50 protein-coding genes, 2 tRNA genes and 4 pseudogenes (1 of these 56 only partly in view) are annotated in these 55461 nt (G+C 70.9%); 31 read left to right on the top strand and 25 right to left on the bottom strand.

Annotation, left to right across the window (positions count from 1 at the left end):
- Positions 1 to 528 carry the 3' portion of a cobalt-precorrin-6A reductase gene (locus tag QQM39_RS04095; protein ID WP_301995243.1) on the top strand. The gene continues 219 nt to the left of window position 1, outside the view, so only the last 528 of its 747 coding nucleotides appear in the window; the start codon falls outside the window, past its left edge; it ends in the stop codon at positions 526 to 528.
- Here QQM39_RS04095 and QQM39_RS04090 read toward each other — a convergent pair.
- From QQM39_RS04090 to QQM39_RS04080, 3 genes are all read right to left on the bottom strand, one after another.
- Positions 518 to 982 carry a hypothetical protein gene (locus tag QQM39_RS04090; protein WP_301995242.1) on the bottom strand — a complete coding sequence of 155 codons (465 nt, stop codon included), beginning with the start codon at positions 980 to 982 and terminating at the stop codon, positions 518 to 520. The two genes, QQM39_RS04095 and QQM39_RS04090, sit on opposite strands and share 11 nt — an antisense overlap.
- Before the next feature lie 209 nt (positions 983 to 1191).
- Positions 1192 to 1971, bottom strand: coding sequence for a precorrin-6A synthase (deacetylating) (gene cobF, locus QQM39_RS04085; RefSeq protein WP_301995241.1), 780 nt, complete (start codon positions 1969 to 1971; stop codon positions 1192 to 1194).
- 190 nt (positions 1972 to 2161) lie between these two features.
- Positions 2162 to 2683, bottom strand: a complete 522-nt coding sequence (locus tag QQM39_RS04080) for a DUF309 domain-containing protein (RefSeq protein ID WP_301995240.1) — start codon at positions 2681 to 2683, stop codon at positions 2162 to 2164.
- Positions 2684 to 2798: 115 nt separating this feature from the next.
- Between QQM39_RS04080 and QQM39_RS04075 the strand changes: the two genes are divergently transcribed.
- From QQM39_RS04075 to QQM39_RS04065, 3 genes are all read left to right on the top strand, one after another.
- Positions 2799 to 2872: transfer RNA gene (locus tag QQM39_RS04075), tRNA-Pro, on the top strand.
- 307 nt (positions 2873 to 3179) lie between these two features.
- Positions 3180 to 4904, top strand: coding sequence for a hydrogenase maturation protein (locus QQM39_RS04070; RefSeq protein ID WP_301995238.1), 1725 nt, complete (start codon positions 3180 to 3182; stop codon positions 4902 to 4904).
- A gap of 296 nt (positions 4905 to 5200) precedes the next feature.
- Positions 5201 to 5632: an HIT family protein gene (locus QQM39_RS04065; protein WP_301995236.1), complete on the top strand. Its 432-nt coding sequence runs from the start codon at positions 5201 to 5203 to the stop codon at positions 5630 to 5632.
- Between the two features lie 39 nt (positions 5633 to 5671).
- On the opposite strand, the gene QQM39_RS04060 is transcribed toward QQM39_RS04065, so the two are convergent.
- Positions 5672 to 5869, bottom strand: a complete 198-nt coding sequence (locus tag QQM39_RS04060; RefSeq protein ID WP_301995235.1) for a hypothetical protein — start codon at positions 5867 to 5869, stop codon at positions 5672 to 5674.
- A gap of 200 nt (positions 5870 to 6069) precedes the next feature.
- On the opposite strand from QQM39_RS04060, the gene QQM39_RS04055 reads away from it, so the two are divergent.
- The 4 genes from QQM39_RS04055 (at position 6070) to QQM39_RS04040 (ending at position 9412) form a co-directional block, all read left to right on the top strand.
- Positions 6070 to 6684: a hypothetical protein gene (locus QQM39_RS04055; RefSeq protein WP_301995234.1), complete on the top strand. Its 615-nt coding sequence runs from the start codon at positions 6070 to 6072 to the stop codon at positions 6682 to 6684.
- Between the two features lie 55 nt (positions 6685 to 6739).
- Positions 6740 to 7402: an NUDIX domain-containing protein gene (locus tag QQM39_RS04050; RefSeq protein ID WP_301995232.1), complete on the top strand. Its 663-nt coding sequence runs from the start codon at positions 6740 to 6742 to the stop codon at positions 7400 to 7402.
- A 113-nt stretch (positions 7403 to 7515) separates the two neighbouring features.
- On the top strand, positions 7516 to 8499 hold the full coding sequence (locus QQM39_RS04045) for an aldo/keto reductase (protein WP_301995230.1): 984 nt from the start codon (positions 7516 to 7518) through the stop codon (positions 8497 to 8499).
- A gap of 109 nt (positions 8500 to 8608) precedes the next feature.
- Entirely contained in the window at positions 8609 to 9412 is an 804-nt protein-coding gene (locus QQM39_RS04040) for a DUF427 domain-containing protein (protein ID WP_301995229.1), read from the top strand.
- On the opposite strand, the gene QQM39_RS04035 is transcribed toward QQM39_RS04040, so the two are convergent.
- Genes QQM39_RS04035 through iolC form a run of 6 tightly spaced genes read right to left on the bottom strand, consistent with a single transcriptional unit; the run spans position 9402 to position 16420 of the window.
- Positions 9402 to 10187, bottom strand: coding sequence for a GntR family transcriptional regulator (locus QQM39_RS04035; protein ID WP_301995228.1), 786 nt, complete (start codon positions 10185 to 10187; stop codon positions 9402 to 9404). The two genes, QQM39_RS04040 and QQM39_RS04035, sit on opposite strands and share 11 nt — an antisense overlap.
- Positions 10188 to 10211: 24 nt before the next feature.
- Positions 10212 to 11705 carry a CoA-acylating methylmalonate-semialdehyde dehydrogenase gene (locus tag QQM39_RS04030; protein WP_301995227.1) on the bottom strand — a complete coding sequence of 498 codons (1494 nt, stop codon included), beginning with the start codon at positions 11703 to 11705 and terminating at the stop codon, positions 10212 to 10214.
- 42 nt (positions 11706 to 11747) lie between these two features.
- Positions 11748 to 13625: a 3D-(3,5/4)-trihydroxycyclohexane-1,2-dione acylhydrolase (decyclizing) gene (gene iolD / locus QQM39_RS04025; protein WP_301995226.1), complete on the bottom strand. Its 1878-nt coding sequence runs from the start codon at positions 13623 to 13625 to the stop codon at positions 11748 to 11750.
- A gap of 8 nt (positions 13626 to 13633) precedes the next feature.
- Positions 13634 to 14521 (bottom strand): 5-deoxy-glucuronate isomerase, encoded by an 888-nt coding sequence (gene iolB / locus QQM39_RS04020; protein ID WP_301995225.1) that lies wholly within the window; start codon positions 14519 to 14521, stop codon positions 13634 to 13636.
- 25 nt (positions 14522 to 14546) lie between these two features.
- Positions 14547 to 15425 (bottom strand): deoxyribose-phosphate aldolase, encoded by an 879-nt coding sequence (locus QQM39_RS04015; RefSeq protein ID WP_301995223.1) that lies wholly within the window; start codon positions 15423 to 15425, stop codon positions 14547 to 14549.
- Positions 15426 to 15460: 35 nt separating this feature from the next.
- Entirely contained in the window at positions 15461 to 16420 is a 960-nt protein-coding gene (iolC, locus tag QQM39_RS04010; protein ID WP_301995221.1) for a 5-dehydro-2-deoxygluconokinase, read from the bottom strand.
- A 298-nt stretch (positions 16421 to 16718) separates the two neighbouring features.
- On the opposite strand from iolC, the gene QQM39_RS04005 reads away from it, so the two are divergent.
- Genes QQM39_RS04005 through QQM39_RS03985 form a run of 5 tightly spaced genes read left to right on the top strand, consistent with a single transcriptional unit; the run spans position 16719 to position 21683 of the window.
- Positions 16719 to 17735 (top strand): sugar ABC transporter substrate-binding protein, encoded by a 1017-nt coding sequence (locus QQM39_RS04005; RefSeq protein ID WP_301995220.1) that lies wholly within the window; start codon positions 16719 to 16721, stop codon positions 17733 to 17735.
- Between the two features lie 5 nt (positions 17736 to 17740).
- Complete coding sequence (locus QQM39_RS04000; RefSeq protein ID WP_301995219.1) at positions 17741 to 18814, top strand: ABC transporter permease; 1074 nt, start codon at positions 17741 to 17743, stop codon at positions 18812 to 18814.
- A 5-nt stretch (positions 18815 to 18819) separates the two neighbouring features.
- Positions 18820 to 19728, top strand: a complete 909-nt coding sequence (locus tag QQM39_RS03995) for an ATP-binding cassette domain-containing protein (protein ID WP_301995218.1) — start codon at positions 18820 to 18822, stop codon at positions 19726 to 19728.
- Between the two features lies 1 nt (position 19729).
- Positions 19730 to 20632, top strand: coding sequence for a sugar phosphate isomerase/epimerase (locus QQM39_RS03990; RefSeq protein WP_301995217.1), 903 nt, complete (start codon positions 19730 to 19732; stop codon positions 20630 to 20632).
- A gap of 25 nt (positions 20633 to 20657) precedes the next feature.
- Positions 20658 to 21683: a Gfo/Idh/MocA family protein gene (locus tag QQM39_RS03985; protein WP_301995216.1), complete on the top strand. Its 1026-nt coding sequence runs from the start codon at positions 20658 to 20660 to the stop codon at positions 21681 to 21683.
- A 49-nt stretch (positions 21684 to 21732) separates the two neighbouring features.
- On the opposite strand, the gene QQM39_RS03980 is transcribed toward QQM39_RS03985, so the two are convergent.
- The 4 genes from QQM39_RS03980 to QQM39_RS03965 form a co-directional block, all read right to left on the bottom strand.
- Positions 21733 to 22749: a Gfo/Idh/MocA family protein gene (locus QQM39_RS03980; protein WP_301995215.1), complete on the bottom strand. Its 1017-nt coding sequence runs from the start codon at positions 22747 to 22749 to the stop codon at positions 21733 to 21735.
- Positions 22746 to 23750, bottom strand: coding sequence for a Gfo/Idh/MocA family oxidoreductase (locus tag QQM39_RS03975; RefSeq protein ID WP_301995214.1), 1005 nt, complete (start codon positions 23748 to 23750; stop codon positions 22746 to 22748). The genes QQM39_RS03980 and QQM39_RS03975 overlap by 4 nt, the downstream gene beginning before the upstream one ends.
- Before the next feature lie 134 nt (positions 23751 to 23884).
- A complete protein-coding gene (locus QQM39_RS03970; RefSeq protein WP_301995213.1) occupies positions 23885 to 24661 on the bottom strand; it encodes an SDR family oxidoreductase in 777 nt (258 codons plus the stop codon).
- Positions 24662 to 24697: 36 nt separating this feature from the next.
- A complete protein-coding gene (locus QQM39_RS03965) occupies positions 24698 to 25864 on the bottom strand; it encodes a phytanoyl-CoA dioxygenase family protein (protein WP_301995212.1) in 1167 nt (388 codons plus the stop codon).
- A gap of 107 nt (positions 25865 to 25971) precedes the next feature.
- Between QQM39_RS03965 and QQM39_RS03960 the strand changes: the two genes are divergently transcribed.
- Entirely contained in the window at positions 25972 to 27000 is a 1029-nt protein-coding gene (locus QQM39_RS03960; protein WP_301995211.1) for a LacI family DNA-binding transcriptional regulator, read from the top strand.
- 66 nt (positions 27001 to 27066) lie between these two features.
- Positions 27067 to 27684, top strand: coding sequence for a TMEM175 family protein (locus tag QQM39_RS03955; RefSeq protein WP_301995210.1), 618 nt, complete (start codon positions 27067 to 27069; stop codon positions 27682 to 27684).
- Positions 27685 to 27693: 9 nt separating this feature from the next.
- Here the strand turns inward: QQM39_RS03955 and QQM39_RS03950 are convergent, their stop codons facing one another.
- A complete protein-coding gene (locus QQM39_RS03950) occupies positions 27694 to 28851 on the bottom strand; it encodes a Gfo/Idh/MocA family protein (protein WP_301995209.1) in 1158 nt (385 codons plus the stop codon).
- 109 nt (positions 28852 to 28960) lie between these two features.
- On the opposite strand from QQM39_RS03950, the gene QQM39_RS03945 reads away from it, so the two are divergent.
- The 7 genes from QQM39_RS03945 (at position 28961) to QQM39_RS03915 (ending at position 35799) form a co-directional block, all read left to right on the top strand.
- Complete coding sequence (locus QQM39_RS03945) at positions 28961 to 29965, top strand: LacI family DNA-binding transcriptional regulator (RefSeq protein ID WP_301995208.1); 1005 nt, start codon at positions 28961 to 28963, stop codon at positions 29963 to 29965.
- Positions 29966 to 30069: 104 nt separating this feature from the next.
- Positions 30070 to 30720: a GntR family transcriptional regulator gene (locus QQM39_RS03940; RefSeq protein ID WP_301995207.1), complete on the top strand. Its 651-nt coding sequence runs from the start codon at positions 30070 to 30072 to the stop codon at positions 30718 to 30720.
- Positions 30721 to 30789: 69 nt separating this feature from the next.
- Positions 30790 to 31581 carry a PIG-L deacetylase family protein gene (locus tag QQM39_RS03935; RefSeq protein ID WP_301995206.1) on the top strand — a complete coding sequence of 264 codons (792 nt, stop codon included), beginning with the start codon at positions 30790 to 30792 and terminating at the stop codon, positions 31579 to 31581.
- Positions 31578 to 32288 carry a 4-carboxy-4-hydroxy-2-oxoadipate aldolase/oxaloacetate decarboxylase gene (locus QQM39_RS03930; protein WP_301995205.1) on the top strand — a complete coding sequence of 237 codons (711 nt, stop codon included), beginning with the start codon at positions 31578 to 31580 and terminating at the stop codon, positions 32286 to 32288. Before QQM39_RS03935 ends, QQM39_RS03930 begins: the two co-directional genes overlap by 4 nt.
- Complete coding sequence (locus QQM39_RS03925; RefSeq protein ID WP_301995203.1) at positions 32285 to 33394, top strand: 4-oxalomesaconate tautomerase; 1110 nt, start codon at positions 32285 to 32287, stop codon at positions 33392 to 33394. The genes QQM39_RS03930 and QQM39_RS03925 overlap by 4 nt, the downstream gene beginning before the upstream one ends.
- Positions 33391 to 34341: a VOC family protein gene (locus QQM39_RS03920; protein WP_301995202.1), complete on the top strand. Its 951-nt coding sequence runs from the start codon at positions 33391 to 33393 to the stop codon at positions 34339 to 34341. Before QQM39_RS03925 ends, QQM39_RS03920 begins: the two co-directional genes overlap by 4 nt.
- A gap of 171 nt (positions 34342 to 34512) precedes the next feature.
- Positions 34513 to 35799 (top strand): aromatic acid/H+ symport family MFS transporter, encoded by a 1287-nt coding sequence (locus QQM39_RS03915; RefSeq protein ID WP_302003468.1) that lies wholly within the window; start codon positions 34513 to 34515, stop codon positions 35797 to 35799.
- Between the two features lie 670 nt (positions 35800 to 36469).
- Here QQM39_RS03915 and QQM39_RS03910 read toward each other — a convergent pair.
- Complete coding sequence (locus QQM39_RS03910) at positions 36470 to 37411, bottom strand: alpha/beta hydrolase (RefSeq protein WP_301995201.1); 942 nt, start codon at positions 37409 to 37411, stop codon at positions 36470 to 36472.
- 202 nt (positions 37412 to 37613) lie between these two features.
- On the opposite strand from QQM39_RS03910, the gene QQM39_RS03905 reads away from it, so the two are divergent.
- Positions 37614 to 37687: transfer RNA gene (locus tag QQM39_RS03905), tRNA-Pro, on the top strand.
- Between the two features lie 99 nt (positions 37688 to 37786).
- On the opposite strand, the pseudogene QQM39_RS03900 reads toward QQM39_RS03905, so the two are convergent.
- From QQM39_RS03900 to QQM39_RS03870, 7 genes and pseudogenes are all read right to left on the bottom strand, one after another.
- Positions 37787 to 38299, bottom strand: a pseudogene (locus QQM39_RS03900) (site-specific integrase); the annotation flags it as partial.
- A 10-nt stretch (positions 38300 to 38309) separates the two neighbouring features.
- Complete coding sequence (locus tag QQM39_RS03895; protein WP_301995199.1) at positions 38310 to 39209, bottom strand: aminoglycoside phosphotransferase family protein; 900 nt, start codon at positions 39207 to 39209, stop codon at positions 38310 to 38312.
- Positions 39210 to 39537: 328 nt separating this feature from the next.
- Positions 39538 to 39666, bottom strand: a pseudogene (locus tag QQM39_RS03890) (NUDIX hydrolase); the annotation flags it as partial.
- Positions 39651 to 40291: pseudogene (locus QQM39_RS03885) on the bottom strand (transposase); the annotation flags it as partial. The pseudogenes QQM39_RS03890 and QQM39_RS03885, both read right to left, overlap by 16 nt.
- Positions 40292 to 40477: 186 nt before the next feature.
- Positions 40478 to 42112: a cation acetate symporter gene (locus QQM39_RS03880; protein ID WP_301995198.1), complete on the bottom strand. Its 1635-nt coding sequence runs from the start codon at positions 42110 to 42112 to the stop codon at positions 40478 to 40480.
- The gene (locus tag QQM39_RS03875) at positions 42112 to 42423 is read right to left on the bottom strand and encodes a hypothetical protein (RefSeq protein WP_301995197.1); all 312 of its coding nucleotides are present in this window, start codon (positions 42421 to 42423) and stop codon (positions 42112 to 42114) included. Before QQM39_RS03875 ends, QQM39_RS03880 begins: the two co-directional genes overlap by 1 nt.
- Positions 42424 to 42743: 320 nt before the next feature.
- Positions 42744 to 44117 carry a CdaR family transcriptional regulator gene (locus QQM39_RS03870; RefSeq protein WP_301995196.1) on the bottom strand — a complete coding sequence of 458 codons (1374 nt, stop codon included), beginning with the start codon at positions 44115 to 44117 and terminating at the stop codon, positions 42744 to 42746.
- Between the two features lie 365 nt (positions 44118 to 44482).
- On the opposite strand from QQM39_RS03870, the gene QQM39_RS03865 reads away from it, so the two are divergent.
- The 8 genes and pseudogenes from QQM39_RS03865 to QQM39_RS03835 all read left to right on the top strand — a co-directional run bounded on the left by QQM39_RS03865 (position 44483) and on the right by QQM39_RS03835 (position 52108).
- Entirely contained in the window at positions 44483 to 45388 is a 906-nt protein-coding gene (locus QQM39_RS03865) for an ABC transporter ATP-binding protein (protein ID WP_301995195.1), read from the top strand.
- A gap of 92 nt (positions 45389 to 45480) precedes the next feature.
- Complete coding sequence (locus QQM39_RS03860; RefSeq protein WP_302003467.1) at positions 45481 to 46383, top strand: ABC transporter ATP-binding protein; 903 nt, start codon at positions 45481 to 45483, stop codon at positions 46381 to 46383.
- The gene (locus QQM39_RS03855) at positions 46380 to 47270 is read left to right on the top strand and encodes a branched-chain amino acid ABC transporter permease (protein ID WP_301995194.1); all 891 of its coding nucleotides are present in this window, start codon (positions 46380 to 46382) and stop codon (positions 47268 to 47270) included. Before QQM39_RS03860 ends, QQM39_RS03855 begins: the two co-directional genes overlap by 4 nt.
- On the top strand, positions 47263 to 48555 hold the full coding sequence (locus QQM39_RS03850; protein ID WP_301995193.1) for a branched-chain amino acid ABC transporter permease: 1293 nt from the start codon (positions 47263 to 47265) through the stop codon (positions 48553 to 48555). Before QQM39_RS03855 ends, QQM39_RS03850 begins: the two co-directional genes overlap by 8 nt.
- On the top strand, positions 48552 to 49805 hold the full coding sequence (locus QQM39_RS03845; RefSeq protein WP_301995192.1) for an ABC transporter substrate-binding protein: 1254 nt from the start codon (positions 48552 to 48554) through the stop codon (positions 49803 to 49805). Before QQM39_RS03850 ends, QQM39_RS03845 begins: the two co-directional genes overlap by 4 nt.
- Before the next feature lie 382 nt (positions 49806 to 50187).
- On the top strand, positions 50188 to 50583 hold the full coding sequence (locus tag QQM39_RS03840) for a hypothetical protein (RefSeq protein WP_301995191.1): 396 nt from the start codon (positions 50188 to 50190) through the stop codon (positions 50581 to 50583).
- Between the two features lies 1 nt (position 50584).
- Positions 50585 to 50680 (top strand): annotated as a pseudogene (locus QQM39_RS46050) (enoyl-CoA hydratase/isomerase family protein); the annotation flags it as partial.
- Between the two features lie 561 nt (positions 50681 to 51241).
- Complete coding sequence (locus QQM39_RS03835) at positions 51242 to 52108, top strand: GNAT family N-acetyltransferase (protein ID WP_301995190.1); 867 nt, start codon at positions 51242 to 51244, stop codon at positions 52106 to 52108.
- A 408-nt stretch (positions 52109 to 52516) separates the two neighbouring features.
- Here QQM39_RS03835 and QQM39_RS03830 read toward each other — a convergent pair whose 3' ends face one another.
- Positions 52517 to 54181, bottom strand: coding sequence for an ABC transporter ATP-binding protein (locus QQM39_RS03830; protein ID WP_301995189.1), 1665 nt, complete (start codon positions 54179 to 54181; stop codon positions 52517 to 52519).
- A gap of 26 nt (positions 54182 to 54207) precedes the next feature.
- Positions 54208 to 55398, bottom strand: coding sequence for a DUF1611 domain-containing protein (locus QQM39_RS03825; RefSeq protein WP_301995188.1), 1191 nt, complete (start codon positions 55396 to 55398; stop codon positions 54208 to 54210).
- Positions 55399 to 55461 lie beyond the last annotated feature (63 nt).

The raw sequence follows: 55461 nt of genomic DNA, 5'->3' as shown, positions 1-55461 counted from the left end.
GCCACCCACCCCTTCGCCGAGTCGATCACGGCGAACGCGGTCCGAGCCGCGACGGCGACCGGCGTGCCGGCGGTGATCCTGCGCCGCCCCGGCTGGCGTCCCGGCCCCGAGGACCGTTGGCACGAGGTCGCCTCCCTCGACGAGGCCGCCGGTCTGCTGCCGAGCCTCGCCCGCCGCGTGTTCCTGACCACCGGCCGCCTGGGCCTGGCGGCCTTTGCCCACCTCACGGACCTGCACTTCGTCGTACGCTCCGTCGAACCGCCCGAGCCGCCGATGCCCCCGCACACCGAAGTCCTGCTGGCCCGCGGACCGTTCACGGCGGACGACGAGGCGGCACTGTTGCGGGAGCACCGCATCGACGTCCTGGTGACGAAGGACAGCGGCGGAGAGGCGACTTCGGCCAAACTCACGGCCGCCCGCCGGCTCGCTCTCCCGGTCGTGGTCGTACGACGCCCCCCGCTACCGGAGGGCGTGGCCGCGGTGCCTGATGTGTCGCGGGTGCTGGAGCGGCTCGGTCTCACCCTGTGACGACGGAGGCGCGGATGCGGTCGATGGCGCGCAGCACCTCGTCGCGGTTCTTGGCGCGCTTGATCCAGGCGGGCAGACGTGCGACGTAGGTCATCTTCCGGCCGTGCTCGTACCAGGGCGGCCGTTCCCGCAGCGAGGCGGCCACGAAACGGCTGAGCAGGTCCAGGTGCGCGAGGTTGTAGGCCCACACCACTCCGTGCCGGGTCTCGGTCTGCAGCCACAGAACCGGGTTCGCGCACCGGCCCCCCGCCCCCCATGAGGTGCGCGCCAGCCCGCAGGACCGGCACACCAGACGCCGCTGCGGGGACGACGTGCCGTGTGCGTCCGGGGCGATGGCGGGGCGCCACTCGTAGTGCGCGATCTCCTCGCAGCGCGGGCAGCGCACCAGGACCGAGTCGGTGAACTCGTAGACCTTGCTGAGGGGATCGTGGAAACGGACCGGCGCGGCAGACATGCGGCGAGTATCACGGCGGACCGCCGTACGCCGCACCGGGTTTTCAGCCCGGCCCGCTCAGGGGCGAGCGTCACGGGGCCACGATCACAGCGGTGGGCCGAGGGCGCATGCGGGGGCGGTCCGCTCGGGTGCGGTGCGGATGCCGACCGAGGCGCGCGCCTGCTGAGCCTCGTGCCCCGCCTCCTGCCCTTCTGCGCTTCCTGCGCCTGCTACTCCTTCTGCTCCGTCGGATTCCGGCGCAGCAGATACGTGTCCATGATCCAGCCCTTGCGCTCCCGGGCCTCGGCACGCAGCCGCTCGATGCGGGGGGCGGCCTCGGCGATCGGGCCCGAGGCGAGGATCTCGTCCGGGGTGCCTATGTACGCGCCCCAGTAGATGTCGATGTCCTGGTCCGCGTACTGCCGGAAGACCTGGTGGGCGTCGAGCATCACGACCACGTCGTCCACGCCGTCCGGGAAGCCCTCGGCCAGCCGTCGGCCGGTGGTGATCTGCACGGGCCGGGCGACCCGGTTGAGCCCTGTCCGATGCCGGGCGACGAGAGCCGAGACACTGCTGATGCCGGGCACGACGTCGTACTCGAACTCCACCCCGCCCTTGTCCAGCACCTCCTCCAGGATGCCGAGCGTGCTGTCGTACAGCGCGGGATCACCCCACACCAGGAACGCGCCGGTCTCGTCCTCGCCCAGCTCCTCGGCGATCAGCCGCTCGTAGATCCCGGCGCGGGCACTGCGCCAGTCCCCGACGGCCGGGGAGTACGCGGCGCCCCCTGCCGACCGGTCCCGATCCGGATCCCGTGCCTCGACGACCCGATACGTCCCCTCCGGTATGTGCGCGTCCAGCATGTCCCGGCGCAGCTGCGTGAGGTCGGACTTCACCTCGCCCTTGTCGAGGATGAAGAACACGTCCGTACTCCGCAGCGCCCTGACCGCCTGCAGCGTCAGCTGCTCGGGGTCGCCCGCACCGATACCGATGACATGAATCTTTCGCACGCCCCGAGTCTGCCGCACGCCACTGACAACGCGGACACCGCGTCCATGTCTTCGGTGGTGGACGCCCGAGAGCGTGGGGGCGTGGGGGCGCGGGGCTTGCGGCGGCGGTGCGCTGGGCGTCGCCGGCCTGCGCGGTCGACGCATCCCGGTGAGCCGCCCGATTCATGGGGCCGGAGGTCTGCCGCCCCCTCTACGACCGCCCGCGCAGCCTCGGCGCCCACCGCCGCGCATCCACGGTCTCCTCGCCCTCCTCCACGACCCCCGCCAGCTCCCGCGCCCACGCGACCAGCCCGGCCGTATCCATCCCGTACGGCCGCTGCCGCCCGTCAGCCGACGCCCACTCCTCCACAGCCCTGGCCCCGCGCCGCAGCAACCTCGCCCCGCCCGTCACGTTCCCGCGAGCCGAGTGGGTGAGGCCCACCGCGAGCTGGGCCAGCCCCCGCCACAGGGCCCGCTCCTCCTGCGGGCCCGTCTTCCACGCGTCCTCGAAGACCTCGTGCGCATGGAACGGTTTCCCCGCGTCCAGCAGCAGCTGTGCCTCGGCGACGCTCTGCTCCGGAGTGCGTACGACGCCCTCGGGCTGGCGGGCGACGCCGTCCGCGCCGTAGGGGAGGGGGCGCCCGAGACCGTCCCGGGGGCGCGCGTTGCGTGCCCGGCCCTCGCTGTCCCGGTCCCGTGCGTCGGTCTGCCGTCCTGACGGTGTGGTGGCCATACACCGATTGTCCATCGCACTGCCCACCCCTCACCGGACGCCCTCTTCGGCTCGGTCCCCGGCGTGGGGTAAAGTTCTGCTTGCGTGATCACGCGGTTCGCCGCGCGACAGGCACCGGGACGTGGCGCAGCTTGGTAGCGCACTTGACTGGGGGTCAAGGGGTCGCAGGTTCAAATCCTGTCGTCCCGACGGTGCGAAGGGTCTTCGTGGGCGAGAGCCTGTGAGGGCCCTTTTCGTGTGGGGTCGGCCGAGGCGCCCGCCGTCCGGGGTGACGGCTTCCTCATCGCCTCCGCCGAGATGCGCGCCGAACACACGAGGCCGGCGCAAGCTCGACCCGATCGCCGAGGCCCTGGTGGATGTGTACTAGGGCGAGCAGAGCGAGGCCGTCGACCGGCTCAGGGACGCGATCCGGATGGACGAAGAGACCTGACCGTGGTGGGCGAAACGCCGCCGTGATCCTTCCCGGGCCCGCGGAAACCGGCGAGCATGCCGTGTCATGAACATTTTGCTCGTCGCCAGCGCGTTCAACAGCCTGTCCCAGCGTGTGTACGCCGAACTGGCGGACCTCGGGCACCGGGTGGATGTCGTCCTCGCCTCGCACGGTCCCGACGCGGTGCGCGCCGCCGTACACGAGACGCGCCCGGAGCTGATCATCGCTCCGATGCTGAAGACGGCGCTCCCGGAGGACGTGTGGCGGGAGCACACCTGCCTCGTCGTGCACCCCGGGCCGCCCGGCGATCGCGGTCCCTCCTCCCTGGACTGGGCGATCGCCGAGGCGGCGCCCCGCTGGGGAGTGACGGTGCTCCAGGCGGAGGCGTCGATGGACGCGGGCGACATCTGGGCGTCCGAGCCGTTCCCGGTGCCGCCGGTGGGCAAGAGCGACCTGTACCGGGGCGAGGTCTCCGACGCCGCCACGGCCGCTGTACTGCTGGCCGTGCAGCGGTATGCCGACGGCTCGTTCAAACCGTGGCGGCAGAGCGATCCCGAGGTCGGGGTGGTGTGGCGCGACTTCTTCCGGCAGGAGCAGCGCAGGATCGACTGGGGGAGGGACAGTACCGAGGTGGTGCTGCGCAAGCTGCGCGGGGGCGACTCGCAGCCCGGTGTGCTGGACGAGATCCTCGGCCGGGAGGTGTTCCTGCACGGCGGGCATCCCGAGGACCGGTTGCGCGGACGGCCGGGTGAGCTGCTCGCCACACGGGCGGGGGCGGTCTGCCGGGCCACCCGGGACGGCGCGGTGTGGATCCCGGAGCTGCGCCCTCGTAAGAGCTCCGGCGACCCCGCGCCGTTCCGCCGCCCGGCGGCCTCCGTGCTCGCGTCCTTCGCGACCGACGGCGCACGCAGCGGTGCCGGCCCGCACCGGCTGCCGGAGGACCCCGCCCCGCTCGAACTGCCCGCCGACCGGCGCACCTGGACCGACATCCGCTACCGGCAGCGCGGCGACATCGGCTTCCTGACCTTCTCCTTCCCCGGCGGGGCGATGAGCACCGACCAGTGCCGCCGGCTGCTCACCGCCTACCGGCACGCCCTCGCCCGCCCCACCTCGGTGCTGGTCCTCGGTGGGATGCGTGACTTCTTCTCCAACGGCATCCACCTGAACGTCATCGAGGCGGCCGCCGACCCGGCCGGTGAGTCCTGGGCGAATCTCAACGCCATGAACGACCTGGTCGATGCGGTCCTGCGGACCACCGACCGGCTGGTGGTGGCGGCGTTCGGCGGCAACGCGGCGGCCGGCGGCCTGATGCTCGCCCTGGCCGCCGACGAGGTGTGGTGCCGCGCGGGCGCCGTCCTCAACCCGCACTACCGGCGGATGGGGCTGTACGGCTCGGAGTACTGGACGTACACGCTGCCGCGTCGCGTCGGAGTGGAGACGGCCCGGCGGCTGACGAGCGAGGCGCTGCCCGTGAGTGCCGCCACGGGCGCACGGATCGGCCTGGTGGACCAGCTGGTGGCAGTCCGGGCACAGGAGTTCGCCGCCGAGACCGAGCGCAGGGCGGCCGCCCTCGCCGCCGCCCCCGACCTCGCGCGGCGAGTTGCCGCGAAGGCCGCGGCACGGCAGGCGGACGAGGAACGGCGACCGCTCGCGGACCACCGGCGGGCCGAACTCGCCCGTATGCGCGCCATCTTCTTCGACCCGCAGGCGCCGTATCACGCCCTGCGGTCGGCCTTCGTCCGCAAGCAGCCGGGCAGCTCCGACCGGCCGCTGAGCGGGGCCGTGCGATGACCCGACGTGGTGCGCGTCTGCCGGTGGCGGGCGTCGGCAACGTCTTCCTCGCGGACGACGCCTTCGGCACGACCCGTCCGACGCCCCCGGGCAGCGGCTCGGTGTCCGTGCCGGCTGCCGCTCCCACCGCAGCGGTGCGTTCACCCGTCAGCAGGTCGTCCAGCGGGAAGCCAAGGCCACATCGCCGACAGACCGCGCCTCCTGCGGGCCAGCACCAATGAGCCGCTCAAGGGAACCGTCGCGTGGGGCAGTGCGTAGGCTCGCTCCGAGAGCTCTCCCGCAGCGAAGGGGCATGCATGACCACCGTCTTCTCCCGCATCATCGACGGCGAGCTTCCCGCCCGGTTCGTCTGGCAGGACCCGCACGCGACGGCGTTCCTGTCCATCGCACCGCTGACGCCCGGTCACACCCTCGTCGTGCCCCGGCGCGAGGTCGACCAGTGGACGCAGGTCGACGGTGAACTGCTGGCCCACTGCATGCAGGTGGCCCAGGCGGTCGGCCAGGGTGTGCAGCGGGCGTGGAACGCTCCGCGGGCCGGACTGCTCATCGCCGGTTTCGAGGTGCCGCACCTGCACATTCACGTGGCGCCCATGTGGGGTTTGGGGGACCTCGACTTCGCCGACGCGAAGCCGGAGGAGGACATGTCGGTCCTGGACGAGGCGGCGGACAAACTCCGCACCGCCCTGTGCGAACTCGGCTTCGAGCAGGCTGTGCCGCCGGGGTCCTGAAAGGTCTGCGGCCCTTGGCCAGGACCCCGGCGGGAGTGCTCACTTCAAGCCCACGTGCGCCCCTGGCCCGCGCGGCAGGTCGAAGCCGTAGAACAGGTTGAGGCAGGCCGTCAGCAGGGCGAACGCGGCCAGGGTCCCGAACCCGGTCAGCCCGATGGAATCGAGCCCGCCGCCGCCAGTGCCGAAGCGCGGTTCGAGGACGGGGCCGATCAGGAAGCCGCCCAGCAGACCCAGCACCAGGCTGCTGGACGCACATGGGGCGGCTGCTGGACCACGAGGGCTGACTGCTGAGCGGGAGTGGTACCGCTGCGGAACCCGCACGGAGCGGGGGCAGGCCGGTCGTTCGCCCGGATCGTCGGGTCACCGGGACTGGTAGGCCCCCGCTGCCGATCATGAGCATGGTCATTCGGTGAACGGGGAGGGAGCTGGGGGGCTCGATGCGAACGATTCCCATGACGACGGCGCCGGCATGTCTGTTCATCGCAGCCGCGCTCGCCGGGTGCGGGGTCGGGGCCGGGTCCGGCGGCGCCGAGAAGTCCGCGGCAGAGCTGCTCGACGAGGCCAACGGCACGATGCGCGCACTGCGTTCCGTGACCATCGACATGAGCAACACCCCGGGCGACAACAGATCAGGATCGGTGAGACGGACTACGTCCGCCCGGACGAGACCTGTCTCGAGAACTGGAGCGGCCGGCCGGTCGTCGGCGTCCGGCCGAAGCAGTGGGCGAAGGTGCCCGCCGACGACGCGCAGCCGGGCGACGGACTGGCCGCGTGCACCTGGACGTTCAAGTCGTTTCGGCACGGCGAAGAAGGGCGCGGCCACCCGCGTCGGCGGCCGGGAAGTGATCGCCGTGCACGTCACGGACAAGGCGGACAAGGAAGGGGCGTACACCTTCTACGTGGCTACCGAGGGCAAGCCGTACCTGCTGAGGACCGTCTACAAGGGCGGCGGAAACGTCACCACCACGTCGTTCAGCGCCTTCGACGAGGCGTTGGACGTCCGGCCGTCCGCGTCGGAGCAGGTGCTGGACAAGGCCGACGTCGCGGGCTGAAGGATGGTAGAAGCGGGGCCATGACCAACTCGCTCATCCATCCGGCCGGTGCCCGATGACCGCCGGCATCGACACCCCCGACCGCCGCGGCCGCACCGGACTCGACCAAGCCGGCCGGGACCTGACCGGCAACCCCCGGGTCAAGGTGCGGGACGTGCGACTCCTGTCCAGCCACTGGTACGTCGAGCGCGCCACGACCTTCGACTTCCAGCACGCCGACGGCACCTGGAGCACCCAGCAGCGCGAGACGCACGACCGCGGCAACGGGGCGACCATGCTGCTGTACGACGCCGAACGCGAAACCGTCCTGCTCACCCGCCAGTTCCGCTTCCCGGTGTACGTCAACGGCCACCCCGACGGCATGCTCGTCGAGACGCCGGGCGGGCTGCTCGACGACGATGACGAGCACCCGGAGATCGCGGTGCGGCGCGAGGTGGTGGAGGAGACCGGGCACACCATCGGCGACGTCCGGCACGTCTTCGACGTCTATATGAGCCCGGGCTCGGTCACCGAACGCGTCAGCTTCTACGCCGCCGCCTACGGCCCCTCGACCCACACCCACGAGGGCGGTGGCCTGGACGAGGAGGGCGAGGACATCGAGATCGTCGAACTCCCCTTCCGGCGGGCCCTGGAGATGATCCGCACCGGGGAGATCGTCGACGCCAAGACGATCATGCTGCTGCAATGGGCGGCGCTGGAGGGCCCGTTCGCCCCCTGAGCCCGTCGATCCAGCGAATCTGCCGCGAACTCCCTTGACTTGAAGTGCGCTTCAAGATGAAGACTCCCGTTCGTGCCCCAAAGGCGGGCGCGCGAACGGGAGGGGACCCAGCCATGAAGTACCGCACCATCGGCACCGACCCGAAGAACCGCCGCGAGGTCAGCGTCCTCGCGCTCGGCGCGATGCTGTTCGGCTCGCAGACCGACGAGGAGACCTCCTTCGCCGTACTCGACCGCTATGTCGAGGCGGGCGGAACCTTCATCGACACGTCCGACAACTACGCCTTCTGGGTCGACGGCGGTCAGGGCGGACAGAGCGAGGAACTGCTCGGCCGGTGGCGCCGCAGCCGCGGCGTCGGCGACGAGATCGTCATCGCCACCAAGCTCGGTGCCCGCCCCCTGGCCCCCGGCACCAGCTACGTCGACAACGCGGAGGGCCTGTCGGCGAAGGTGATCCGCGAGTCCGCCGAGCGCAGCCGCGACCGGCTCGGCGTGGCCAAGCTGGACCTGCTCTACGCCCACATCGAGGACCGGCAGGTGCCCCTCCAGGAGACCGTCGAGGGGTTCGCCGAGCTGGTGAGCGAGGGCACGGTCGGTCTCCTCGGCGTCAGCAACCACGCGGTCTGGCGCGTCGAGCGGGCCCGCGCCCTCGCCGCCGCGGCCGGACTGCCCGGCTACGAGGTGCTCCAGTACGCCCACAGCCACCTGCGGCCCCGCCTCGACGTCCCCGACGGCCTGTTCCCCGACGGCAGCCTCGGCCACGCCGGCCCCGACCTGCTCAGCTACCTGCGGGCCGAGCCCGGCCTGACGCTGGTCGCCTACTCGCCGTTGCTGAAGGGCGCCTACACCCACCCGGACCGGCTGCCCGCCGACTTCGACCACCCGGGCACCCCGACCCGCCTGAAGGTCCTGCGGGAGGTCGCCCAGGAGACCGGGGCCACCGTCAACCAGGTCGTCCTGGCCTGGCAGATCGGCGCCGAGCTGCCGATCATCCCGCTGGTCGGAGCGTCGTCCGTGGCCCAGCTGGAGGAGAGCCTTGCCGCCGTGGACCTGGAGCTGAGCCCGGAGCTGCGGTCCCGGCTCGACGCGGCCCACTGACCACGCGGCCCACTGACCACGCGGCCCACTGACCGCGGGGCCCGCTCACCACGGAGCCCGCTCACCGCTGCGGGAGTACGCTCCGAAGAGGAGCCGAAGGAGAGTGGCCATGCCTCTGTTCCCCACCGAGCGGTCCGTCCGTACGACCCCCGAAGGCCTCCTGTGGGAGCCCAGCGAGCGCTGGGTGCGTGGCCGCAAGGGTGACGTCACCGTCGTCGACAGCCGGCACCCCGTCCTGGTGTGGGAACCCGAGCTGCCTGTGCCGTGCTACGCGTTCCCGCGTGAGGAGGTCCGCACGGACCTCCTCCGCCCGGCCAAGAACCCGTCGCCGGGCAAGCACACCGGGTCGCGCATCTTCTACGACCTCGAAGTCGGCGGCGAGCTGGTGGAGAACGCCGCGTGGACCTTCCCCGCCGACGACCTCGCCGGGCACCTCTCCTTCGAGTGGTTCCGGCGCTGGGGGAGCGGCCTCGACCACTGGTACGAGGAGGAGGAAGAGATCTTCATCCACCCGCGCGACCCGCACAAACGGGTGGACGCCATGCCCAGCAGCCGCCATGTCCAGGTCGAGATCGCCGGCACCGTCGTCGCGGACACCCACCGCCCGGTGCTGCTGTTCGAGACCGGGCTGCCGACCCGGTACTACCTGCCCCGCGAGGACGTCCGGCTCGACCTGTTCGAGCCCGCCGACCACCGCACCGGGTGCCCGTACAAGGGCACGGCCCAGTACTGGAACTGGAGCGGCGAGGGCGAGGTCCCGCGGAACATCGTCTGGAGCTATGCCGCGCCGCTGGCCGCTGTGGCTCCCGTCAAGGGGCTCCTGGCCTTCTACAACGAGGCCGTGGAGATCACCGTGGACGGGCAACGACTGGAGCGGCCGGTCACGCCGTTCACCGCGAGCCTCAAACCCTGACCAGCAGCTGGAAGTCGAACGCGTACCGGGACGCGCGGTAGATGTGCGTCCCGTACTCGACCGGCCGGCCCGTGTCGTCGTACGCCGTGCGCTGCATGGTCAGCAGCGCGGCGCCCTCCTTCTCGTCGAGGCGCTCGGCCTCCTCGGCGGTCGCGCAGCGGGCGCCGACGGTCTGGCGGGCGCTGTGCAGGGTGATTCCGGCGGCGCGCATCATCCGGTACAGGCCGGTCGACTCCAGCCGAGCCGTGTCGAGGTCGAGCAGGCTCGCGGGCAGGTAGTTGCGCAGGATGGCCACGGGCTGGTCGTGCGTGCAGCGCAGCCGCTCCAGGACCGTGACCTCCGCTCCCTCCGCGATGCCGAGCGCGGCCGCGACGTCGGCTTCCGCCGGGACGCGCTCGTTGCGGACGACCTCGGTGGTCGGACCCTGCCCGGCCGCCTCCAGGTCGTCGTAGAGGCTGCTGAGCTCCAGCGGGCGCTTGACCTGGCTGTGCACCACCTGGGTGCCCACCCCGCGCCGCCGTACCAGCAGCCCCTTGTCGACCAGAGACTGGATGGCCTGCCGGACGGTGGGCCGGGACAGGCCCAGCCGCACCGACAGGTCGACCTCGTTGCCCAGGAGGTTCCCCGGAGCGAGGGCCCCGTGCTCGATCGCCGACTCCAGCTGCTGGGCGAGCTGGTAGTACAGCGGCACGGGACTGCCCCGGTCCAGGGCGAAGTCCAGCGAGTCGAGCGCGGAGGCGGATCCGGCACGTGTGGAGCCGCGGGTCTTCGCCATCGGACGAACCTCCCTGTCAGGGTGTCAGGAGTTGCTGGGGAACCCGAGGTTGATGCCGCCGTCGGACGGGTCCGGCCAGCGGGTGGTGATCACCTTGCCCTGCGTGTAGAAGGCGATGCCGTCGTTGCCGTAGATGTGCAGATCGCCGAAGAGCGAGTCCTTCCAGCCACCGAAGGAGTGGTAGCCGACCGGCACCGGGATCGGCACGTTCACGCCGACCATGCCCGCCTTGACCTCCAGCTGGAAGCGGCGGGCGGCGCCGCCGTCCCGGGTGAAGATCGCGGTGCCGTTGCCCCAACGGGAGTCGTTGATCAGCTTGATGGCCTCTTCGTACGTCTCCGCGCGGACCACGGCCAGCACCGGGCCGAAGATCTCGTCCCGGTACGCGTCCGCCGTCAGCGGCACCCGGTCCAGCAGCGAGACACCGAGGAAGAAGCCGTCCTCGTGGCCCTCGACCGAGTAACCGGTGCCGTCGACGACGACCTCCGCGCCCTGCTCGGCGGCCGACGCCACGTAGGACGCCACCTTGTCGCGGTGCTCGCGCGTGATCAGCGGGCCCATTTCGGAGGCCGGGTCGTTGCCGGGGCCGATCCTCAGGTTCTTCGCGCGCTCGGCGATCTTGCCGACCAGCTCGTCACCCGTGTCGCCGACCGCGACCACGACCGACACGGCCATGCAGCGCTCGCCCGCCGAGCCGTACGCGGCGTTGATCGCCTGGTCGGCGGCGAAGTCCAGGTCGGCGTCCGGCAGGACCAGCATGTGGTTCTTGGCGCCGCCCAGGGCTTGCACGCGCTTGCCGTGCTCAACCGCCTTGAGCTGGATGTACTTCGCGATCGGGGTGGAGCCGACGAAGGAGACCGCCTCGATGTCCGGGTGCTCCAGGAGCCGGTCCACGGCCACCTTGTCGCCCTGCACGACGTTCAGCACACCGTCCGGCAGCCCGGCCTCGGAGGCCAGCTCGGCGAGCCGGTACGACGCCGACGGGTCCTTCTCGCTCGGCTTCAGCACGAAGGTGTTGCCGCACGCGATGGCCAGCGGGAACATCCACATCGGCACCATCGCCGGGAAGTTGAACGGCGTGATGCCGGCGACCACACCCAGCGGCTGCCGGATCGAGGCCACGTCCACCCGGGACGACACCTGCGTCGACAGCTCGCCCTTCAGCTGCACGGAGATCCCGCAGGCCAGCTCCACGATCTCCATGCCGCGCGCCACCTCGCCGAGCGCGTCGGAGTGCACCTTGCCGTGCTCGGCGGTGATCAGCTCGGCGATCTCGTCGCGGTGCGCGTCGAGCAGCTCGCGGTACTTGAACAGGATCGCCGTGCGCTTGGCCAGGGAGGACTGGCCCCAGCTCTCGAACGCGGCCTTCGCCGAGGCGACGGCGGCGTCCACCTCGTCGACGGTCGCGAAGGCGACCTGCTTCTCCTGGGCGCCGGTGGCCGGGTTGTAGACGGGGGCGAAGCGGCCGGAGCCGCCCTCCACGGGCTTGCCGTCGATCCAGTGGGTGATGGTCTTCATAGTGCGAAAGGGCCTTTCAAGTGCGGGGCGTGTGCGGGGATTTCAGAGGTGGTGGCGACGGTCGGTGACGTGCTGGTCGTACCGCTCGCGGGCTTCGACGGCTGCCTCGCGGGAGGCGACCTCGGCGACGGGCACGTCCCACCATGCCTCGGCGCCCGGCGAGGTCGGGTTCGTGATGTCGGTCTCGACGTACACGCAGGTCGGCCGGTCGGAGGCACGGGCCGTGGCCAGCGCCTCGCGCAGCTCGCGCACCGTCTTGGCGCGCAGGACGTCCATGCCGAGGCTGGCCGCGTTGGCGGCGAGGTCGACCGGGAGCGGGGCGCCGGTGAAGGTGCCGTCGGCGGCCCGGTAGCGGTAGTCGGTGCCGAAGCGCTCGCCGCCGGTCTCGGCCGACAGCCCGCCGATGGAGGCGTAGCCGTGGTTCTGGATCAGGACGATGTTGACCGGCAGGCCCTCCTGGACCGCCGTCACGATCTCCGTCGGCATCATCAGATAGGTGCCGTCGCCGACCAGCGACCACACGGCCGTGTCCGGGGCGGCCTGCTGGATGCCGATCCCCGCCGGGATCTCGTAGCCCATGCAGGAGTAGCCGTACTCCAGGTGGTACTGGCGCGGCGAGCGGGACCGCCACAGCTTGTGCAGGTCGCCCGGGAGCGACCCGGCCGCGTTGATCACCACGTCGTCGTCGCCGACGACCGCGTCCAGCGCGCCCAGCACCTGGGTCTGCGTCGGTACGGCGCTCTCGTCGCCGGCCCGGTACGCGGCCTCGACGACCGCGTCCCAGCGTTCCTTGCCGGCGCGGTACTCGGTCTCGTACGCCGCGTCCACGCGGTGGCCGGAAAGCGCCCCGGTCAGCTGCTCCAGACCGGTCCGCGCATCGCAGACCAGCGTCCGCGCCGCCAGCTTGTGCGCGTCGAACCCGGTGATGTTGAGGTTCAGGAAGCGCACGTCCGGGTTCTGGAAGAGCGTGCCGGAGGCGGTGGTGAAGTCCGTGTACCGGGTGCCCACGCCGATCACCAGGTCGGCGGTGCGGGCGATGTCGTCGCTGACCGAGGTGCCGGTGTGGCCGATGCCGCCGAGGTCGGCGGGGTGGTCGTACCGCAGCGAGCCCTTGCCGGCCTGCGTGGAGGAGACCGGGATGCCGGTGGCCTCGACGAAGGCCTTCAGCGCCGCCTCGGCCTCGCTGTGGTGGACGCCGCCGCCCGCGACGATCAGGGGGCGCTCGGCGGCCCGGATCGCCTCGACGGCCGCCGTCAGTTCGACCGGGTCGGGCGCGGGGCGCCGTACGTACCAGACGCGCTCGGCGAAGAACTCCTGAGGCCAGTCGTACGCCTCCGCCTGGACGTCCTGGGGGAGGGCCAGCGTGACCGCGCCGGTCTCGGCGGGGTCGGCGAGCACGCGCATGGCGTTCAGCGCGGACGGGATCAGGGCCTCGGGGCGGGTGATCCGGTCGAAGTACCGGGAGACCGGGCGCAGGGTGTCGTTGACCGACACGTCCGCCTCGGTCGGGTGCTCCAGCTGCTGGAGCAGCGGGTCGGGGGCGTGCGAGGCGAAGTAGTCGCCGGGGAGGAGGAGAACGGGCAGGCGGTTGATCGTGGCCAGGGCCGCGCCGGTGACCAGGTTGGTGGCGCCCGGACCGATCGACGTCGTCACCGCCTGCGCGGAGAGGCGGTTGAGCTGCCGGGCGTAGCCGACGGCCGCGTGCACCATGGACTGCTCGTTGCGGCCCTGGTGGTACGGCATGACCTCCTCGCCCGCCTGGAGGAGGGCCTGACCGATGCCGGCCACATTGCCGTGGCCGAAAATGCCCCAGGTGCCGGCGATCAGCCGGTGCCGTACGCCGTCGCGCTCGGTGTACTGGGCGGACAGGAACCGCACCAGCGCCTGGGCGACGGTCAGGCGGACGGTGGACTGGCTCATCGGGGACCTCACTGGGACGGAGCGGTGTAGAGGGGCAGACGGGGGTCGACGGGCTGGTCCGGCCAGGTGCCGCGGATCCAGGCGTGATCGGGGTGGTCGCAGATCAGCCAGGCGCGCTCGGCCTCGGGACCTGCCATGACGTTGAGGTAGTACATGTGGTGGCCGGGCACGGCCATGGAGGGCCCGTGCCAGCCGTCGGGGATCAGTACGACGTCGCCGCCGCGCACCTCGGCCAGGACGTCGGTGCCCCGGCCGTGTCCGGACGGGGAGACGCGCTGGTAGCCGAGGCCGGGGGTGCCCTCGTGGTCGGCGAACTCGAAGTAGTAGATCTCTTCCAGGACCGACTCCTCACCCGGCCGGTGCTCGTCGTGCTTGTGCGGCGGGAACGACGACCAGTTGCCGCCCGGGGTGATGACCTCGACCGCGATCAGCTTGTCGCACTCGAAGACGCCCGCCGCGCCGAAGTTGTTCACCTGGCGGGAGGAGTTGCCCGTGCCGCGCAGCTCCACCGGCACCGAGGACGCCGGCCCGTATCGGGCGGGCAGCCGCCGGGTGCAGCGCGCGCCGGTCAGCGCGAACCGTCCGCCGCCGGTGGACGAGACGGTCGTACGGGCATCGCGCGGCACGTAGGCGAAGTCGGTGACCCCGCTGAACACGCCCTCACGGCCGGTCAGTTGGAAGGTGTCGTGGCTGAAATCGTCGGTGGCTTCGACCGTGCAGCCGCCGCTCAGCGGCAGGACGATCCACTCGCTGTCACCGGTGTCGAAGCTGTGCGAGCCGCCGGGCGGCAGCTCCAGGATCCGCAGGCTGGAGTAGCCCCAGCCGGCCTTCTCGGGCGTGACGTCCACGACGTACGGGCCGCCGAGCGCCTTTCCCGCGGGAAGGTGATAGGTCATTGAGTTCTCCGCCTCACAATCCGGGTCACAACAGGCCGACGGCCGTGTCCACCGCCGTCTCCACGCTGCCCTCGGCCGGGTAGAGCAGCGAGCGGCCGACGACCAGGCCCTGGACGGTGGGGAGCCTGAGCGCCTTGCGCCAGCGCTCGTACGCGCCCTCCTGGTCGCCCCCGACCTCACCGCCCAGCAGGACGACGGGAAGCGTGGACGTCTCAAGAACTTCGGCCATGTCGTCGGGGTCATGGGTGACGGGCAGTTTCAGCCAGGTGTACGCCGAGGTGCCGCCGAGGCCGGACGCGATGGCGATCGACCTGGTGACGGCCTCGGCGGACAGGTCGTTGCGCACCTGGCCGTCGATCCGCCGGGAGATGAACGGCTCGACGAAGAGCGGGAGTCGCCGCGCGGCCATGTCGTCGATGGCGCGGGCCGTGGTCTCCAGGGTGGTCAGCGAACCGGCGTCCGCGTAGTCGACGCGCACCAGCAGCTTGCCCGCGTCGAAGCGCAGCCGGGCGATGTCCTCGGCGCGGTGGCCGGTGAAGCGGTCGTCCATCTCGAAGGACGCCCCGGCCAGGCCCCCGCGGTTCATGGAGCCCATGACAACCTTGTCGTCGAGGACTCCGAGGAGCAGCAGGTCCTCCAGGATGTCGGCGGTGGCCAGCACCCCGTCGACGCCGGGCCGCGACAGCGCGACGCAGAGACGCTCCAGCAGATCGGCCCTGTTGGCCATGGCCAGGCGCCGGTCGCCGACGCCCAGGGCGCCGCGTGCCGGATGGTCGGCGGCCACGATCATCAGGCGGCCGCTGTCGCCGATCAGCGGGCGGCGCACGCGGCGGGCGGCGGCCTCGGCGATCGCCTCGGGGTTCCGGGCTCTGACCGCGGTGAGGTCGGGGATGCTCATGCTCAAAGGGAAGCTCCGTTCAGGGGTGGCTCGGCCGGCCGTCACGACGCCTGCGCGAGGAGGCTCTCGACCTCGGACTCGGTGGGCATCGCGGAGGAGCAGGCGAGGCGGGAGGCGACGAGGGCGCCGGCGGCGTTGGCGTACCGCATGGTCGTGGCCAGATCCCAGCCGGACAGCAGACCGTGGACCAGCGAGCCGCCGAAGGCGTCGCCCGCGCCGAGGCCGTTGGCCACCTCGACCGGCACCGGCGGCACCTCGGCCTCCGTGCCGTCGCGGTGCACCGCCAGGACGCCCTTGGGGCCCTGCTTGACGACCGCCAGCTCCACGCCGGCCGCCAGCAGCGCCTCGGCGCAGGCACGCGGTTCGCGGACGCCGGTGGCGACCTCGCACTCGTCGAGGTTGCCGACGGCGACCGTGGTGTGCCGCAGTGCCTCGGCGTAGTACGGGCGGGCCTCCTCGGGGTCGCGCCAGAACATCGGGCGCCAGTCGAGGTCGAAGACCGTGGTGCCCGCCTTGTCGCGCGCCTTGAGGGCGGCGAGGGTGGCGGAGCGGCTCGGCTCCTCGCTCAGGCCGGTGCCGGTGATCCAGAAGACCCGGGTCGAGCGGATGGCCCAGTAGTCCAGCTCGTCGGAATGTATCTCCAGGTCAGGGGCCTTAGGCTGCCGGTAGAAGTACAGCGGGAAGTCGTCCGGCGGGAAGATCTCGCAGAACGTCACCGGCGTCGGGTACGCCGCGACGGGCGTCACCCAGCGGTCGTCGACGCCGAAGTCCTTCAGGGCTTCGTGCAGGTAGGTGCCGAAGGGGTCGTCGCCGGTGCGGGTGATCACGGCGGTGGCACGGCCGAGCCGAGCGGCGGCGACCGCGACGTTCGCGGCGGAGCCGCCGAGGAATTTGCCGAACGTCTCCACCTGCGTCAGAGGTAGGCCAGACTGCAGGGGGTAGAGATCGACTCCTATCCTTCCCATCGTGATCAAGTCGAAGGACTTGGCTGACTCGGCCATGCGCGACGCTCCTAGAGCTGGACAGGGGTTGCGGGTCCCAGCGGGCCTGCCGCCTCCCAGGTGTAGGACGTGGAGGCCGACGCTGTCAATACTTTGTACTTACATTCGGACCTGAGTGTGAAATGATGTCTTAACAAAGTATTGACAGCGGGCGCATCCAGGGATTGGATCCCTTCCCAACGCCACCGCCGTGTTCCACGGCACACGACCCGGCCTTTTCAAGGGTCCGGGACATGGATCCAGATGACTCCCTTTCCCCAGTCGCACACCCCCCGTCGCACAGTGAGGTGCTGGAAAGATGGACCGCTCTTACTCTCGCTCCCGCAGACTGGCCCCCGTAGTGGCCGTCGCAGCAGCGGCAGCGCTGACGCTCGCAGGATGCTCCAGCAGCTCCGGCGGCAAGAAGGCTGAGGAGAGCGCGGAGGGCGCCTCCGCCGGCAAGGCGACCACCCCCCGGATGACGGTCGCCCTGGTCACCCACCAGTCCGCGGGCGACACCTTCTGGGACATCGTCCGCAAGGGCGCCGAGGCCGCCGCCGCCAAGGACAACATCAAGCTGATCTACTCCAACGACCCGAACGCGGGCAACCAGGCCAACCTGGTCCAGAACGCGATCGACCAGAAGGTCGACGGCATCGCGATCACCCTCGCCAAGCCGGACGCCATGAAGGACGTCGTGAGCAAGGCGAAGGCGGCCGGCATACCGGTGGTCGGCCTCAACTCCGGTGTGAGCGACTGGCAGAAGCTCGGCCTGACGGAGTTCTTCGGCCAGGACGAGACCGTGGCGGGCGAGGCGCTCGGCAAGCGGCTGAACGAGGCCGGCGCCAAGAAGGCCGTCTGTGTCATCCAGGAGCAGGGCAACATCGGCCTGGAGCAGCGCTGCGCCGGCGTGAAGAAGACCTTTGAGGGTGACGTCGAGAACCTGAACGTCAACGGCACGGACATGCCGTCCGTGAAGTCCACGATCACCGCCAAGCTCAAGACGGACAGCGACATCGACTACGTCGTCGCCCTCGGCGCCCCGTACGCGCTGACGGCCGCGCAGTCCGTGGACGAGGCGGGCAGCAAGGCGAAGGTCGCCACCTTCGACCTCAACAAGCAGCTGACCGGAGCGATCAAGGACGGCTCCATCGAGTTCGCCGTCGACCAGCAGCCCTACCTCCAGGGCTACCTGGCGATCGACTCCCTGTGGCTCTACAAGAACAACGGCAACTACATGGGCGGCGGCGAGGCACCGGTGCTGACCGGACCTGCCTTCGTCGACAAGACGAATGTCGAGACCATCGACAAGTTCGCCGCGAAGGGCACTCGGTGACGAACATGACCCAACAGGCTGAGCCGGCGGTGACCACACCGTCGGCCCCCGGCCCCAGCAAGGAATCCGACGGGCGTACCCAGCAGCGCCCCCTCGCGCTGCGCCTCCTCGCCCGTCCCGAGGTCGGCGTCTTCCTCGGCGCCGTCGCGGTGCTGATCTTCTTCCTCATCACGGCTCCGGCCGTGCGTGACGGCAGCTCGATGGCGAACATCCTGTACCAGTCGTCGACCATCGGGATCATGGCCCTGCCGGTCGCGCTGCTGATGATCGGCGGCGAGTTCGACCTGTCGTCCGGTGTCGCCGTGATCACCTCGGCACTGACGGCCAGCATGACCGCCTACCAGCTGAGCATGAACGTCTGGGTCGGTGTGATCGTCGCCCTGATCGTGTCGCTCGCGGTGGGTCTGTTCAACGGCTGGCTACTCGTCAAGACCGGACTGCCCAGCTTCCTGGTCACCCTCGGCACCTTCCTGATCCTCCAGGGCGTGAACCTCGCGGTGACCAAGCTGATCACCGGCAACGTCGCCACGGACGACATCAGCGACATGGACGGCTTCGACCAGGCCAAGGCGCTCTTCGCCTCGTCCTTCGACGTCGGCGGCGTCCAGGTGAAGATCACCGTCGTGTGGTGGCTGGTCTTCGCGGCGCTGGCGACCTGGGTCCTGCTCCGCACCAAGTACGGCAACTGGATCTTCGCGGTCGGCGGCAACCAGGGCAGCGCCCGCGCGGTCGGTGTGCCGGTGACGTTCACGAAGATCTCGCTGTTCATGCTGGTCGGCTTCGGTGCCTGGTTCGTCGGTATGCACCAGCTGTTCTCGTTCAACACCGTGCAGTCCGGCGAGGGCGTGGGCCAGGAGCTCATCTACATCGCCGCGGCCGTTATCGGCGGCTGTCTGCTGACCGGCGGCGCCGGTTCCGCGATCGGCCCGGTCTTCGGCGCGTTCATGTTCGGCATGGTCCAGCAGGGCATCGTCTACGCCGGCTGGAACCCCGACTGGTTCAAGGCCTTCCTCGGCGTGATGCTCCTCGGCGCCGTCCTCATCAATCTGTGGGTCCAGCGCACGGCGACCCGGAGGTGACCCGAATGACAACCAACGGAACCGGCACCCACGGTGCCATCCTCGAGGACAAGGCTCCGACCAAGGACGCCGCGATCGTCGAACTGCGCGCGGCGGGCAAGTCCTACGGCAACATCCGCGCCCTGCACGGCGTCGACCTGAAGGTGTTCCCCAGCCAGGTCACCTGCGTCCTCGGCGACAACGGCGCCGGCAAGTCCACCCTCATCAAGATCATCTCCGGGCTGCACCAGCACACCGAGGGCGAGTTCCTCGTCGACGGCGAACCGGTGCGCTTCTCCACCCCGCGTGAGGCCCTCGACAAGGGCATCGCCACGGTCTACCAGGACCTCGCGGTGGTCCCGCTGATGCCGGTGTGGCGCAACTTCTTCCTCGGCTCGGAGATGACCAAGGGCCCCTGGCCGCTGCGTCGTCTCGACATCGAGAAGATGAAGAAGACGGCCGACGAAGAGCTGCGCAACATGGGCATCGTCCTGGACGACCTGGAGCAGCCCATCGGCACTCTGTCGGGCGGCCAGCGCCAGTGCGTGGCGATCGCCCGCGCCGTCTACTTCGGCGCCCGCGTCCTCATCCTGGACGAGCCCACCGCCGCCCTCGGCGTCAAGCAGTCCGGCGTGGTCCTGAAGTACATCGCCGCCGCCCGCGACCGCGGCCTCGGCGTCATCTTCATCACCCACAACCCCCACCACGCCTACATGGTCGGCGACCACTTCAGCGTCCTGCGCCTGGGCACCATGGAGCTCAACGCCTCCCGCGACGAGGTCAGCCTCGAAGAGCTCACCAACCACATGGCCGGCGGCACCGAACTGGCCGCGCTCAAGCACGAGTTGAGCCAGGTCCGCGGCGTCGACGTCGAGGAGCTCCCCGAAGAGGAAGACCTCACCGCACCCGTGGCGACCACCGAAGGGAAGTCCTGACATGTCCCCTGCGCTCGACCGTATCCGGGTCGGTTCGGCCCCCGACTCCTGGGGCGTCTGGTTCCCCGACGACCCCGTTCAGGTGCCCTGGGAACGCTTCCTCGACGAGGTCTCCGAGGCCGGCTACGACTGGATCGAACTGGGCCCGTACGGCTATCTCCCGACCGACCCGGCCCGCCTCACCGACGAGGTGAACAAGCGGAACCTCAAGGTGTCGGCCGGCACGATCTTCACCGGCCTGCACCGAGGGCCCTCCGTCTGGGAGTCCACCTGGGAGCACGTCAGCGAGGTCGCCTCGCTCACCCAGGCCATGGGGGCCAAGCACCTGGTCGTCATCCCGTCGTTCTGGCGGGACGACAAGACCGCCGAGATCCTGGAGCCGCCGGAGCTCACCGGCGAGCAGTGGGCCCACCTCACCAAGGGCATGGAGCGGCTCGGTCACGAGGTGAAGGAGAGGTTCGGCCTCGACATCGTCGTGCATCCGCACGCCGACACCCACATCGACACCGAGGCCCACGTCGAGCGCTTCCTCGACTCGACCGACTCCGACCTGGTCAACCTCTGCCTGGACACCGGTCACTACGCCTACTGCGGTGGCGACAGCGTCAAGCTGATCGAGACCTACGGCGAGCGCATCGGCTATCTGCACCTCAAGCAGGTCGACCCGGAGATCCTCGCGGACGTGGTGAAGAACGAGATCCCGTTCGGCCCCGCGGTCCAGCGCGGTGTGATGTGCGAACCCCCGGCGGGCGTACCGGAGTTGGGGCCGGTCCTGGAGGCCGCGCAGAAGCTGAACGTGGACCTGTTCGCGATCGTCGAGCAGGACATGTACCCGTGCGAGCCGGACAAGCCGCTGCCCATCGCGGTGCGTACCCGTAAGTTCCTGAGGTCCTGCGGCGCCTGACGATCCGAAAGGACGGCCGATCACCATGACTCAGCGTCCGCACACGCTCGGAGTCGCCGTCATCGGTACCGGAAGGATGGGCGCCGACCATGTGCGCCGCATCCAGGAGGTCACCAGCGGGGCACGGGTGACCGCCGTCGTGGACGTCGACGCGGAACGCGCCAAATCGGTCGCGGACCGCGTCGACGGCTGCACCGCCCACACCGACCCGGCCGCCGCGATGGCGGCGGCCGACGTCGACGCGGTGATCGTCGCCTCCCCGGGCCCCGCCCACGAGGCGGCGCTCCTCACGGCCTTCGAGCACGACCTGCCGGTGCTGTGCGAGAAGCCCCTCACGCCGGACGCGGCCTCCGCGCTGAGGGTTCTTCAGGCCGAGCAGAAGCTGGGCCGACGCCGGGTCCAGGTCGGCTTCATGCGGCGCTACGACGCCGAGTACATGAAGCTCAAGGCCCTGCTGGAGACGGGGCAGCTGGGCCGCCCCCTGATGCTGCACAACCGGCACCGCAATGTCGCCAGCCCGCCCGGCTGGACGTCCGAGATGCTCATCAACGACTCGGTGACCCACGAGATGGACGTGACCCGCTGGCTGCTCGGCCACGAGATCACGGCCGTCACCGTGCTGGCGCCGACCCCCTCCGACAACGCGCCGGACGGCATCCGCGACCCGCAGTTCGTCGTCTTCGAGACCGACGGCGGGGCGATCGTGGACGTCGAGATCTACGTCAACTGCGGCTTCGGCTACCAGGTCCAGGCCGAGGTCGTCTGCGAACGCGGCACCGCCCGTGTCGGCGACGGTCACGCCCTGGTCACCAACGCCGCCGGCCGCTGGGGCGGCATCATCGCCCAGGACTACATCGAGCGGTTCACCGACGCCTACGACCGTGAGGTCCAGGCCTGGGTGGACGCCACCCGGCGCGGCGAGGTCACCGGGCCCAGCGCGTGGGACGGGTACGCCGTGGCGGCGGTGTGCGAGGCGGGCGTACGGGCGTTGGAGGAGGGCGGCCGGGTCCCCGTGGACCTGGTCGAGCGGCCCGCGCTGTACCAGGACTGACAAAAACGGTCGGGCGCCGGGGAGTTCCCCGGCGCCCGACCGTTTTCCTTCAGAGCGCCGTACGCGGCCGCGGCTCGAACCCCGCCGCCCGGTAGGACTCGTCGATCAGCGACATCGTCGCCAGCGCGTCGTCCGCGTCCAGCGGAAGCGGGGCGTCCCGGCGTATGTGGGCGGCGAGCGCCTCCAGTTGGTAGGTGTACGACGAGCGCGTGCCGAGCCGTTCCGTCCGCTCGCCGTCCGCCGTACGCACCACCACCCGGTCGTCGTGGTGCGGCAGCACGAAGTTCGGCGCGAACGCCTCGCCCCGCGAGCCGACGATCCGGCAGCTCATCTCCAGCTCGCCGTACGCCATGTGGCAGCGCGCGGACGCGCTCGCCCCGCCGGGGAACTCCAGCTCGGCGTCCAGCCACTCGTCGACGCCCGGCGCGCCCGCCCGCTCCCTGCCCCGCGCGGAGACGAGGCGCGGCGCACCGCCCGCCCAGGGGGCGAGCATCCGCACCGCGTGCAGGCTGTAGCAGCCGAGGTCCATCACGGCGCCGCCCGCGAGGGGCAGTGACCAGCGCGGGTCGGTGTCGCCGGGCGCCGGAATGGCGACCAGCGTCTCCACCCGCTGCAACTCGCCCAGTTCGCCGCTCTCCAGGATCTCGTGCAGGCGCCGGGTCACCGGGTGGAAGAGGTAGTGGAACGCCTCCATGAAGACCGTCCCGGCCTTCGCCGCCGCCTCCCGCACCTCAGCCGCCTCCTCGGCGTTGCTCGCCGACGGCTTCTCCGTCAGGACGTGCTTGCCGGCCGCGAGCGCGGCGAGGTTCCACGGCCCGTGCAGACCGTTGGCGAGCGGGTTGTAGACGACCTCCACCTCGGGGTCGGCGAGCAGGTCGGCGTAGGAGTCCACCACCCGCTCCACGTCGTGCTCGTCGGCGAACGCCTCGGCGCGGGACCGGTCGCGCGCGGCCACCGCGACGAGGCGGTGGCCGGTCGTGCGGGCCGGGCCGACGAGGGAGAGTTCGGTGATGCGTGCCGCGCCCAGTACCCCGATGCGCAGTGGTTCCCGGCCCGAGTCGTTCATCCCTGCCGTACCTCCTCGATCGTCACCGGACGGTGCTCATGCAGCGACAGTGTGCACGCGTCCGCGATCCAGCCGGCCTCCAGGGCGTCCTCGATCGTGCACGGCGAGTGCCGGGTGCCCGCCACGACCTCGGTGAACGCGGTGAGTTCGGCGCGGTAGGCCGCGGTGAAGCGGTCCATGAAGAAGTCGTGCGGGGTGCCCGCCGGGAAGGTCACGCCGGGCTCGACCGAGCGCAGCGGGAGCTTGTCCTCCAGGCCGACGGCGATGGAGTCCGTAAAGCCGTGGATCTCCATGCGGACGTCGTAACCCCGGGCGTTGTGGCGGGAGTTGGAGACCACCGCGATGGTGCCGTCGTCCAGGGTGAGGATCGCGCCGGTGGTGTCGGCGTCGCCCGCTTCCTTGATGTAGTCGGCGCCCTTGTTGCCGCCGACGGCGTACACCTCGGTCACCTCGCGGCCGGTCACCCAGCGGATGATGTCGAAGTCGTGCACCGAGCAGTCCCGGAAGATGCCACCGGAGGCGGCGATGTACGCGGCCGGCGGCGGCGCCGGGTCAAGCGTGGTCGAGCGGACCGTGTGCAGCTTGCCGAGCTCGCCGCTCTGCACGGCGGCGCGGGCGGCCACGAAACCGGTGTCGAAGCGGCGGTTGTAGCCGATCTGGATCGGCACGCCCTTGCCCTGGACGGCCTTCAGTACCTCGACGCCCTCGCTCATGGTCTTGGCGACGGGCTTCTCGCAGAAGACCGGGATGCCGGCCTCGACCCCGGCCAGGATCAGCGCCGGGTGGGCGTCGGTCGCGGCGGCGACGACGATGCCGTCCACGCCGGCCGCCAGCAGGGCCTCCGGCGAGTCCACGACCTCGGCGCCGAACCGCTCCGCGGCGGCCTTGGCGGCGTCCGCGAACGGGTCGGTGACGACGAGGGAGTCGACCGCGTCGAGTCCGGAGAGGGTCTCGGCGTGGAAGGCGCCGATGCGGCCGAGGCCGAGGATGCCGATTCGCATGAGTGTTGCTCCTTGAGGTGGGGTAGTGCTGCGCCCCTAGGGGCGCGGGGCTGCATCAATTTGCGGCTCCGCCGCGTGGGCGCGACGAGCCACGACGCTGCCGCAGACGACGGCCGACGAAGCGTGGCAAATCCTTAGTCGAGTCCTCCAAGTACGTTCTGGTCCCAGTCGATCACCGAACCGGTGACCACCCCGGACCGGTCCGACAGCAGGAAGACCACGAAGTCGGCGATTTCGTCCGGCTGGCCCAGCTTGCCCATCGGCAGCTTCGCGGCGGCCTGCTCGCGCCAGTCGTCCGCGGCTCCGTGGAAGGTCTTCTGCGTCGCGTCCTCGCCCTCGGTCGCCGTCCACCCGATGTTCAGGCCGTTGATCCGGACCCGGTCCCAGCGGTGCGCGTGCGCGGCGTTGCGGGTCAGCCCGATCAGGCCGGCCTTCGCGGCGACGTACGGCGCGAGGAACGGCTGCCCGCCGTGCGCCGAGGACGTGATGATGTTGACGATCGTGCCGGGGGCCTTGCGCGCGACCATGTCCGAGACGGCGGCCTGCATGGCGAAGAACGGCGCCTTGAGGTTGATCGCGATGTGCTGGTCGAACAGCTCGGGCGTGGTGTCGAGCAGCGTGCCCCGGGAGGTCAACCCCGCCGAGTTGACCAGGCAGTCGATCCGGCCGTACGCGTCGACGACCGCGGCGACGGAGGCCTTTGCCTGGTCGGCGTCCGCGAGGTCGGCCCGTACGAACATGGCCTTGCCCCCGGCGGCGGCCAGTTCGGCCACCAGCGCCTCACCGGGCTCGGCGCGCCGCCCCGTGACGGCCACGACCGCCCCCTCGCGGACGGCCGCCCGCGCGATCGCCGCGCCGACCCCCTGACTGCCGCCGTTGACGAGGACGACCTTGTCGTCTAGAAGTCTCATGTCCTTCCGGGTCCTTTCAGCTTTCGACGGCTCTGGTCAGCTCTGGCGCCGCTCGGCGCCGGCCCGCAGCTCGTCCCGCAGCGCCTTGGGGGTCCATGCCTCGCGCAGCGCGCGCCGTACGACCTCCGCCTGCGAGGGCGGGGCCAGCCCGGCCACCGGCGGATCGCTGTCGAGGTTGGTGGGGAAGGGGTAGCCCTCGGCGCTCGCGGCGATCACGTTCGCCGTCCACGCCTCGTCGGCGCCCTCGCTCTGCCGCTTGAGCAGCACGGGGTACACGGCGTTGGCGACGGCCTCGCGGTCCACCGTCTCCATGGCCCGCCCGAACGCGGAGGACACCTGGAGCAGGTTCGCCATGCGCCGGATGCCCGCCGACCGGTTGGTGCCGGCCGCGTGGAAGAGCGCCGGATTGAAGAAGGCCGCGTCGCCCTTGGCAAGCGGGAGCTGGACATGGTGTGCCTCGAAGTGGGCCTGGAAGTCCGGGAGTCGCCACGCAAGGTAGCCCGGCTCGTATGTCTGCGAGTACGGCAGGTACATCGTCGGCCCGGACTCGACCGGCATGTCGCAGTGCGCGACGGCGCCCTGGAGGGTGAGCACGGGGGAGAGGCGGTGCACGTGGGCCGGGTACGCGGCCGCCACGGCGTTCGACAGGAACCCCAGGTGGTAGTCGCGGTGCACGGTCTGGGCCGCGCCGCCCGGGTTGACCACGTTGACCTGTGAGGTCACCTGGTAGCCGGGGCCGAGCCAGGCGGTGGAGACCAGCGCCAGGATGTCGTTGGCGTAGTAGTCGGCGAACGCCTCGGCGTCGTACAGCGCCGCCTTCTCCAGCGCGTTCCACACCCGGTCGTTCGCGCCGGGCTTGGCGAAGTGGTCACCCGCGTCGGCGCCGGACGCGCGCTGCTCGGCGATCAGGGCCTCGAAGACCTCGGTGAGCCGGTCGACGACACCGGGGTCCGGGAAGGCGCCCTGGAAGACCACGATGCCGGGGCCGTCGGTGAGGGCGCGGACCAGCTCCGCCTGGACCTCCCGGACGTCCTCGGCCCGACGCAGCCGCTCACTGTCGTAGCGCAGGACGTTCCGCTCCACGGAGGCGGCGTACGGGTAGTCGGCGAGGTCGGTCGTCCGCTCGACGAGAGCGCGGAAGGCGTCGAGGTCGCAGTCCCGCTCGGACAGCCAGGCACGGCGGTGTACGGAGGTGAAGGACATCGGCGTCCTCTCGGTGACAGGGGCGACTCAGCGCTGTCATTCTTGTCATGACAATCCCCTCGAACAACCAGCAGCCGCCCATCAAAAACCCCTCAAGGAGCCGTCGCATGGGCCACCCCTTCCCGATCCGGGAGATCGCACGTCAGGCGGGCCTGAGCGAGGCCACCGTCGACCGGGTCCTGAACGGCCGGGGAGGGGTGCGCGAGAGCACCGCGCGCGAGGTCCAGCAGGCGATAGCCGACCTGGACCGGCAGCGCACCCAGGTCCGGCTGCTGGGCCGCACCTTCATGATCGACATGGTGGTGCAGGCGCCCGAGCGGTTCACCACCGCCGTACGCGCCGCCCTGGAGGCGGAGCTGCCGTCCCTGCACCCGGCCGTCGTGCGCTCACGCTTCCACTTCCGTGAGACGGGGCCGGTGCCGGAGCTGAGCCGGACGCTGGACCGCATCGCCCGGCGCGGCTCGCAGGGCGTGATCCTCAAGGCCCCGGACGTCCCCGAGGTCACCGCCGCCGTCACCCGGCTCGTGGAGGCGGGCATCCCGGTGGTGACCCTGGTGACCGACCTGCCCTCCACGGCCCGCCTCGCGTATGTCGGCATCGACAACCGGGCCGCCGGCGCCACCGCCGCGTACCTGATGGGGCAGTGGCTGGGGGAGCGGCCCGGCAATGTGCTGACCAGCCTCAGCAGCGGTTTCTTCCGCAACGAGGAGGAGCGCGAGATGGGCTTCCGCAGCGCCATGCGCGCCCGTCATCCCGACCGTACGCTGGTCGAGATCGCCGAGGGGCAGGGTCTGGACGCCACCCAGTACGACCTGGTCAGGGCCGCGCTGGAACGCGACCCGGAGATCCGCGCGGTCTACTCGATCGGCGGCGGCAACATCGCCACCCTGCGGGCGTTCGAGGACCTCGGCCGGGAGTGCGCGGTGTTCGTCGCGCACGACCTCGACCACGACAACACCCGCCTGCTGCGCGAACACCGCCTGTCCGCCGTGCTCCACCACGACCTGCGCCAGGACATGCGCGAGGCCTGCCACATCGTGATGCGGGCCCACGGCGCGCTGCCGCCCGCCGGGCCCACGCTGCCGTCGGCGATCCAGGTGGTGACGCCGTACAACATGCCCACGCCCATCCGGTGACGGCCGGGGCCCCCGCCCTGGCGTGTATCCCCGCCCGGCAGGTCCCGGCTCCCTACCGTCGTGCGCATGTGGAAATCGAACCCGGACGGCGGGCCCGAGCGGTTGGTGGCGCTCGCCGACGGCGTGTTCGCCATCGCCATCACCCTGCTCGTCCTGGATCTCTACGTGCCGCGGGGACTGGACCCCCAGGAGTTCCACGAGGCTCTGCGCGAACTGCTCCCCGACGTCGGCGCCTACGCGCTCAGCGTGGCGGTGCTGGGCAGCTTCTGGCGCGACCACCGAAGGATCTTCCGCTCCGTCCGGGAGATCGACGGACAGGTCATGGCGCTGTCCCTGCTCGGGCTGGGCCTCGCGGCCCTGCTGCCCTTCCCCACCAGGCTGGTCGCCGAGTACGGCAAGGAAGCCGCCTCGGTCGCGATCTACGCCGCGGCGGTCGCGGCCCTCGGCGCAGCCCACCTCGCCCTGGTCGCCGTCCTCGCCGGGCGCCCGTGGCTGCGTGGCGACTTCACGCCCGCGGGAGGCTTCCGGCTCTACGCCCTCGACCTCGCCGCGACGGTGGTCGTCTTCCTCCTCACCCTCCCGCTGACCCTGGTGGCCGGGGCCGGCGCCGCGTGGTGGTGGCTCGTCCTCATCCCGGTCAAGGTCGCCCTCGGCCGACGCGCCCGCCCCCGCGCCGGCCGCTGACCGTCCCGGCTACGCGTCCACATCCACCCAGGCGCCGCTCCGCGCCGACCGCACCATCGCGTCCAGTACGGCGGCACTGCGCACGGCGTCGGACAGGGTGGCCCCGTGCGGTGTGCCCTCGGCGACCGAGCGCAGGAAGCGGTACGCCTCGATGACCTTCAGGTCGTCGTAGCCCATGGCGTTCGCCGCGCCCGGCTGGAAGGCGCCGAACTCGCCGTCGCCCGGGCCGACGTACACCGTGCTGACCGGCTGGTCCTGGTAGGTCGTGCCGCGGCTGACGCCCAGCTCGTTCATCCGGCGGAAGTCCCAGAAGACCGCGCCCTTGGTGCCGTGCACCTCGAAGCCGTAGTTGTTCTGCTCGCCGACCGAGACCCGGCAGGCCTCCAGGACGCCGCGCGCACCGGAGGCGAAGCGCAGCAGGCAGTTGACGTAGTCCTCGTTCTCGACCGGGCCGAGTTCGCCGCCGGTGGCGCGGGTGTGGCCGGCGGTGGCGCCGGTGGGGCGGGCCCGCTCCGGGATGAACACGGCTGTGTCGGCGGTCAGCGACGCGATGTCACCGAGCAGGTACCCGGCCAGGTCCGCGCCGTGCGAGGCGAGGTCCCCCAGCACGCCGCTGCCGCCGCGCTCCTTCTCGTAGCGCCAGGTCAGGGCACCCTCGGGGTGAGCCGCGTAGTCGCTGAAGAGGCGGACCCGGACGTGCGTGACGGTACCGATCTCGCCGGAGGCGATGAGCTCGCGGGCGGCCTCGACGGCGGGCGCGTTGCGGTAGTTGAAGCCGACCGCGCCCTGGACTGCGGCCTTGGCGACGGCGTCGGCGACCGCCCGGGCGTCCGCGACCGTCAGGCCCACCGGCTTCTCGATCCAGACGTGCTTGCCGGCCTCGGCCATCGCCACGCCGATCTCGCGGTGCAGAAAGTTCGGGGCGGTGATGCTCACGGCCCGCACGCGCGGGTCGGCGGCCACCTCGCGCCAGTCACGGGTCGTCGAGGCGAACCCGAACTGCGCGGCGGCCTCCTCGGCCCGGCCCGGCACGTCCTCGGCCACCGTCACCAGCCGCGGACGCAGGGCCAGCCGCGGATAGTGGTGCGGGACGCGGGCGTACGCCTGGGTGTGCACCCGGCCCATCCAGCCGAACCCGATGACGGCGACACCGAGCGAATCCACCATGACAGCCCCTTTTGGACCGGTCCATTTTCTGTCCAGGCCACCTTGGGCGCCTATTCCCCAGGTGTCAACCCTTTGACAAGCCCCACCGAGCCATGGAACGGTCCATGCCATGAGACCGCCGACGATCCGCGACGTGGCCGACCGGGCCGGCGTCTCCAAGTCGCTGGTCTCGCTGGTGTTGCGCGGCTCCGACCAGGTACGGCCGGAGAAACGGGACGCCGTCCTGCGTGCCGTACGCGAACTCGGCTACCGCCCCAACGCCGCCGCGCGCAGTCTCAGCGAGCAGCGCACCCGCACGGTCGGCGTCCTCCTGAACGACCTGCGCAACCCGTGGTTCGTCGACATGCTCGACGGCCTCAACTCGCTCCTGCACGACAACGGCCTGCACATGCTGCTCGCCGACGCCCGCCTCAACCGCCGCACCGGCCAGGATCCCGCCGGCCCCTTCCTCGATCTGCGGGTCGACGGACTGGTCGTGGTCGGCACGCTCCCCGACCCCGCCGCGCTCGAAGCGGTGGCCGCGCGGATCCCGGTCGTGGTGGCCGGCGCGCGCGAGCCGGTGCCGTCCGGCGTCGACGTCGTGGCCAACGACGACGAGCAGGGTGCCCGCCTGGTCGCCGAGCACCTCATCGGTCTCGGGCACCGCCGTATCGCGCACATCGCGGGGTACGGCGCGGTGGGCGAGCTCCGCCGACGGAGCTTCGAGGCGACGATGCGCGAGCACGGCCTCGCGGACCAGGCGGTCGTCGAGGCCGGCGACATGACCGAGGAGGGCGGCTACCGCACCACCGTCCGCCTGCTCAGCCGGCCCGAGCGACCCACGGCCGTCTTCGCCGTCAACGACATCGCCGCCATCGGCGCGCTCTCCGCGGCCGAGGAACTGGGGCTGCGCGTCCCGCGCGACCTGTCCGTCGTCGGTTACGACAACACGAGCATCGCCCGCCTGCGCCACGTATGGCTCACCACGGTCGACAACACCAGCCACGAGGTCGGCCGCCGCGCGGCCCGCTGCCTCCTGGAGCGCTTCGAGGGCGCCGCGGGGCAGGGGCGCATCCAACTCGCCGCACCTGCCCTGGAGATCCGGGGCTCGACGGCGCCCCCGCTCACCGGCTGACCGCGTCCGCCCGGCGCTGCCTGCGCTCAATACAGCAGACAAAATTGTTGACAATTATGTTTGGCTAGATTTACGTTCGACAGGCACTCACTCAGGGAGGGCACATGCCGAAAGAAGCCCGTTCGAGCACCGGGGAGCAGGCCAAGCAGCACGCGTTCGCGCAGCTGCGGCAGGCGATCCTGCACGGCGAGATGGCACCGGCGCAGCGGCTGGTGGAGAACGAGCTCGCCGAGCAGTTCGGTGTGACGCGGGCCAGCATCCGCGCGGCACTCATCGATCTGGAGGCTCAGGGCCTGGTCGAGCGGATCCGCAACCGCGGTTCGCGGGTGCGGGTGGTGAGCGTCGAGGAAGCGGTCGCCATCACCGAGTGCCGCATGGTCCTGGAAGGACTGTGCGCGGCGAAGGCGGCCGTCGCGGCCAGCGACGAGCAGCTGAGTCGGCTGGCGGACCTGGGCACGGCGATGACCAAGGCCGTGGCCGACGGCGAGCCGATGACGTACTCCGAGCTCAACCAGGAACTGCACGCCGGGATCGGGGAGTTCTCCGGCCAGCGGACGGCCGTGGAACTGCTGGAGCGGCTCAACGCTCAACTGGTGCGCCACCGCTTCCAGTTGGCGCTGCGTCCGGGACGTCCGCAGCACTCCCTGAACGAGCATCTGGCGATGATCGAGGCGATCAGGGCCAGGGACCCCCAGGCGGCCGAGGCGGCCGTCCGCGCCCACCTCACCAGCGTGATCGAGGCGCTGCGCGACTGAGTCGCACGAGTCGCCGCGCGGCTGAAGCGCACGGGGCGGGCGCACACCTGTCACTCAAGGAGACCTGTAATGACGCATGCCGATGCGCCCTCCCCCGAGCTCTCCACTTCGCTCGAGCAGGGGGGACCCCCATCCCCACCACGTGCCACCCTCGTCATCACCGCGCACGCCGGGGACTTCGTGTGGCGGGCGGGCGGAGCCATCGCCCTGGCCGCCTCCCGGGGCGAGAAGGTGACCATCGCCTGTCTGACCTTCGGTGAGCGCGGCGAGTCCGCCAAGGCCTGGCGCGAGGGCAAGAAGCTGGAGGAGATCAAGGCGATACGCCGCGACGAGGCCGAGCGCGCCGCCGCCACCCTCGGCGCCGAGGTCCGCTTCTTCGACGCCGGCGACTACCCCCTGGTCGCCACGGCCGAGCTGACCGACCAGCTCGTCGCGGTCTACCGCGAGACCCAGCCCGACGTCGTCCTCACCCACCCGACCGAGGACCCGTACAACGGCGACCACCCGGCCGCCAACCGCATGGCCCTGGAGGCCCGCGTCCTCGCCCAGGCCATCGGCTACCCGGGCGACGGCGCCATCATCGGCGCCCCGCCGGTCTTCTACTTCGAGCCGCACCAGCCCGAGATGAGCGGCTTCAAGCCCGAGGTCCTCCTCGACATCACCGAGGTGTGGGAGACCAAGCGGGGGGCCATGGAGTGCCTCGGCGCCCAGCAGCACCTGTGGGACTACTACACCGACCTCGCCGTGCGCCGCGGCGTCCAGCTCAAGCGCAACGCCGGACCCAACCTGGGCCTGGCCCACAAGACCATGGCCGAGGCGTACATGCGCCCCTACCCGCAGATCGCGAAGGAGCTGGCATGAGCGGCGTGATCGTCACCAACCCGCCGAAGGCGGAGCTGAAGGACGTCGACGCGCTGGCCGGCTTCGGCGTGGCGACGGTGAGCGAGGCCATGGGGCGGACGGGTCTGCTGGGCCCGGGGATCCGGCCCGTCCAGCAGGGCGTACGAGTCGCCGGCACCGCCGTCACCGTGATCGGCTGGCCCGGCGACAACCTCATGATCCACGCCGCCGTGGAGCAGTGCGGCGAGGGCGACATCCTCGTCGTCACCACCACCTCCCCGTGCACCGACGGCCTGTTCGGTGAGCTGTTCGCGACCGCCCTGAAGCAGCGCGGCGTGCGCGGTGTCGTCATGAACACCGGCATCCGCGACACCCAGGAACTGCGCGAGATGGGCTTCGCCGCCTGGTCCCGGGCGGTCAGCGCCCAGGGCACCGTCAAGGCCACCGGCGGCTCGGTGAACGTGCCGGTCGCCATCGACGGCCAGGTCGTCCGCCCCGGCGACGTGATCCTCGCCGACGACGACGGGGTGGTCGTCGTACCCCGCGAGCGTGCCCGGGAGACGGTCGAGAAGTCCGAGGCCCGCGAGGCCAAGGAGGCCGCGACGCGCGCCGCCTTCCTCGACGGCCAACTCGGCCTCGACCGCTACGGGTTGCGGGAGACGCTGGTGCGGCTCGGCGTGACGTACAAGTCCTACGACGAGTACGTCCGCGAGGAGGCGCAGCCGTGACCGGGCCCGTGGAGGTGCGCTGCATGCTCATGCGCGGCGGCACCTCCAAGGGCGCCTACTTCCTCGCCGAGGACCTCCCCGCGGAACCCGCCCTGCGGGACGAGCTGTTGCTGCGCGTCATGGGCAGCCCGGACGATCGCCAGATCGACGGCCTGGGCGGCGCTCACCCGCTCACCAGCAAGGTCGCCGTGGTCTCACCCTCGGCGGATCCGGGCGCCGACGTCGACTACCTCTTCCTCCAAGTGGCCGTCGACCGACCCGAAGTGAGTGACCGTCAGAACTGCGGGAACATCCTCGCGGGCATAGGGCCGTTCGCCGTGGAGCGCGGCCTTGTCCCGGCGGGGGAGGAGCGGACCTCCGTACGCATCCGCATGGTCAACACCGGCGACTTCGCCACCTCGACCTTCCCGACGCCGGGCGGCCGTGTCGACTACACGGGTGACGCCGAGATCTCGGGCGTGCCCGGCTCGGCCGCCCCGGTGGCGATCGAATTCCCGTCCGGCACCGGTCGGTTGCTGCCCACCGGCAACGTCCGCGACGTGATCGACGGAATCCCGGTGACCTGCGTGGACAACGGCATGCCGACCGTCATCGTCCAGGCCACCGCGCTCGACGTCACCGGCTACGAGGCGCCCTGGGACCTGGAGGAGAACCTCACACTCGCCGAGCGACTCCGCGAACTGAGGGTGGCGGCGGGCAAGTTGATGGGCCTCGGTGACGTCTCGGACACCACCGTCCCCAAACTCACGCTGCTCGCCCTGCCCCGGGACGGCGGCGCGGTCACCACCCGCACCTTCATCCCGGTCCGTTGCCACACGTCGATCGGCGTACTCGGCGCCGCCAGTGTCGCCGCCGGTCTGCGCCTCGAAGGCGGCGTCGGCGCCGACCTCGCGGAGTTGCCCGCCCACGGCGACCGCGTCCGCATCGAACACCCCACGGGATTCCTGGACATCGAGAGCAGCCTCGGCACCGACTCCGCGGGCCTTCCCACCGCCCGCCGCACCGCCGTCGTCCGTACGGCCCGCAAGATCTTCGACGGCACCGTCTTCCCCCGGTCCGCCGAGGCGGCCCCACTCCCCGCACACACCCCCGGAGACCCCCGATGACCCCGCCGCTCGGCGACATCGCCCACATCGGCCACGCCCAGCTGTTCACCCCGGACCTGGACGCCGGCGTCGCCTTCTTCACCGAGTACCTGGGCCTCACGGTCAACGGCCAGGACGGCGACACGGTCTACCTACGGACCTTCGACGACTACGAGCACCACAGCCTGGTCCTCACCGCCCGCGAACAGCCGGGCCTCGGCCGCCTCGCCCTGCGCACCTCCAGCGAGGACGCGCTCCACCGCCGTGTCAAGGCGATCGAGGCGGCGGGCGGCTCCGGCAAGTGGGTCGAGGACGAGCCCGGCCTCGGCAAGCTCTACCTCACCACCGACCCCGACGGGCACGAGCACGCCCTGTACTGGGAGAGCGAGTACTACCGGGCACCGGACGCGCTGAAGCCCGCGCTCAAGAACCAGCCGCAGGCCAAGCCCAACAGGGGTGTCGGCGTACGACGGCTCGACCACATCAACTTCCTCGCCGCCGACGTGCTCGCCAACGCCGAGTTCCAGGAACAGGTGCTGGGCGCCCGGCCCACCGAGCAGATCCAGCTCGACTCCGGGAAGATCGCGGCCCGTTGGCTGACCTTCACCGACAAGTCGTACGACGTCGTCTACACCTCGGACTGGACCGGCTCCGCCGGCCGGCTGCACCACATCGCCTTCGCGACCGACACCCGCGAGGACATCCTGCGCGCCGCCGACCTCGCCATCGACAGCGGCGTGTTCATCGAGACGGGCCCGCACAAGCACGCCATCCAGCAGACGTTCTTCCTGTACGTCTACGAGCCCGGCGGCAACCGCATCGAGCTGTGCAACCCGCTCACGCGACTGGTGCTGGCCCCGGACTGGCCGCTGATCACCTGGACCGAGGCCGAGCGGGCCAAGGGGCAGGCGTGGGGTCTGAAGACGATCGAGTCGTTCCACACCCACGGGACGCCGCCGGTCGCCTGAACCGGCGCCCGTAGCGCTCCTGCCAGGCGTCTCTTCCAGCGGCACCGGATTGTCGCTGAGATTGTTGACAAAAGTGTTGACTCTCTTGCTCCCGGCTCCTTAGCGTCTGGCGCACAACGCACGAGAGGAAAACAAGGAGGTCCTCCTCCCCCCACCGCTCGCGTCGGCAGACTGGCCGTACTCGCCGTCGGCCTGTGCTGGCTGGCCGTCCTCTTCGACGGCCTGGACATGTTCATCTACGGCTCGGTGCCGCCCCACATGCTGGAGGACAAGGCCCTCGGCCTCACCCCCGACCAGGCCGGTGACCTGGGCAGCTACGCCACCTTCGGCATGCTGGTCGGCGCGCTGACCGCCGGGACGGTCGCCGACCGGATCGGCCGCAAGAAGCTGATGGCCGCCTGCGTCGCGCTCTTCTCCCTGGCCTCCGGGCTGTGCGCGATGGCGGGCAGCGTCGAGGTGTTCGGCCTCGGCCGCACCCTCGCCGGTATCGGCCTCGGCGGGCTGTTGCCCACCGCGATCAGCATGGTCTCCGACTACGCCCCGCGCGGCCGCGGCGCCCTCACCATCGGCCTGCTGATGACCGCCCACCACGCGGGCGGCATCCTCTCCGCCTACGCCGCCCTGTGGGTCGTCGAACCCCTGGGCTGGCGGGCGGCGTTCTGGTGCTGTGTGCTCCCGCTGCTCTTCGTGCCGGTGCTCGCCAGGTTCCTGCCCGAGTCGCTGAGCTTCCTGGTGGCCGAGGGGCGCGGCGAGGAGGCCGGCGAGCTGGCCCGGCGCTACGAGGTCGAACTGCCCGCCGCCCCGGCCGACAAGCAGGCCGCCACCGACCGTTGGAACTCCCTGGCCAACCTCTTCCGGGGCGGCGAGTGGACCCAGACCCTGCTGTACTGGCCGGCCTCCTTCGGCGGACTGCTCCTCGTCCACGGCGTCGCCACCTGGCTGCCCACCCTGATGCGCGGCGAGGGTTACAACCTCGGCTCGGCGCTGACCTTCGTGGTGCTGTTCAACCTCGGCGGCATCGTCGGCATGCTGGTCGCCGGACGCCCCTCCGACCGGTTCGGCGCCCCGCGGATCTCGGCGATCTGGTTCGCGCTGACCGCCGGAGTCTTCCTGCTCGGCGTCCACATGCCGCTGGCGCTCACCTTCACGGTGGTCTTCCTGACCGGTGTGTTCCTGAACAGCGCCCAGACCATGATCTACGCGACGGTCTCGATCCGCTCCCGCCCCGAGAACCGCGCCACCGCCGTCGGCTGGACCTCCGGCATGGGCCGCTTCGGCGCCGTCTTCGGGCCGTGGCTGGGCGGCCAGTTGCTCGCCGCGAACAAGGGCGACTGGGGCTTCACCGCGTTCGCCCTCGCGGGGCTGTCGTCCATGGTCTTCATCGGCGTCGCCGCACTGCGCGGATCGAGGCGGGCGGCTCGTACCGACAGCGATCAGGAGCTCGTAGGCGCGCACTGATTGGCGTCCGTCATATGTACCGATGACCCGAACTGGGATATACGACTGTCTCGCGTATTGTTGCGTCATATGCCCGCTGTGATGCAGGGCGGCCTTCGGTGCGTCCGTGGCGAATGAGTGGAACTGTTAAGGGGGAACGGGGACGTGACGGGACTTCTCGCGGTGGTGGCCGTGGTCGGGTTCATGGCCACCGCCGGTCTGCCCTGGTGGGTGGTGGTGGCCGTGGCCCTGCTGATGGCGGGCTTCGCCGCGGGGAGGTCCGGGAGCCCGGGTAGGGGCGCCAGGGGTACTGCGGCGCCCGGGAGTTGGGGCAGGGGTGCCAGGAACGCCGCGGCGCCAGGGAGTTGGGGCAGGGGTGCCAGGAACGCCGCGGCGCCCGGGAGTTGGGACAGGGGTGCCAGGAACACTGCGGCGCCCGGGAGTTGGGACGGGGATGCCAGAAACGCTGCGGCGCCCGGGAGTTGGGGCAGGGATGCCCGGAGTACGGCGGTGCCCGGGAGTCCGGGCGAGGGTGCCAAGGTCACTGCGACCCCCGGCCCTGTGGGTGAGCCCGTCCTGACCTCCGTCGACGCGTGGTCGGCCGCCGCGCCGGTCGCGGTGAACGTGGGTGCCGGGTGCCCGGAGGAGTGACGGGGCTGCGTGGCCGTCGATGGCGGGGCGGTCCGAGCCCTCAGACGGTGCGGCTTCCGGTGGCCTCCCGTACATGCCGGGCGATCATCGCGTAGACCTCCCGCGCCTTGTCGTCGTCACTCCCGTCGTACCCATGATCCGCCCCGGCCACGTCGTGATGTGCGACCAGAGCACCCGCCGCCCGCAGCCGCTCGGCATAGCGCTCGCCCTCGGCCCGGAGCAGGTCGTACTCGGCGGTGATCACCAGGGCCGGGGCGATGCCCGTCAGGTCCGCGGTGTCCGACGGATGCGCCGGGGACACGAGCCGGTCGTCGCGCCGCCGCACGTCCGGTACGTACGAGGTGTCGAAGACGTCGCCCATCCAGGGCCGCAGCATCGGCTTGGCGATGGCGGCGCGCTTGTCCCTGGGGCGGGTCGCCAGGTCGAGCGGGGGATAGTGCAGCACCTGGAGCGCGATCGAGGGCCCGCCCTCTTCAAGAGCCTGCCGCGCCACGGCCGCCGCGAGCCCGCCGCCGGCGCTCTGCCCGCCCACGGTGAGCCGGTCGCCGTCCCAGCCCTCCTCCGCGCCGTGCCCGGCCACCCACCGGACGACGTCGTACGCCTGCCGGGGTGGCGCCGGGAACGGGTGCTGCGGCGCGACGACGTAATCCACGTTGATCACGACCGCCCCCGCCTCGGCGGCGAGGGTGCGGCACAGCGGGTCGTCCAGCTCGGTCAGCGTCATCACATAGCCGCCGCCGTGGAAGTTGACGTGCACTGGGGGAGCGGGTTCGGCGTTCGCGGGCAGGTACACCGTGGCCCGGGCGGGGGCGATCGACGTGGGAATCGTCAACTCCCGTACCTTGCGCGGATATTCGGGGAATCGCGCGTGCGAGGCAGCGGCGGAACCCCGGCCACCGGAACGGCGGTCAGCCATCCCGGTTGCACGTTGCATCGCCTTGGCGACGAAGGCGGCCACCGCGGGCCGGGCCAGGAGAGACATAGGGCTCCGATCGTTCGCGGCCCGTGGGTCGGCCCGGTGAGGGACGGTTCGGCGACGGACGGGCCGCTGATGAGCTATTCGATTGCGTTAGGCAATTATAGGTGACGGCAATTATGGGTCAAGAGATCGGACCGATGGGGGCGGCGTGTGTATGGGGTAGGGTTGACCTGCGTGATCACGCGGTTCGCCGCGCGACATACGCCGGGACGTGGCGCAGCTTGGTAGCGCACTTGACTGGGGGTCAAGGGGTCGCAGGTTCAAATCCTGTCGTCCCGACTGGAGATGGTCGCAGGTCAGGGCCGGTTTCGGAGGCATCCGAAACCGGCCCTTGATCATTCTTGGGGACCAGTTGGGGACCGGCGCCCTTGACCGGGGTCAGCGGGTCACGACGATCGGGCTCGGCAGCGAGCGCGGTGCGCGGAGCACGCTGAGGTGTGCGGAGAGCGCCGCCCCGGCGGTCGTGATCTTGTGTACGGCGTCGCGCAGGACGGCGGTGGAGATGCGTCCGCCGCGTGGGCCGGTGAACAGGCGGGCGTCGGGGTTGGGGTCTGCGGACAGGATGCGCTGGGTGATGAGGGGGCGGATCTCCTCGACGGTGGGAACCTTGCGGGCCCGTTTGCCCTGGGTGCCGTTGTCGGTCAGCCCGCCGGGCGCGGGTGTGGTCTGACGCCGCACGGTCCAGATCCACTGGGCGGTGTCGATGTCTCCGACGCGACAGCCTGAGACCTGGCCGATCCGTGCGGCGGTGCATGCGGCGAAGATGACCACGTCTCCCCAGCCGCGGTACTGGTCGTGGGAGGCGGCCACGAGCGCGTGGGCCAGGGCGAGGGGGGTCTCCCAGTCGGGCAGGGCCAGCGCGCGTGGGTCGAGGAGTTCGTCCTCGGCCTGAACGCCGACGTCAAAGGCCCTTCAGGACACGCTCAAGCGCCGACCGGCCTGCAGGCCCCCAGTTCGGCTTGCCGCCGGGCAGGCCGCGGTCCCCGTTCTGTCCCATCAGCATCAGGAACAGGCTCTTCACCGCGGCCAGCCCACGCGCCCGACGCATGGCTGCCTCGTCCGCCCGTGCGTAGCTATCGAAAAACCGTGAAGCGCAGTCCGCGGGGAGCAGCACCCAGGCAGCCGCAAGGTCCCAGGCCGGGTCTCCGGCGAAGACATCGCCGAAGTCAACGACGCCAGCCAGCGTCCCGTCCGCGACGACGACGTTCGCGGGATGCAGATCGCCGTGAACCCACATCCGCGGGCCCTCCCACTCGGGAGCCGCGACCGCGTCGTCCCACACGGCCCGGACATCCTCCTCCGCGAAGCGGCCGAGGTCCACGGCCCGCAGGAAGTTCTCGAAGCCCTCCGCGCACTCCCGGGGGTGACCGCCGCGGTCCGAGGCGTTCGGCGCCTCGGCGGGCGCCTCCACATGCAGCGCCTTGAGGAAGGCAGCCAGGGTGTCGGCCGCGTGGTCGCCGCGGGTGATGGAGCCGTGGTCCAGCGGTGTGCCCTCGACCCATGTCATGACGGTCCAGATCTTGGGGAAGCGCTCGGACGGCACACCGTCCCGCATCGGGACCGGGATCGGCAGCGGCAGACGCGAGGCCAAGGTCGGCAGCCACCGGCGCTCTTTGAGTTGCAGATCTGGGCTGGTGTCCATCCGCTGCATCCGGACCGCCAACTCGTCTCCAAGGCGCCACATCTGGTTGCCCCAACCGCCCGCCACCTCGCGGATGGGCAGCGCGGCCAGATCCGGATGCTGATCCAGCAGCAGGTCCCGAACCAGAGTCTCGTTGACTTCAATCTCGGATTCGATCATGCAGGGTCACAGTACTTGAGGCAGGCGGAGCCGACCACGTTCTCTGGGGGATTCAGCTCCGCGGCTGGATCCCCCAGGTCCTCTCGAAGAACCTCTGGGTAAGCGCTGTAGGCCGCACCCGCCAAAGAAAACGACGTCTGAAGCACGACGTTGGGGCCATGATCTTAGAGGCTCGCCCCAAGTGGCTGCGTAAAGCCGTGGAGCCGACCGCCCCAGCCGCAGAGGGTGTCTGCGACTTCATGCCCGCAGCCGCCGAGCGCGCCGCAAAGGCGGCGCGCGCCCGCGCCGTGCGCGGGCCTTGTGAAGGAGAGAGAGTCTTATCCCGCTGGGAGACGGCCGTGGACTCGCTTGAGGTGCGTTCGGTGCCTCCGGAGGGCTTGCAGCGGAAGACCAGGGCCACGATGCCGCGGGTCAAGTTCTTGTGGACGCCGGTCAGTTCGTCCACCTCGACCAGAACGGCTTCGACTCGCTGTCGCCGACCATCAGGCCGAGGATCTCGCGGTGCCCGGTGGCGGAGATCCCGGTGGCGGTGACCACGGCCTGCAAGGCGATCCGGTGGTTGACCCTCGCCTTGCAGTAGGTGGCGTCCAGGAAGACGTAGGGGAAGACGGGGTGATCCAGCGGCCGTTCCTCAACGCAGTCAGTTCCTCGTCCAGCTCGCCGCAGATGCGGGAGACCTCGGATTTGGAGATCGCGCTGTCCGCGCCGAGTGCTTTGACCAGGTCGTCGACCGAGCGGGCCGAGACCCCGTGCACGTATGCCCCCATCACCACGGCGAACAGTGCCCGGTCGATACGTCGGCGCCGTTCCGGCAGGGAGGGGAAGAACGATCCGGTCCGCAGCTTGGGGATCTTCAGATCGACGTCGCCGGCCTGCGTGGTCAGCAGCCTCCCGCGGTGCCCGTTGCGCCAGGTCGTGCGCGTCTCGGAGTGCTCGTGCGGGGCGGCACCGATCACGTCGGTGGCCTCGGCCTCGATGAGCTCCTGCGGGATGTGCTCGCACACCACCCTGATTGCCTCGACTCCGTCGGCCCGACGTAGTGACTCCAGCGGCCGCATCAGCTCAGACCGGGACAAGGCCACCGCGTGCTCCTCCGGTTGAACTGCCCGTTCACCAGGGAGACTTGCGCGATGGCCTGCCCTTGCTCAGGGATATCGATGAGGTCGCGGCTGCCTGAGTCGTGGTCGGCGCCGGGCGGCGTCCCTGGACGGCGGTCGGTGGAGTGGGTGAGGGCGCTCCGCCGGCCGCCGCCTTCGTGCGTCAGTACGTCAGTACGTCAGTACGTCAGGCTTGACCCGCGCCTCCGCCACCGGGGCCGTATGCCGCTGTCCCGTCACGCTGCCGAGCCAGCCGAGCAGGAACGCGATGGGCAGGGACACCAGGGCGACTGTCTGGAGCGGGAACCAGTCGATGTGCCACTCGGGCACCAGCGCCATCGGGTTGCCCGAGAAGACGGGGCTGCACACCTGGAGTCCGATCGCGGAGCCCAGGCCGCCGTACAGGGTCCACAGCAGCCCCCGGCGCGTGAAGCCGCGCCAGAGAAACGCGTACACCAGCGCCGGGAGCAGGCAGGAGGCCGCCACCGCCAGGGAGAGGGTGGACAGGAAGCCCATGTTCCAGCCATGGACCCACACCGCGCAGCAGATGCTCAGCACCCCGATCAGGGCGGACGCGATGCGGGCCGCGGCCACCTCCCTGCCCTCGGTGGTACGCCCGCGGCGCACCACGTTGGTGACGAGATCGTGGGCGACGGCGCCCGCCGCCGCCAGGGTCACGCTCGCGACGACCGCGAGCGTCGTGAGGAACACCGCGCAGGCGACCAGCACGACGAGCCACGCCTCGCCCGTCTGCGCCGACGATCCTCCCGCCAGATCGCCGGTGAGCATCAGCAGGCTGCTGGTGGCTCCGGGATCGGCGGCGAGGATCTTGGGGGCGCCGGTCACCGCAGCGGCACCGAAGCCCATCACGGTGGTGATGAGGCAGACGGCGGCGACGATTCCGATGGTGTGACGGACCGTACGTCGGGCGGCGGCCGGGTCGGGCGCGGTGTTGAGCTGGGTGGCGACATGGGGCAGGCACGCCACGCCCAGCACCACGGTGATCATCAGGCCGATGAAGTCGAGCGTGCTCTCGACCGGGCCGCCGGCGGCGAAGCGCAGGCCGGGACGCATATAGCCCTCGGGGCGGCCGCTGCCCCGAGCGGCGGTGTCGATGAGGGAGTCGGCGCTCCAGTGGAAGCGGTGGAGCAGCACCGCGGCCACGGCGAGCGCCATGGCGAGCAGGAACACTGTCTTGATGATCTGGAGCGCGATCATGCCGCGCATCCCGCCGAAGGCAGTGGCGCAGACGACGAGCGCACCGATCATGACGATGACGGTCTGTTCGGCGCCCGGCCCGGAAAGGCCGAGCAGCATGGCGGTGGTCCGGCCCGCGCCGGAGAGCTGGACGATCAGATACGGGATACAGGCGCTCAGCGTGACGACGGCGGCCGCGATCCGCACGGCGGGCCCCGGGGCGCGCAGGGCGAAGGTGTCGCCGAGCGTGTAGCTGCCGCGCTCGCGCAGCGGGCCGGACAGCAGGAGCAGGACGCCGAGCGACAGCACGGTGCACAGAGCGACGAACAGGCCGTCGAAGCCGAAGACCGCGACGGTTCCCGTCGTACCGAGCACGGTCGCGGCGGAGAGATAGACGCCGGAGAGGACGATGGCGCCCTGCACGGGGCGCAGCCTGCGGCCCGCGGTGTAGAAGTCGTTGACCCGGTCGCGCTCGGGGCCGTTGAGCACACAGATGAGCAGCATCGGGACGATGAACGTCAGAAAGCCGACGAGGACCCATGAGCGGGTGTCCGTGTCCAGGTCGAGGGTGCCGGGTGCCCCTGCGGCAAGCAGTATCTGAGGAAGCATCAGCGCTCCCCCTGCGGCTCGTACGAGGCCTCGCCGTAGGGGGTCTCGTCGTAAGGGGCTGGGCCGTGGGGGGCGCGGTCATAGCGCGCCGCCGTCCACAGCAGGAGCAAACCCTGGGCGAGAAGTGCGACGACGCCGAGGGTGATCTGGCCGGCGATGCGCGTGGCCAGCAGGTCTTCGGCGGTGCAGGCGAGCAGGAGGTGGACGGCGAAGGTCAGTCCGTTGACGAGGGCGAAGAATCTGCCGGGCGGGTGGGGCCGGGGTCTTCGATGGGGCTGGGGGGTGTGCGGATGGACGTGCTGATGGGCCATGGAGCTCTCCTGGCGGGCAGGGATGCGCGCGCATCGCCTGGCTCGGGCGATGCCTTGCGCGGGCATTGCCCCTGACGGCATTGCCCCTGATCGGGGCTCACCAGAGCACGTACCGACCAGTCGGTCCATGCGCTTGGGGCACGCCGTTGTCCGCTCCCAACGCCGGCGGGCGGTGACTGTGCTGATGCCCATTCAGCCACCCGCGGGAAGGGAACCGGCCACGGCGGCACGGCCGCCGGTACAGCCGAGGGCATGCGCGGCGGCCCGTGCCGGGGCACGCATCGCATGCTCGCGGCGGGCATACGTCGCCCCCCGTAGCCTCAGCCGTCCACGTCGCGATCCCGGGCGTCCGCGCAGCCGAGGACGGCCGCAGGCCCGAGCAGTTGGAGTGCGTCGAACGCGAGCGTGAGCCGTACGAGGTCGCGGGGGCGGGACAGTTCGAGCCCTGTGATCTGCTCGAAGCGGCGCAGCCGGTTCAGCACCGTGTTGCGGTGGCACAGCATGTGCCGGGCCGCCTGGACCGCCGAGCCGCCCTTCTCGATCCACACCCCGAGTGTGTCGATCAGCGTTTCGCGGTCGGCGGGCTCCAGGTCGTACAGCGGCCGGAGCACCCGCAGGGCGAGTTCGGCGGACAGGTCGGGCCGTGACATGAGCAGACCGTCGGGCAGACGGGCGTCGAGCCGGGCGACCTCGCCGTCTCCCCGGCAGGTGCGCAGCGCGAGTCCGGCCATGTCCTTCGCCCGGGGCAGGTTCTCCAGACCCTGGACGACCGGGCTGACGCCGATGCGCATGCCGGGACCGGCGTCGAGCGCGGAGACAAGCGCGTCGAGCGGGCGGTCGCCGAGATGGGCGACGAGCACATCGCGCCGGCCCCCGGTGTGGCGCAGGACGCGCATGCCGCGGATCTCCGGAACGGCGTCGGGCGTGCGGCCGAAGGGCGGCGTGGCCCGTATCTCCGCGACCGCGAAGCGTCCGTCGGGCGGCAGGTTGAGGATCGACGCCGCGTCCAGGACGAACGCCGGGTCGTTGCGGCTCTCCAGCACGGCGGCGAGGATCAGGCGTACACGCTCGTTGTGGCGGCTGGCCATACCCTTGGCGACCTGGCGGTAGGCGTCGGCCAGCAGGACGCAGTCGCGGTCGTTGCTCTTCCACACCAGCTCGGCCACGCGCACGAGGTGGCGCTGGTCGCCGAGGCCGTCCCGCTCCACGGCGCCGATGATCCCGCTCCAGACCTCCGATCCGGCTACCCGGAAGGCGTGCAGCACCTCGTCGAGGGGGCGGCTCTCCTCGGCCCGGCGGATGCCGAGCTCACGGGTGTAGCGCTCGACGTCCGCGATCCGGCCCGGGTCGAGGGCGGCTTCCAGGGTGATGCGTACGCCCTTGTACACGGACTGCGGCAGGTCGGGCGGTGCGAGCACCAGGTCGGCGTAGTAGGGCACCTGGGTGCGGATCTGGTCCACGACTGTGTCGCTGAATGCCTGGCCGCGCCCGAGCAGGCACCGGCAGGCGTGGTCGAAGAGCTGGTGCGGTGAGGTCTCGTCGGCGGACTCGGGCAGGGGCGGCGGCGAGCCGACGGCGGTGGCGCCGGAGGGCGGGCCGACGGCGGCGGCAGCAGGCCGCGGACCGGCGATGGTGGCGGTGCTGACGGTGCTGACGCGGGGGCGGACCGAGCCAGGGACGGAACTGCTGTGCATGGACCCTCCAGACGGACGGGGCGTGCGAGAACACCACGGCGGGTCGCCATGTCTTGCGCTGCGCGGGTCGCAGCTGGGTGGCTCCACCGGCCGGCGATCGGCGTGTGCCCATGGAGCGCACTCCAAGGAATCCACATGCTAAGCAGTCGGTCATCCCCTGGTGCGAAACGTCCGTCAAATCGTGATGATCCACGCACAGCAGGAGGTACGGATTGTGCCCCCTCACAAGCGGATCACGCACCGGCTGGGAACTGACAGCGGCTCGCTCCCAGTCCATGGACGCCCTGCTACTGCCGTGGTCTCGTGACGCTCCAGTCCGGCGCCCGGCACGCGCCCGCTCGACGAAGAGCAAGGAGAACGCCCTGATGAGCCCACCAGAGCCCGAGGCAGAGCCCGAGGCAGAGCCCGAGGCAGAGCCCGAGGCCGGGACCCTTCGGGTCAGCGATCTGCACGTCAGCTACGGACGGTCCGTGCAGGCACTCCACGGGGTGTCACTGACCGTTCCGCAGGGCCGGATCGTGGCCGTACTCGGCTCCAACGGAGCGGGAAAGTCCACGCTGCTCCGTGCGGTCTCGGGGACCCTCGCACTGCACCGCGGCACGGTCGAGCGCGGCACGGTGCACTTCGACGGCGTACGGCTGAGCGGCGACACCGCGCGGTCCGTGGCCGCCGGGGTGGTGCAGGTGCCCGAGGGTCGGCGGATCTTCGGTGCCCTTTCGGTGGAGGACAACCTCCGAGCCGGGTTCCTGGGGTCGGCAAGCCGCTCCCGCGCCGAGCTGCGCGCGGCCCGCGAGCGCGTCTTCGCGCAGTTCCCGGTGCTGGCCGAGCGGCGGCGGCAGGCCGCCGGGCTGATGTCCGGCGGCGAGCAGCAGATGCTCGCGATGGGCCGCGCGCTGATGGCGGCGCCGCGGCTGCTGCTCCTCGACGAGCCCTCGCTGGGGCTCGCGCCGCTGATGGTCCGGCGCATCGCGGAGATCATCCGCGAGATCAACGCCCAGGGGACCTCGATCCTCCTCGTCGAGCAGAACGCCGCGATGGCCCTGGAGCTGTCCGACCGCGCGTCGGTGCTGGACGTCGGCCAGGTGCGGCTGGAGGGGGCATCGGCCGACCTCGCCGCGGCGGACGAGGTGCGACGGCTGTACCTGGGCGAGACGTATGAGGCCGGCTGCGACGTGTCCGACGCGGACGGCGACGCCGCGTACGCGACGGCCGCGAGCGCTCCGTCCGTGACGGCACCGGGACTGACCGAGCTCGGCAGGTGGAACGGATGAGCATCGGCACGACGGACACGACCCCCGAGGCGACCACGACCCTCCGACCGGACAGCGGGCCCGACCCGGTCCCGGCCCTCACAGTCGAGAATCTGACCGTGCGTTTCGCCGGCCTGGTCGCCCTCGACGACCTGTCCTTCACGGTCGCGCCCGGCACGATCCACGCGCTCATCGGCCCCAACGGGGCGGGCAAGTCGACCTGCTTCAACGTCATCTCGGGCGTCTACCGCGCCACCGCCGGAGCCGTCCGGTACGCGGACAAGGACCTCACCCGCCTCGCACCGCACCGCATCGCTCAGCTCGGCGTGGCCCGCACCTTCCAGAACATCGTGCTCACCCACGGGACCGTCGCCGACAACCTCATGCTCGGCCGCCACCGGCTGACCCGGGCAGGCTTCACGGCGAGCGCGCTGCGGCTGCCCCACACAGTGCGCGAGCAGCGCCGCCACCGGGAGCGCGCGGCCGAGATCGCCGACTTCCTCGGCCTCGGTTCGGCGTTCGACAAGCCGGTCGGCGGGCTCGCGTACGGCGACCGCAAGCGGGTGGAGATGGCGCGTGCGCTCTGCATGGAGCCCAGACTGCTGCTGCTCGACGAGCCGGTCGCCGGCATGCACCCCACCGAGCGCTCGGCCATGGCCGAGACGATCGCCCGGGTACGTGACGCCCTGAACATCTCGATCCTCATCGTCGAGCACGACATGGGGCTGATCATGCGGATCGCCGACTCGGTGACCGTGCTCGATTTCGGCCGCCTCATCGCGGACGGGCCGCCCGAGCGCATCCAGAACGACCCGGCGGTGATCAGCGCGTATCTCGGCACGCCGGTCCAGGACACCGAGCCGGAAGCGGAAGCGGAAGCGGAAGCGGAAGCGGAAGCCGAGCCGAAACCGGAACCGGAATCTGCCATGGACACGGACACCGGCACGGACACCGGCACGGACACCACCAAGGCCACCGCCCCTGACACCGAGCGCGACTCGGAGGAAGCATCATGATCAAGCTCACCGAAACCGTCCTCAACGGACTGGCGCTCGGCTCCGTCTACGCGCTGATAGCCCTGGGCTTCGTCGTGATCTTCAAGGCGTCCGGCGTCATGAACTTCGCGCACGGCTCCCTGCTGCTCTTCGGCGGCTATGTCACGGCCCGCCTCCACGACACCATCGGCTTCATCCCCGCCGTCCTCGTCGGCGCCGCGCTCGCCGCGGTACTCGCCGGACTCGTCCAGCTGCTGGCCAGCCGCGGCCTGCGCGGCGCGGAGATCCACACGCTGACCATCCTCACCATCGGCGTGGACGTCCTGCTCAGCACCGAACTCAACCGGCAGGTCGGCGCCGACTACCTCACCATGGGCGACCCCTGGGGCGCGGATGTGACCCGGCTCGGCAGCATCACCGTCGCCGACGCCCGCATCGCGAGCATCGTCGTCGCGGTCATCGTCATCGGTGCGTTCTTCGCCGCCTTCCGCTGGTCACGCTGGGGCCTGTCCATGCGGTCCGCCGCCGCCGACCCGGAAGCCGCGGCCCTGATGGGGATACGGCTGGGCCGCGTACGGCTCATCGCCTGGTGCGTCGCCGGGGCGCTGGCCGCGCTCGCCGCCGTGTTCCTCGCCGCCTTCCCCGCGCCGGGACTCGACCGTACGACGAGTCAGATCGCCCTGAGCGCCTTTCCCGCGGCCATCCTCGGCGGCATGGACTCGGCCGTCGGCGCGCTCGTCGGAAGTCTGGTGATCGGCCTGACCGCGGCGATGGCCGCCGGCTACCAGAGCGAACTGAGCGTCCTCGGCGCCGGATTCTCCGATGTGGCTCCCTACCTCGTGATGGTGCTCGTGCTGCTGGTCCGGCCCACCGGTCTCTTCGGATCGAAGGAGCTGACCCGTGTCTGACACCCGCGACACCACGGATTCCCGTGACACCACGGATTCCCGTGACACCACGGATTCCCGTGACACCACGGATTCCCGTGACACCGTGGCGGCTCCCGGCCCCGCGCCCGCCGATTCGCCATCCGTCCAGGCCAGGTGGTCCGGCAGGCTCACCCCCCGCGGGCGGCGCGCGGCCACTCTGGCCGCCGGCGTTCTGGTCCTGCTCGCCCTCCCCTTCTACGTCACCTCGTTCTGGCTCCAGACGGGCCTGTTCGCGATGGCCGCCGTCATCGGCGCCATCGGGTTGAACCTGCTCTCCGGGACGACGGGACAGCTCTCCCTCGGCCACGCCTTCTTCCTCGCCGTCGGCGCGTACGGCTATGTGTGGCTGGCGGCCGAGCCGTCCGGCACCGGTTCCAGCAGCCTGTACGGCCTCGGGCTCCCGCCGGTCCTCGCCTTCGTACTCGCGATCGTGCTCGCCGGCGCGGCGGGCGGCCTGTTCAGCCCCATCTCCGGCCGGCTGCGCGGCATGTACCTGGGCATCGCCACCCTCGCCCTGGTCTTCCTCGGCCATCACATGATGCTCAACGCCCCGCAGGTCACCGGCGGCTTCAACGGCCGTTCCGTACCACCGCTGGACATCCTCGGCTTCTCCTTCACCGACACCTCCCCCGACGGGCTCGCCGTCCTCGGCGTCCCCTTCGGCGGGCTGGAGCGCCTGTGGTACGTCGGCCTGGCCCTGGTGGCCGTGGCCTGGCTGGCCGCCCGCAACATCCTGCGCGGACGCCCCGGCCGCGCCCTCGGCGCCGTACGCGACAGCGAGGTCGCCGCCGCCGTGATGGGAGTCCATCTCACCCGCTACCGCGCCTCCGCGTTCATCGTCTCCTCGATGTACGCGGGTGCCGCCGGCGCCCTGCTGGCCCTGGTGTTCAAGCGCGTCGTCCCCGACCACTTCGGCCTGCTGCTGTCCATCGACTACCTCGCGATGATCGTCATCGGCGGCCTCGGCTCGGTAGGCGGCGCGGCCTGCGGCGCGGTCTTCGTCGCCCTGATCCCCCACCTCCTCACCAAGTACGCCGACGACCTGCCCCTGCTCACCGCTCCCGGCACCACGGGATCCGGCGTGTCCCCGGGCGACGCGGCCCGCTACCTCTACGGAACCGCGATCGTCCTCGTTCTGATCTTCGCCCCCGGCGGCCTGGCCGGACTGGCCCACAGACGGCCGCGCCGCAAGGGCGACGGCTCCCCCCGCACCCGGCGTTTCCCTCTGCGCACCCGCACCGCCCCGAAGGAGCACACCCCGTGAGAAGCACCCGACTTGCCCCGGCCGCAGCCGTCATCGCCGCACTCGCCCTGAGCGCCACGGCCTGCAGCACCAAGAGCGGTACCGACGCGAGCAGCGCCGGCAGCGACGGCGTCAAGACCGGCCCCGGAGTGACGGAGAAGACCATCACCCTGGGCGCGCTCACCGACCTCACCGGCCCGTACGCCTCGCTCGGCAAGAGCATCGTCAACGCCCAGCAGCTGTACGCCGACCAGCTCAACGCCTCCGGCGGCGTCTGCGGCCGGACCGTCAGGATCACCGTCAAGGACCACGGCTACGACGTCCAGAAGGCCGTGTCCGCGTTCACCGAGACGGAGCCGAACGTGGCCGCCGTGTCGCAGATGGTCGGCTCCCCGGTGGTGTCCTCGCTGTCACAGGAACTCGAGTCCAAGCACCTGCTCACGTTCCCGATGGCCTGGGCCTCCACCCTGCTGGGCGGCGAGTACGTCCAGGTGGTCGGCTCCACCTACGACATCGACATGATCAACGGCGTCGACCATGTCGTCCGTACGGCCAAGCTGAAGGCGGGGGACAAGATCGGCCACGTCTACTTCGAGGGTGAGTACGGCGAGAACGCGCTCGCCGGTGCCACCTACGCGGCGAAGAAGGCGAAGCTGACCGTCGTCGGGCAGAAGATCAAGCCCACCGACCAGGACCTGACCGCCCAGGTCACCGCGCTCAAGCAGGCCGGCGTCAAAGCGATCCTGATCAGCGCCGGTCCGCGTCAGACGGCCGCCCTGGTCGGCACCGCCGCCGCCGCGGGCTTCGCCGTCCCGGTCCTCACCAGCTCGCCGGGCTTCGCCCCGCAGCTGCTGGCGACCCCGGTCGGACCCGCCCTGGAGAAGATGCTCCAGGTGGTGAGTCCCGCCCCGGCGTTCACCGACAACCCTGCCATGCAGAAGCTCGCCAAGGACTACAAGGCGAAGTACCCGAAGGACCTGCTCGACCCGGGTGTCGTCAGCGGCTGGAATGCGATCAGCGTCCTCGGCGAGGACCTCAAGGCGGCCTGCAAGGCGAAGGACCTGACGCGCGAGGGCATAGCCGCCGCCCACCGCGAGCAGTCCCGGCTCACCGTGCTCGGCGTGCCGCTGAACTTCTCGGACCGCACCAAGCCGGCGACGTACCAGAGCTTCATCCACAAGCCGGCGAAGACGGCCCCCGGTGGCCTCACGAACGTCGAACCGGCCCACGAGGTGCCCGCGGCGCGGACCTACGCCCTGCCCAAGGGCTGAACCCGCCCGGCCCAAGGGCCGAGCGGACGCGCCCAGGGCTGAGCCGTCCCGAGGATCCGGGCGCTGACCGGCCGGTCAGCGCCCGGACCATGAGGCTTCTCGGCGCGATCGCCTCGGCGGACGGTCGGTGACTGCCGATGCCGTTGGCCGCGGTCCTCGGGCCACTTGAGGCGGTAGCTGTCCGGCCGCCCCGCTTGAACGCGGGTAACTGAGCTGACGGCGCGGAGCGTTGAGGCGCTTGCTGCGGGTGATCTTGTCAGCATGGAAGCGGTGAGGAGACAGGTCGCGGCTCCCGACGACACCCGTACCAGGCCTTCCCAAGCTTGTCCCGCTCTGTCCGAGCCGTACCCAGGCGCCTACCACCCGCCCCCGGAGAGGCAGGATGACGAAGAAGACCGCCCTCGTCGAACAACATGACCATGTCCTTGTCGCACGGCTGGACAACCCGCCGTCCGCGCTCATGACCCGCGAGATGGTCATGGAACGCGGGGCGCTGGTACGACGAGCGGACCCTGATCCGAACGTGGGCGCGGTCGTGCTCACAGGCACTCACTCCTCGCGGTTCCTCGCCCACTTCGATGTACGGCTGATCTACGGGGGCGCGAAGCGATCTCCCAAGCTGAGCACCTCGATCATCCGTGCCGGGCTCAAGGTGACCGGCGCGGCTCTCAAAAAGACGCCGGGTGGCAGTGCGCTGCTTGCCCGCTCGCCGCTGGTGGGGCTCATGGCCTGGGAGCAGATGAAAGACGTCTTCCATCAGCCCGACCGAAGCCCATGAGATGGGCCTGGTGGACAGGGTGGCACCACCCGAGGTGCTGCTCCGAGAGGCCATCGAGCACGCCGCCCGGCTCGGCCGGCGGCCGAAAGCGGCCGTCCGGGCGGTGAAGCGCGCTGTCCGCGCGGGAGGCTCCCTTCCGCTTGAAGAAGGGCTGCGTTCGAGGGCGCCGAGTGGTTGTCGACCACTACGACGGCGGAGTCTCTGGAAGCCCAGCGTGCGTACCCTGCCCGCACCAAGCAGCTCGGTGACGTTCCCAGCCTGCACCCTGAGACGCTCGAAGAAGCCGTTGCGCGCGGACGGTTCACCTGACCTCCTGCTGGGTCGTACTCCGTCAGCCCATCACGCCGGCCGTTCGCGTGCCGGGGACGACGGGGCACTGGCGAATCCGATCCGCGATGCGTGGCCATCCTGTCGCAGATTCTCACCGCTGCACGTGCAGCGCCCTTGTGCCGCCCGGGCCGTGCGAATGATGCACCACGGTCCCGCCGGTCCTCCTGCGCCGGCAGCATGCCTGATCACGGACGAGTACGCGGGACGGCGATGTCTCGCCGGCAGGACCACTGCGCGGAGCGAAGGTCTCAGTCGGGTCGCTGCGGGAGCACTACTGGGTCGGTTAATCGATTGCGGGCCTTCGGGGACGGGGTGTCTGATCCCGGCTATGACGATTGTGCTGGGGACGCCGGCGGTCGACGGGGTGCGCGAGGCCATGGCCGCGCTGCGGGAATGGCAGTACGACGGAGCGCCGATGCAATTGCATTCGGGGGACATTGGCTGGAACTACCGGTTCGGAACGGCCGAGACGGCCGCGGTGGTCCGGACCTGGAGCCGGGACGGACGGATCCTCGCGGTCGGGATGCTGGACTCGCCGATGCTGGCGCGGATGACGGTCGCTCCGGACGCTTTCCAGGATGAGGGCTTGGCGCGGCGGCTCGTCGAGGACTTCTCGCTGCCTGGGCGCGGCGTGCTGCCGGAAGGAGCGGTGTCGATCGAGGCGCCGCTGGGCCTGCTGCTTCACGACCTGTTGACCAAGGAGGGCTGGGGCGTCGACGAGCCGTGGACGCCGCTCTTCCGCGGCCTCGCGGAGCCGGTGGAGGACCCCGGCGTGCGGATCAGGGCGATCGGCCCGGAGCAGGCGCAGGATTTCGCCGACGTCCTGCGGTCGGCGTTCAACACCTCGAGGCCTACGCGCGAGTACTGGCACGCGATGTCGGCGGGACCGTTCTACGCAGACGCCCGCTGCCTGGGCGCCTACGACGACCAGGGCAACGTGGCGGCGGTGGTGACGGTGTGGTCGGCCGGCCCGGGGAAGCCGGGGCTGGTCGAGCCGATGGGCGTACACGAGGACCACCGTGGTCGGGGCTACGGCCGGGCGATCACCGTGGCCGGGGCGGCCGCGCTGCGGGAGATGGGCTCGTCGAGCGTGCGCGTTTGCACGCCGAGTTCCAACGTCGGTGGCATCGCCACGTACAAGGCGGCCGGGTTCGAGGCGCGGCCGGAGGTGCGGGACCGGATCCGGACGGCCTGACACCGTGGCTGCTCGGCGAAGCGGGCCCGGGTGCCCGGCGATCGCCGAAATGCGGGACCGGACTCGGGCCGCCTGACGTCGGGCCACGCGCGATGGTGTGATTCAACTTTGTGCAGCCAGCCGCGGTCGGCCGGCTTCGTCAGCTGCCCGCGCAGCGGCTCCAGCTTCCCTCGCACCCCGGTGTCCAGGCCCAGCACCTCGCCGATCTGCCGGGTTGCAGTGTGCGCGATGGCGCACGAGGGATCCTGCTGCGCACCTCATGCGCCCTGATTGGATCTGCTATATCCAGAAAATAGCCTTGACCCCACTCCTGGGGGTCAAGGGGTCGCAGGTTCGAATCCTGTCGTCCCGACTTTTCGAAGCAGCAGGGCAGAGGCCGTTTCGGAGCAATCCGAAGCGGCCCTTCGGTCATTCCGGGAGACCGCTGGCCTGCCGCACCCGCTCATGGACCGTCAGCCTGCCGTCGTCGATGCGCCAGAGCACATCCGCGCGTGCGGCGAACTTGGGCTCGTCGGTGACGTAGATGACGGTGCCCGGATACCGCTCCAGCAGACGTTCCATCAGGTCGGAACCGAGCGCTTCCTCCGACCGGACATCGTCCAGCAGCAGGACCCGGGGTCCGCTGCGCAGCGCTCGTACCATCGCCACCTGGTAGCGCACGGCCATGGAAAGGCCGTGGCCGTTTTCGCCCACCCGGGTGCGCAGACCGTCGGGCAGCAGGTCGGCCAGGGCCTCGATGTGTTCCTCGCCCGCCGCCTCGGCCGCGTCCGCCGGTTCGCCGTACCGCAGGTTCTTGTCGACGCTGCCCCGAAGCAAGGGCAGTTCCGGGCTGGCCAGCCTGATCACCCGGCGTACCGATTCGGGGTCGTGCCGGGCGAGGTCCTGGCCGTCGAGCAGCACCGCGCCGGCATCCGGTTCCTGCAGTCGCGCGATGAGGCGCAGCAGCAGTGACTTTCCCGAGCTCGGAGGTCCCTGCAGCACGATCCGCTGTCCGGGCCACGCGACGGCCGACGCGTCCAGGACACCGTCCACGCGCAGCCCCTGGAGTTCCAGCTGTCCGGGCCCGTGCGCGAGCGGCTCGGCTCCCCGCATTTTGGCCAGCGGCGCCGGTGCCGCGAGGACCTCGGCGATGCGCCGCCGCGCGACGCGCGACTGCTGCCAGTACTCCTGTACACGGACCAGCGAGGACAGGGGAGCGCCGAGGAAGTTCGCCACCGTCAGCAGCGAGGCGAGGGCCTCCCAGGTGGTGCCCGCCACCAGGCCCACCGTCACCACGATCAGCAGGATCCCGATGCCGCACGCCTCGGCCGTCGCCGACATCGCTCCGGTGAGACGGGCTTGGCGGACCATGGCGCGACCGTACTCACGGCTGCGCCGCCGCATGACCTGGCGCTCCTGCGCGACCCGCCCCAGGGACTGCATGACGGCGGTGTGCGTGACGCGTTCGTTGACGAAGGCGGCGAGTTTGCCGTTGTGCCGTCTGGTCTCGCGTACGCGTTCGCGCAGCCGCCGCCCGAACAGCGCGAGGGCGGCCGCGGCGAGGAGGATCAGCGCCGCCGAGAGCGCGCCGATGCCCGGTGCGATGACGGCCAGTACGACCAGGGCGCACGTCACGAACACCCCGTCCACCAGGATCGGTGCCACGCCCTTGCTGATCCACAGCCGCAGGGCTGAGGCGTCACCGGTGAAGCGGAGCACGGTCACGCCGACCGTGCGCCGGAACGGTCCCCCCGCCTCGCTTCCGGCGACATGGTCGAAGAGCCGCATTCTGACGCTGTGTACGTAACTCTGCGCCAGCCGCTCCGCGAGCGGTTCGCCCGCCGCCTTCAGCAGCACGGTCGCGCAGGCCGACGTGGCGAGTCCGACGGCCAGCGTGGTGGGCGCGTAGCCGGCGACGTGCGTGTAGAGGGCGCTGCGGTCGTGGCCGGCCCCGACCTCCTCGCCGTGCGTGATGCGGTAGGCCGCACCATGCACCAGGAGGGCGAAGCCGACCACGCAGACCGCCTGCCCGAAACCCGCGAGCACCAACAGCAGCATCAGCCGGCGCCGCACACCGCCGAGCGTCTGCGGCATCCGGACGCGACGCCGTCGCGCCGCGGTCACGCCACTGTTTCGGCCGTCAGGGGACCGCTGTACTCCGTCAGCCGACTGCGCTCCTGCGGCACTCCGCCATGGTCCGCCAGTCGACTGCCGTCGTCCGACAACCCGCTGCCGTCTCCTGCGACGACCCTGCCTGTGACGGCGCCCGTCAGCACCTGGTCGGCGAGACACGGGTTGGACAGGGCGGCCGCTGTGTACGCGGGGATGTCCACACCGGCCACCGCTTCGGCCGTGGCCAGCGGAGAGGACGTCAGCACGCCGCTCAGCGCCATGACGGGAAGTCCCTGGTCCCGCAGCAGCCGTACCCCCGCCACCGCGCTGATCGAGTCACCGGCCGCGAACACGATGCCGTCCACTCCGGTGCGGAATTCAGGCGTCTGGATCAGTGCCGCCGTCTCCTGTTGCAGCAGCCCGTCCGCGACCTCCAGCACGATGGCGTCCGCCTGGTGACTCGTCAGATCCGTGATCGCGCCGCGCAGGATACGGATCACCTGCGGCATCGGCAGCTGGTAGGTGGTGGGGAAACCCAGGTCGGTGAAGTCGATGACCCGCGACGCGCCCGCGTCGGCCATCAGCGTCGGATCCCCCGGAGCGCCGGTGCCGGTCACCTTTGCCGCGCCGACCCGGCGGCCGGCCAGGCTGAGCCCGCGGATGAGGGCGGCCGCCACGGTCGTCTTGCCCGAGTTCATCGATGTGCCGAGTACGGCGATGGTGCGCGGGCGAGGAGCGAGGACCGGCACCACGGGCCGGGCCAGACGGGCCAGGTTGATGAGCTCGCCGTGCTCGTCGGTCACCAGGCCCAAAGGCTCCACTTGGGTGGGGGATTTCATCCTGGAGTGGGAGGACACGACCCGTCCTGCTATCCCGCCTCCGGCGACCAGGTCACAGGGTCCGAGGTCGCCGGGCACCTCCGCCTCGAATTGATCCGGGGCGTAGCGGGCGCCATAGGCGACTACGACCGTGTCGCCGACGAACAGCCGATTCCGCTTTCCGTGTACCTGCCCGAGGAACCTGTGCTGGCCGATTTCGGTTACCCGGCACAGCACCAGATCGCCCGCCCGTGGAGGCCCATCCGCCACGCTCAGCCCCAGTGTTCTGGTGCTTCCGTAGCCCAGCTCGACAAGGCGGCGAGCGGTATAGGAAACCTTCGCCACCTCATTGCCGGGGGAATTGAACCGCACGCTCTGCATGGATTTCTCCTTACCCCTTCGTCCCGCGGAGCACCAGCATCCGCCGCGCTCGCAGAGTGCGCA

The sequence above is a fragment of the Streptomyces sp. DT2A-34 genome (assembly GCF_030499515.1).
GTDB lineage: Bacteria > Actinomycetota > Actinomycetes > Streptomycetales > Streptomycetaceae > Streptomyces.
This window is presented reverse-complemented; position numbering and strand designations above follow the sequence as displayed.

Excerpts from the sequence above, each read along its gene's own strand:
- QQM39_RS04090 (WP_301995242.1), bottom strand. The coding sequence starts at position 982 with ATGTCTGCCGCGCCGGTCCGTTTCCACGATCCCCTCAGCAAGGTCTAC.
- QQM39_RS04080 (WP_301995240.1), bottom strand. The coding sequence starts at position 2,683 with ATGGCCACCACACCGTCAGGACGGCAGACCGACGCACGGGACCGGGAC.
- QQM39_RS04070 (WP_301995238.1), top strand. The coding sequence starts at position 3,180 with ATGAACATTTTGCTCGTCGCCAGCGCGTTCAACAGCCTGTCCCAGCGT.
- QQM39_RS04065 (WP_301995236.1), top strand. The coding sequence starts at position 5,201 with ATGACCACCGTCTTCTCCCGCATCATCGACGGCGAGCTTCCCGCCCGG.
- QQM39_RS04055 (WP_301995234.1), top strand. The coding sequence starts at position 6,070 with ATGCGAACGATTCCCATGACGACGGCGCCGGCATGTCTGTTCATCGCA.
- QQM39_RS04050 (WP_301995232.1), top strand. The coding sequence starts at position 6,740 with ATGACCGCCGGCATCGACACCCCCGACCGCCGCGGCCGCACCGGACTC.
- QQM39_RS04045 (WP_301995230.1), top strand. The coding sequence starts at position 7,516 with ATGAAGTACCGCACCATCGGCACCGACCCGAAGAACCGCCGCGAGGTC.
- QQM39_RS04040 (WP_301995229.1), top strand. The coding sequence starts at position 8,609 with ATGCCTCTGTTCCCCACCGAGCGGTCCGTCCGTACGACCCCCGAAGGC.
- QQM39_RS04035 (WP_301995228.1), bottom strand. The coding sequence starts at position 10,187 with ATGGCGAAGACCCGCGGCTCCACACGTGCCGGATCCGCCTCCGCGCTC.
- QQM39_RS04030 (WP_301995227.1), bottom strand. The coding sequence starts at position 11,705 with ATGAAGACCATCACCCACTGGATCGACGGCAAGCCCGTGGAGGGCGGC.
- iolD (WP_301995226.1), bottom strand. The coding sequence starts at position 13,625 with ATGAGCCAGTCCACCGTCCGCCTGACCGTCGCCCAGGCGCTGGTGCGG.
- iolB (WP_301995225.1), bottom strand. The coding sequence starts at position 14,521 with ATGACCTATCACCTTCCCGCGGGAAAGGCGCTCGGCGGCCCGTACGTC.
- iolC (WP_301995221.1), bottom strand. The coding sequence starts at position 16,420 with ATGGCCGAGTCAGCCAAGTCCTTCGACTTGATCACGATGGGAAGGATA.
- QQM39_RS04005 (WP_301995220.1), top strand. The coding sequence starts at position 16,719 with ATGGACCGCTCTTACTCTCGCTCCCGCAGACTGGCCCCCGTAGTGGCC.
- QQM39_RS04000 (WP_301995219.1), top strand. The coding sequence starts at position 17,741 with ATGACCCAACAGGCTGAGCCGGCGGTGACCACACCGTCGGCCCCCGGC.
- QQM39_RS03995 (WP_301995218.1), top strand. The coding sequence starts at position 18,820 with ATGACAACCAACGGAACCGGCACCCACGGTGCCATCCTCGAGGACAAG.
- QQM39_RS03990 (WP_301995217.1), top strand. The coding sequence starts at position 19,730 with ATGTCCCCTGCGCTCGACCGTATCCGGGTCGGTTCGGCCCCCGACTCC.
- QQM39_RS03985 (WP_301995216.1), top strand. The coding sequence starts at position 20,658 with ATGACTCAGCGTCCGCACACGCTCGGAGTCGCCGTCATCGGTACCGGA.
- QQM39_RS03980 (WP_301995215.1), bottom strand. The coding sequence starts at position 22,749 with ATGAACGACTCGGGCCGGGAACCACTGCGCATCGGGGTACTGGGCGCG.
- QQM39_RS03975 (WP_301995214.1), bottom strand. The coding sequence starts at position 23,750 with ATGCGAATCGGCATCCTCGGCCTCGGCCGCATCGGCGCCTTCCACGCC.
- QQM39_RS03970 (WP_301995213.1), bottom strand. The coding sequence starts at position 24,661 with ATGAGACTTCTAGACGACAAGGTCGTCCTCGTCAACGGCGGCAGTCAG.
- QQM39_RS03965 (WP_301995212.1), bottom strand. The coding sequence starts at position 25,864 with ATGTCCTTCACCTCCGTACACCGCCGTGCCTGGCTGTCCGAGCGGGAC.
- QQM39_RS03960 (WP_301995211.1), top strand. The coding sequence starts at position 25,972 with ATGGGCCACCCCTTCCCGATCCGGGAGATCGCACGTCAGGCGGGCCTG.
- QQM39_RS03955 (WP_301995210.1), top strand. The coding sequence starts at position 27,067 with ATGTGGAAATCGAACCCGGACGGCGGGCCCGAGCGGTTGGTGGCGCTC.
- QQM39_RS03950 (WP_301995209.1), bottom strand. The coding sequence starts at position 28,851 with ATGGTGGATTCGCTCGGTGTCGCCGTCATCGGGTTCGGCTGGATGGGC.
- QQM39_RS03945 (WP_301995208.1), top strand. The coding sequence starts at position 28,961 with ATGAGACCGCCGACGATCCGCGACGTGGCCGACCGGGCCGGCGTCTCC.
- QQM39_RS03940 (WP_301995207.1), top strand. The coding sequence starts at position 30,070 with ATGCCGAAAGAAGCCCGTTCGAGCACCGGGGAGCAGGCCAAGCAGCAC.
- QQM39_RS03935 (WP_301995206.1), top strand. The coding sequence starts at position 30,790 with ATGACGCATGCCGATGCGCCCTCCCCCGAGCTCTCCACTTCGCTCGAG.
- QQM39_RS03930 (WP_301995205.1), top strand. The coding sequence starts at position 31,578 with ATGAGCGGCGTGATCGTCACCAACCCGCCGAAGGCGGAGCTGAAGGAC.
- QQM39_RS03920 (WP_301995202.1), top strand. The coding sequence starts at position 33,391 with ATGACCCCGCCGCTCGGCGACATCGCCCACATCGGCCACGCCCAGCTG.
- QQM39_RS03910 (WP_301995201.1), bottom strand. The coding sequence starts at position 37,411 with ATGTCTCTCCTGGCCCGGCCCGCGGTGGCCGCCTTCGTCGCCAAGGCG.
- QQM39_RS03895 (WP_301995199.1), bottom strand. The coding sequence starts at position 39,209 with ATGATCGAATCCGAGATTGAAGTCAACGAGACTCTGGTTCGGGACCTG.
- QQM39_RS03880 (WP_301995198.1), bottom strand. The coding sequence starts at position 42,112 with ATGCTTCCTCAGATACTGCTTGCCGCAGGGGCACCCGGCACCCTCGAC.
- QQM39_RS03875 (WP_301995197.1), bottom strand. The coding sequence starts at position 42,423 with ATGGCCCATCAGCACGTCCATCCGCACACCCCCCAGCCCCATCGAAGA.
- QQM39_RS03870 (WP_301995196.1), bottom strand. The coding sequence starts at position 44,117 with ATGCACAGCAGTTCCGTCCCTGGCTCGGTCCGCCCCCGCGTCAGCACC.
- QQM39_RS03865 (WP_301995195.1), top strand. The coding sequence starts at position 44,483 with ATGAGCCCACCAGAGCCCGAGGCAGAGCCCGAGGCAGAGCCCGAGGCA.
- QQM39_RS03855 (WP_301995194.1), top strand. The coding sequence starts at position 46,380 with ATGATCAAGCTCACCGAAACCGTCCTCAACGGACTGGCGCTCGGCTCC.
- QQM39_RS03840 (WP_301995191.1), top strand. The coding sequence starts at position 50,188 with ATGACGAAGAAGACCGCCCTCGTCGAACAACATGACCATGTCCTTGTC.
- QQM39_RS03835 (WP_301995190.1), top strand. The coding sequence starts at position 51,242 with ATGACGATTGTGCTGGGGACGCCGGCGGTCGACGGGGTGCGCGAGGCC.
- QQM39_RS03830 (WP_301995189.1), bottom strand. The coding sequence starts at position 54,181 with ATGCCGCAGACGCTCGGCGGTGTGCGGCGCCGGCTGATGCTGCTGTTG.
- QQM39_RS03825 (WP_301995188.1), bottom strand. The coding sequence starts at position 55,398 with ATGCAGAGCGTGCGGTTCAATTCCCCCGGCAATGAGGTGGCGAAGGTT.